Raw genomic sequence first — 57,671 nt, forward strand, 5'->3', positions numbered from 1 at the left:
TGGGGCATTGTGTGCCACAAGACAGGGAGAATCTCCGCAGAAAGCAATAAACGCATCTATAGCAGTCCTTATATCAGCCTGACCTTTGAGCATATCATCGGTGATGTTTGTCAGGTTTGATATGAACTCGGTGAGGGGTACTTCGGGGTCAACAAGCATATCGAACTTGTCAACTATCTCAAGGTTTCTCAGCTTAACAGCTCCGATCTCGATGATCTTATCTTCCTTAGCGTTTGTACCTGTTGTTTCAAGGTCGAAGCATATTATCTCATCGGTAAGTTCACGCTTATCAACACCTGCAAATATCCTTGCATCGTTATTGACCTCGTAAGCTTCGACACCGTAGAGTATTTTAAATTCCTGTCCCGACTTGCGTATATCCGAACATTTAGTACCCGCAGCAGGGAATCCCTGAACAACACCGTGATCTGTTATAGCCAGAGCCTTATGCCCCCAGCCGGCAGCCTTTGCAACCAACTTTTCAGGAGCTGCAAGGGCATCCATCATGGACATATTGGTATGGCAGTGAAGCTCTACTCGCTTTGATTCGGATGTATCCTTTTCCTTTTCGCGGCCTACAAGCATTATATCATCCGCCATGAAATAGATGTTATGGTCGAAATCATCCTCTTCGATCTTTCCGCGTGCGATGATGGTTGAACCTTTTTTCATTTTTCCAAGCATGGATTCAAGATGATCTCTGGTAAGTTTAATAAACTTGCCTTTCTTGGTCGAACCTATCATCTTCATCATGCAAGAGGATTCATAGTCGGTGAAATATACAGTAGCGATAAGACTGCCGTTTTTAGTTTCTTTCGTTTCAACCTGGAAAATATCTCCCCATACAGTAACAACATCGTTAAAGTGTTCAAGTGACGAAGAATCGTTTGGCAGACTGGCCATGCTGTAAACACGGCTCTCGGACTGTATGGGGCCGCCTTTGAGCACGGTAGCACCCTCGCCAAGGAGATGAAGACTTGTAAAATCAACATCGACAGTTCTGAACTCAGTAACTGCATCACCTGAACCGCCGCCATTATTGTTCTTGGCAGCTGCTGCTTTTTCTTCATAAGCTTTTATATCAGGCATAGGCATAGACTCAAAGAACTCTTTCTGCGCCTGTTCGTACTGCTCCATATCATTTGAAAGAACGCCTTCAAAAGATATTTCTGCAGGTGTTGAGAAAAGTTCTGTGACGAGCCTTGTAAACACGGTATATATCCCTGCTTTTTTCATAAGCTCAAAACCGCCGTGCTTTAATGTAACAGTGAAGGTCTTTCCGTCAAATGAAGATTCAGCATCATCAAGAAAGCCGTTCACAAAAGGAAAACGGCTCTTCATGAATTTACACAGTTCACTGAAATAAGCGGCACTAAGCTTATCCGGAGTAAAACGAGGATAAAGCTCAAAATTACAGCAGAGTGCGTTTCTCATGCGCTGCTCAAACTGTGAAACCGAATCAAAAGGAACTGTATTTTCAAATGATGCAACGCATTCAAGGTCTTTCATATCCTCTGAGAAGATCAGCCTGAGTATTTTTCCCTCAGATATCTCAGCAGATATCGAATCTGTATATTCTTCAAAATATTCACCTATCGTATGTGTAGCCATTTGAAAACCGTCCTATCTTATAACTTCTCTATTTCGTCCATGAGTGCCTGAAGAGCCTTGTCCTCAGATACTGTATAGAGCTTTTCGCCGTGTGCAAATATGACAGCCTTGCCATCACCGCCTGCGATGCCGATATCAGCTTCGCCCGCTTCTCCTATACCATTCACGACACAGCCCATCACTGCAACTTTGATATCCTTATGGATATCCTTGGTAAGTTCCTCTACCTTCTTGGCAAGACCGATAAGGTCTATCCTCGTCCTGCCGCAGGTAGGACATGATACTATCTGCACTCCGCTGCCTCTGCCAATTGCTTTGAGTATATCCTTAGCGGCATATATCTCCTTTTCGGGTGAGTCTGTCAGTGATACCCTTATGGTTTCACCTATGCCGTCGACCAGCAGAGAACCGATACCAATTGAGGATTTTATCAGACCCATTCGCTCGGTGCCCGCTTCCGTCACACCTAAGTGCAGAGGATAACTTACAAGCTCGGAAAGTTTGCGATAAGCTTCTATCATTATATTAACATCCGATGATTTAAGCGAAATGACGATATCACCGAAATCACACTGTTCAAGAATACTAACGTGACCCATAGCACTTTCTACAAGTGCATCAGCACATGGCGAACCGTATTTTGCAAGCAGATCCTTTTCAAGCGAACCGCCGTTAACTCCGATCCTTATGGGGATATGCTTTTCGGTGCATTTTTTTACTACTGCCTTAACTTTTTCCATATCGCCGATATTGCCGGGATTAATACGTATCTTGTCGATACCTGCATCAGCTGCGGCAAGTGCCAGTTTATAGTCAAAGTGTATATCCGCTACAAGAGGGATATTTATCTTTTCCTTTATAGCAGGGATAAGCGCCACAGCATCCATATTCGGGATAGCCGCACGTACTATCTCGCAGCCGGCTTTTTCAAGGCTTACTGCCTGTGCCACAGAACCCTCGATATCAGTCGAAGGCACATTCAGCATTGATTGTATATAAATATGCTTGCCGTCAAGTGTAAGGTTACCTACCTTGACAGGTCTGACGTTTCTCATTTCAACGCTCTCCTTTTTAATTTAACCATTTTGCCAGCAGTTCATCGACCTTCGTTCTGCCGTGGAGTGCATCGCGCCACTTACAGGGATACCGTTATGGCGGAATACTATATCTTCAAGAAACTTATCGGAAAAGTTTTCTGTTCAGAATGACCTATCTCCCTAAAGCAGTACTCCGATATATGACCTATGAAATCCATGGGGAGACGATCACTTGATCCCCGACCGGCAGACCAAAGATGCCGACTTTAAATTTGTCTGCATCTTTCATATCATACTAACTTTGTTATATCGCTGACAGTAATAACTACCATGAGCAAAAGCAAAGCAGCCATACCTATGGTATGCACCATACCTTCTTTCTCGGGAGGTACAGGCTTTCTGCGGATAGCTTCAAGTAACAGGAATATAAATCTGCCGCCGTCAAGTGCAGGCAGAGGCAGGATATTAAAGACACCTACATTTATCGATATGAACGAAGAGAAATAAAGTATGGAATACATCAGACTCTTCCAGTTGATCTTTCCGGTTTTTTCATCACGCTCACTGTCTATTACATCCCCGATAGAATCTACGATACCAACAGGGCCGCTCATATCTTTCAACGAGTATTTTCCTCTTATTATATCAGCAAGAGATATATAGATCAGCCTTGCATCGGTAGCTGTCTGTTTGAAAGCCTGAGTAACCACAGAACCTGCGGTAACTTCTTGGGGCTCTACCCAGAAATCGTAGTGGATACTCATCTGTCCTTCTTCGTTAACAGATGTCGCAAGCTTGACATCTTTCAGGCTGACACGCTTGCCGTTTCTTACTACGACCATATCGTAAACACCGTCATCGTCGGTGCTGAATTTGTAGGACATATCAGTCGAGGTGAATATCCTCATTCCGTTTATAGCGATTATCTTGTCATCAACTTTAAGTCCTGTCTGTTGACTGACTGCTTTATCTTCAAATTTTGATATGGTCGTTGTAGCTATAGCATCACTCATACAAGTCTGTACCATGATGAGTATCAGACCAAGTATAAGATTCATGCATACGCCTGCAACAACGATTATCATCCTTCTCCAAACTGCTTTCTGACAGAATGCTTTTCCGTCAGCACTTTCGGTGTCCTCACCCTCCATGGCGCAGTATCCGCCTATAGGAAAAATCCTGAGCGCGTAAAGAGTTTCTCCCTTTTTCTTTTTGAACAGTGCCGGGCCCATGCCGATAGCAAACTCGTTCACCTTTACACCATTCGCCTTTGCAGCGATAAAATGTCCAAATTCATGGATAGTTATTATCAAACTGAAAATTACAACTGCTACGATTATACTCATCAGAATTGCCTTTCTATTATTCTCTTTGAAACGTATTCCCTTGCAGCTCTGTCAGCTTCAAGGATATCATCAACACTATGTATATCTTTATTTTCTGTATTACCGAGAACTTCCTCAACAAGTTCTCCTATACCAAGGAAGCTTATCTTTCCGTCAAGAAAAGCAGCAACTGCCTGTTCGTTGGCACCGTTGACTGCTGCAGGAAGAATCCCACCTGCCGTTACTGCTTTGATGCAGGCAGTAAGGCACTTAAAAGTTTCGTAATCAGGCTTTGAAAATGTCAGCTTACCATAATCCGTCAAGGATAGATGCTTTACATCACAATGTACCCTATTCGGATAAAGCAGAGCGTACTGTATCGGTATTTTCATATCCGGAACGCCTAGCTGAGCTATAACGGAATTATCCTCAAACTCCACCGCAGAATGTATAACGCTTTCGCGGTGAACAACTATCTCTATCTGCTCGGGACGAAGATCAAAAAGCCACATAGCCTCAATAAATTCCAGGCCCTTGTTCATCAGTGTGGCAGAATCTATAGTTATCTTACTGCCCATAGACCAGTTAGGGTGATCAAGCGCCTGTTCAACTGTAACATCATGAAGATCATCGATAGTCTTTCCGAAGAACGGCCCGCCCGACGCTGTAAGGATAATTCCCTTGACAGTATTCATACTGTTACCCTGTAATGCCTGAAATATAGCCGAATGTTCACTGTCAACAGGATAGATCTTTACACCTTTTTCCTTAGCGGCATTAATTACAAGCTTACCGCCTGCAACAAGAGTCTCCTTATTTGCAAGGGCAATATCCGTACCGTGTTCTATAGCTGTAAGAGTAGGCACAAGACCAACCATACCCACCACGGAATTAAGCATTATATCAACGCCGTCAAGTGAAGCGATAGTCTTCAGACCTTCCATGCCCGTCAGCAAAGTGACGTTTCTGCCTGCCAGACAGCTTTTCAGTTGATCAAGCTTTTTTTCATCAAAAATACAAGCATACTCCGCACCGAATTTAACGACCTGTTCTGCCAGCAGCTTTGCATTTGAATGTGCTGCCAAGGCTTTTACCTTGATAGAGTGTTCCTCACATACTTCCAGCGCCTGAGTACCGATCGAACCTGTTGAACCTAATATACTGATAGTTTTCATAAATAAGACCTCTGTAAAAAACGTTCAAAAGGGGTAAGCCATTCAGACCTGCCCCTTGACCGTTATATATTTGTACCTACTATAAGCACGCCCTGTGAAGCAAGGTAGCAAATGAACGGAACTACCAGCAAAGCGCTGTCAAATCTGTCCATAACACCGCCGTGTCCCGGCATTATATTTCCGTAGTCCTTGATACCCGTCTGACGCTTTATCATAGATGCTGTAAGATCTCCTACCAACCCTATAATAGCTGATACCATACCTGCAGCAAAGACCACGATGTAATTTACCTTGAACCCGGGATTTACCAGATCAAAAACAAGACTGGTGATCACAAGTATAAGACCATTGGTTATAACACCGCCCACAAGACCTTCAAGGGTTTTGTTAGGGCTGATCTCAGGCCACGGATGATGTACTTCCCTGCCGGTTTTGTTAAAGAAAGTTCCGACGAAATACGCACCGCTGTCAGCAAGCCAAGCCGCCGCAAGGGATATAACCATCAGGTAGACCTGTGCTCTTCCTTTTGCGCCGTCTGCCACATTGAAAGGAATATCATCGTCCTGTGCCAGCTTTATAAGTGTTCCAAAAGCGTAGCTTATCAGTACAGTAGTACCCAGCATACCGAAAAAATCTGTAAACCCGAGAGTTTTATGATCCTTAAGATACAGTATGCACATAGTCAGTACAAAAATACCAAGATAGCACCTGTAACTGAAAAAATAAAGTGTATGCATCCTGAAAATAAAATAAGGTACTATCGCATCTATTGCCGCAAAAGCCATACAAGCGATATTCTGATACTTGTATTTATCATAACCGACAGCTTTGAACACTTCATAAACTGCCAGCACAGACAGCGCTCCCACAGCAAGATTTATCAAAAAAGTTGAATGCAATGCTACGAGGATGATGGCCGCGACCAGCGCCACCGCAGCAGAGATTATTCGTGTGGACATTAGTTAAATTCCTCCGAATCTTCTGTTTCTTTCGCAAAAATCAAGTATCGCTCTGTCGAAATCAGCATTTTTGAAATCAGGCCAGAGGATATTTGTATAATAGAATTCAGCATAAGCCGCCTGCCATATCATAAAGTTGGACAGCCGTTGCTCACCGCTGGGTCTTATCACAAGATCAAGCGGTGGGATCTCTTCGGTATAAAGGTTACGTTCTATCATATCCTCGGTTATATCTTGAGGATCAAGTTCACCTCGCTTGACCTGTTCAGCAAGCGTTTTAACACTGTGACAGATCTCATCCCTGCCGCCGTAGTTGATGGCAAGCACGAGTGTCATAGCGTCAAAATCCTTTGAAGTCTCCTCGGTATGACGCATTTTTGCCTGAAGTGATGGCTTCAGCTGCGACCTGTCGCCTATGAACCTTATACGGATATTCTCCTCGATAAAATCTTCAACCTCATCGAGGTATTTTTCAAAAAGATCCATTATCGCGTCCACTTCATCTTTCGGACGCTTCCAGTTCTCCGTAGAGAACGCATAGAACGTGATATAATCAATACCCACCGCTTTGGCGTGCTTGGTTATTGAACGGAAATTCTTAGCACCCTCACGATGCCCGAACTTTCTGGGCAGACCACGTTTTTTTGCCCATCTGCCGTTACCGTCCATGATGACCCCCACGTGTACGGGAGGTATGATATTATCACCTAAACAGCTTATTTTCCTAGCCATTAGTCACCTTAGATAGAGAGGATCTCTTTTTCCTTCTCAGCAACGTGACCGTCGATCTCCTTGATGAACTTATCAGTGATCTTCTGGATAGCTTCCTCGCCGTCCTTCTGCTCATCCTCGGTGATCTCGTTGTTCTTCTTCTTAGCCTTGATCTTTTCGATAGCGTCACGTCTGATAGAACGTACAGCTACCTTGGTATCCTCGCCGCCCTTCTTGACGTCCTTAACGATCTCCTTACGTCTGTCTTCTGTCAGCTGAGGGAATATCAGTCTGATAGTCTGACCATCATTCTGGGGATTGATACCGATATCGGAAGCCTGTATAGCCTTCTCGATAGACTTCAGAGTGCTCTTATCCCAGGGTGTGATAACAAGTATCCTTGCTTCTGCAACAGATACAGCAGCCATCTGATTGACGGGAGTAGGAGAACCATAGTAGTCAACCTTAACTTTATCAAGAACGGCAGGGTTAGCTCTGCCTGCTCTTATTGCTGCAAAATCAGAAAGCATAACGTTTACCGACTTCTCCATTTTCTCCTTAGCTTTATTCTTTATTTCCTGCATAACATATCTTCCTTTCGTTATTTATTCAGCTGATACCAGCGTGCCCACATTTTCACCCATGCAGGCATCGAATATATTGTCAGGTCTTGCAAGGTCAAAGACCAGTACGGGAATGTTATTATCCTTGCAAAGCGCTGCAGCGGTAGAATCCATTACCTGAAGACCCTTTTCGAGCACCTCACTGAATGTCAGTGTATCATACTTGACAGCGTCATCATACTTATGTGGATCCTTATCGTAAACGCCGTCTACCATAGTTGCCTTTAAGAATATATCAGCTTCTATCTCAGCAGCTCTCAGTGCAGCAGCTGTATCGGTAGAGAAGAAGGGGTTACCTGTTCCACAGCCGAATATACATACTCTGCCCTTTTCAAAGTGACGCATAGCCTTGTTCCTGATATAAGGCTCAGCCACCTGGGGCATAGAGATAGCAGTCTGAACTCTTACTTCCATACCGCAGTTTTCAAGACCGTCAGCAACAGCAAGTGCATTCATCGCAGTTGCCAGCATACCGATATGGTCAGCTCTTGTTCTGTCCATAGCACCGCTGGAACGTCCTCTCCAGAAGTTACCGCCGCCGACAACTATACCGACCTCAACGCCTGCATCAACGACCCTCTTTATGCTCTTGCCAAAGGTATTGATGATATCATAATCAAGACCCATCTTCTTATCACCGGCGAGAGCTTCACCGCTCAGCTTGAGTAGGATACGCTTATATTTAGCTCCCATAAATAACACTCCTTATCATTCATTTGCACAAAGTGCGCAATCACTCACAATAAAATTATACTATATTTTTCTCCTCTTGTAAAGGGTTTTTACAAATTTCTTAGAAAAAACTGCGGAGAAATTTCGCGTTTCTCCGCAGTTTGTAAATACTTGGTAAACAGTTACATTGTCAAGATCTATCCCTTGACGATCTTTACATAGAAGTTTCTTGTCCTGGGACCATCAAACTCAGCGAAGTATATTCCCTGCCATGTGCCGAGAAGCAAAGTGCCATCCTCGATTATAACAGTTTCTGAAGCACCTACACAGCTTGATCTCAGATGTGCGGCAGAATTTCCTTCCATGTGTTTGAACTGTGGTCTGTCAGGATATGTTTTATCAAGTGCAAAAAGCAGATCGGTCTGAACATCGGGATCAGCATTCTCATTGATAGTAATTGCAGCAGTGGTATGCGGGCAGAAGATAACTGCTATACCACTTTCCACGCCTGATTCATTCAGTGTCTGTCTTACGTAACTGGTAATATTATACAGACCTTCTCTATCAGTCCTGATACTGTATTTTTTTAGCATGATACACCTCCGTCAGCTGAGGAACTGGCTCTCGGTTTCATTCTTTGAAGGTCTGCCCATAAGCTTCTTTATGCTTTCTCCAACAGGCGCACCCTCAAACAATACTTTTGCCAGTTCTTCGGTTATGGGCATCTCTATACCCATTTTCTTGGCAAGATCATAAGCATTCTTTGTGCAGGTATAGCCTTCTACGGTGCCTACCTGTCTTACCGCTTCCGTGGGATCAACTCCCTTACCGATAAGTATGCCTGCACGTCTGTTTCGGCTGTGCATCGAACAACAGGTAACGATAAGATCACCGATACCGCTGAGTCCTGCAAAGGTATCTCTCTTGGCACCCATAGCTATACCGAGCCTTTCGATCTCGCGTATACCGCGTGTCATAAGAGCAGCTTTGGTATTATCGCCCATACCCAAGCCGTCGCATACGCCTGCAGCCAGTGCTATGACATTTTTCAGCGAACCGCCTATCTCGCAGCCCATAACATCGTCATTGACATAAACACGGAAAGTGTTGTTTGAAAGGGTCTGCTGAATAAAATAAGCAGCATCTCTATCCTCGCAAGCGGTGCAGACAGTTGTGGGTATGCCCCTTGCAACCTCCTCTGCATGGGAAGGTCCCGTAAGCACAGCGATAGTATTTTCGGGGAAGCATTCCTTTTCTACCTGTGTCATGGTCTTTAAGCTGCCTGCTTCAAGACCTTTGGCTGTATTAACGATTATAGTGTCTTTGTCGATATATGGTACAGCTTCCTCGCAGACACTTCTGACAAAGTTGGAAGGTATACCGATAATGACCATATCCTTCCCTTTTACAGCTGAGATGTCGGTTGTAAGCTTTATGGTTTTATTTATCAGAACTCCGGGAAGCTTACTTTTGAGTTCTCCTGTTCTGTTTATAGTGTCGATCTCGTCCTGAAATTTACTCCATACTGTTACATCATGTCCTGCGTTGTCGCACATTATTGCAAGAGAAAGTCCGAAGCCTCCCGAACCTAGTATTGTGATATTTGCCATATTTCATACCTCCCGTTATTTTAATATCAAGTATCTATTCTTCAACAAAAAGCTCGTTCCATTTATATACAGATCCTTCTGCAGATATAATGATCACACATTCCTTGTGATATGGTTCATCATCAAACCACAGCCAACATTCAAAAACATAAGACCGATAGCCTTTGTATGCGTACAGAAATTCAAGTTTCATACCGCTATCAAGCATCTGAGAGAATTCAGCAAAGGATATCTCCTCTCTGACAGCTTTTCTTTCGGTATCGGTCTCGGTAAAAATATAGACTGTCAGATCCTGCTCTATATCGTTACTTAAAGTTTTGAAACCGACCTCTGATCTGCCTGTGTAACACAGCTTTTTATGGAAATTATATGCATTTCTTTCTGTAACATAAAAGCCGTCCGCAAAGGTAAAGGTCAGTACACCACAATCGAAGGATATTTTTTCTGCTCGGCTGTCGTGAAGAGAAATGCTGTTATCGTCGTTAGTATGCGAATATTTATACATAATACATCCCCTTCGTCTATGTCCGATATTATATCCCACGTGCGTGAAAATCATGTGTTAGTAAAAAGAATAATTACAGCAAACGGCAAAGACCGCAGGATCTGCGAGCGATCTTTGCCGAAAAGTGATGCCAGATTAAGCTTCTTTTTTCTTCTGTCCGAACTTATTCTCGGTACCGTTCATAAGTCGTTTGATATTGGCATGATGCAGTGAGATTATAAGTATGCATATCAGCACGCCCATTATAGTATTAGGGATCACTGCGTAATCATCCTTATAAACAAAGTTCTGCAAAATGAAAGTGAATGTAGGATAAGCGATGGATGCAAATATCGAACCTACAGACACATACCTTGTTGCCGCAAGCAATACTCCGAATACAACAAGTGCACACAAACAAGTCAAAGGATCAATGGCAAGAAGCGTAGTAGCTGCCAGCAGTACGCCTTTTCCTCCATGAAATCCGTAGAATATCGGGAAACAATGTCCCAGCATAACAAACAGGCCTGCAAGATATCCAATAAAATGGGGATCATCAAAAAACTCAACGCCCATAAGCTTGTGTACAACAAGACGACATACTACAACTGCGATAACGCCCTTTGCCAGATCACACAACAGTGTAGCCAGCGCAGGACCTTTGCCATAAACACGCAGAACATTGGTAAGACCTGCGTTTTTACTGCCGTAATCACGGATATCCTGTTTTTTCCATAATCTGCATACAATAATGGCAGAGTTAAGGCTGCCCAAAATATACGAAAATAAAACTGTGAATATTATAGCCAAAGCATTCATATTATATTAAGCTCCTGTCGGTCATTTAACATCATCCCTGTCGCGCTCTCTGATCTTGAAAACTATTGGAGTTCCATCAAGTGAGAAAGTCTCACGGATCTGGTTTTCAAGGTAACGCTGATAAGAGAAATGGAAAAGCTCAGCTCTGTTAACAAAGAATACAAATGACGGAGGATTTGTGGAAACCTGTGTCATATAGTATATCTTGAGCCTTCTGCCCTTATCGGAGGGCGGCTGTACGCGCTGTGTAGCATACGCCAGAACTTCATTCAGCTTACCTGTCGCAATACGGACAGAATTCTGTTCCTTGACATAGCGTATCATCTCAAACAACTTATCTATACGAAGACCTGTCTTTGCAGAAACAAAGACAAATGGTACATAGCTCATAAAGCTGAAATCATTTTCCAGCTTTTTGCGGAACTCATTCATGGTCTTGCCGTCTTTTTCAAGAGCATCCCATTTATTTACAGCAACAACGCACGCCTTACCTTTTTCGTGTGCATAGCCTGCCACCTTGCTGTCCTGCTCGGTAAAACCGACAGTGGCATCAATGACGATAACAGCCACATCTGCTCTGTCAACAGCCATATAAGCCCTTAGCACCGAATATTTCTCTACACTTTCAAGCACCTTGGATTTACGTCTGATACCTGCGGTATCAATGAATACGAATTTACCGAACTCATTTTCGATATCGGTATCGGTAGCATCACGGGTAGTACCTGCTATATCAGATACGATAACTCTCTCCTCACCACAGATACGGTTTATCAGCGAAGACTTACCAACATTAGGTTTACCGATAACTGCGACCTTTACAGCCTCTTCATCGTCCTCATCCTCTTCGACATCAGGCAGATATTTCAGAACTTCGTCAAGCATATCACCCGTACCGTGACCGTGAACAGATGATACAGGGAAAGGCTCACCGAGACCAAGATTATAGAACTCATAAAGCTCCATAGGCGGCTCACCCACGTTATCCACCTTATTTACGCAAAGCACAACAGGCTTGCCCGATTTGAGAAGCATCTGAGCGACTTCCATATCAGTAGAAGTCACACCGCTTTTGATATCTGTAACAAGTATGATAACATTTGCCGAAGTTATTGCAAGTTCAGACTGCCTTCTCATCTGAGAAAGTATGATATCATTGGATTCAGGCTCGATACCACCGGTATCCACCAGCATAAATTCCCTGCCCAGCCATTCACACTTACCGTAGATACGATCTCTGGTAACGCCAGGTGTGTCCTCGACTATAGAAAGCCGCTGACCTATAAGTTTATTGAAAAGCGTGGATTTGCCCACATTTGGTCTTCCGACCACTGCTACTACAGGCAGAACCATAACTATCATCTCCTTCCGTTTACTCTAAAACGCATACTCTTAAAATTATAGCATATCTTTATAAAAAAATCAACACCAAAATAAAAGGCAGAGGAAAATAAATTTCCTCTGCCCCGGTCATTCATTGTCAATTAAGACATAAGGTACCAATAGGCTTATGCGTCCTTCTTGATGACCTCAACGCCCTTGTAAAAACCACAGTTCTTGCACACTCTGTGAGGCGAAGTAAGCTCGCCGCAGTTGGAGCATCTGCTCAGTGCAGGCGCTTCAAGCTTCCAAACAGCTGAACGTCTTTTGTCACGTCTAGCCTTGGAGACTTTTCTCTTTGGTACTGCCATTTTGGCACCTCCTCTTCGGTAATAGTAACACCAGTTGTCATATCAGAACAGATCTTTCGGGCAATCACAATCGCCTTCATTCAGATCCTTGCCGCATTTGAAGCATAGACCCTTACAATCCTCTTTGCAGAGGATCTTCGTGGGAAGCTGGAGCAGCAGGTCAGAAATGACCAGTTCATCGAGCTCAAGAACATTATCCTCACAGATAACATACTCATCGTAGTCATCGCGTCCGCTGTGGAGCTGTCTGACAAGTATATGGCTGAGATCGTAACTGTACTCTCGCTCAAACTCTTTAAGACATCTGTCGCAGACCTGTGACAAAGTAAATACTACGCTGAAATCGAGCGTTACCACGCCCGCACGATTCTCGACCCTGCCTTTGACTGCTATAGGTGCTGTAAAATCATAAGACGAATACTCTCCGACCTGTTCGGGTGAGATCTCATAGTCAAACTCTTTGACCTCTCCAACGATATCGAAAAGCTCTTTCAGATGTATTTTCATAGTACACCTCAAACATCACAAACTCCATTATAACCCGAAGTCAGTGATTTGTCAATAGTTTTTTTGAATTTTTTTAGGATAAAATAAAATTTAACAAATTACTTGATGAAAGCCTTTACCTGAGCAGGCAGTTCTTCAACATCAGCAGATACTGTAAATACGATATTGATATCCTTTGCAAGTACAGCGACCTTCTTGATCATTTCACCCAGCTCATCATAGTTTCTGCCGCCTATCTTCAGGATGCCGTCAACAAATATATCCTGTATATCGTGATTGCCAGCCAGCAGACCTGCAACGAAACCATAGAAAGTCTCGAAGCTTGTAATGCCGTAATCCTCAGCATCAACAAGTCTTACACTGTGGGGTATATCGTAAGTGAGCTTCATGCCTCTTTCAATGCATACAACATTACCTGTTGCATTTTCGGCAGCCTTAACAATGGAGTCAACAAGTATCTTAGTCTTGCCTGTACCCTTTTTTCCCGGAATTAAATTAATCATAATAACTCTCCATTCTGCTTAATCAGCATTTATTTTAAACGGCGGTACCATAGCGGCGCCGCCGCATAATTCCTTGATATCAGCCCAGCTTTGCTTCAAGCGCAGCCTTATGATCCTCATAGCCGGGCTTGCCCAGCAGTGCGAACATATTCTTCTTATAACTTTCAACACCGGGCTGGTTGAAGGGATTAACACCCAGCATATAGCCCGAGATAGCACAAGCCTTCTCGAAGAAGTATATCAGTTCACCGAGGTTCTCCTCGTCGATCTTGTCAACATCTATCACCAGATTAGGAACACCGCCCTCGGTATGAGCGAGGATAGTACCCTCAAAAGCCTTCTGGTTAACAACAGACATATTCTGATTAGAAAGGAAGTTCAGACCATCTCTGTTCTCAGCATCCTCTTCAATGAAGAAGTCCTGCTTGGGAGTCTTGATATTCACAACAGTCTCAAACATGAGGTTTGAACCGTCCTGAATGAACTGACCCAGCGAGTGAAGATCGGTGGAGAAAGTAGCAGCAGATGGGAATATACCCTTGCCATCCTTGCCCTCACTCTCTCCGAAGAGCTGCTTGTACCACTCACCCATAAGTGTGAAAGCGGGATCATAGGAAACGAGCATCTCAACGCTCTTACCCTTTCTGTAAAGGATATTTCTTGCAGCAGCGTACTTATAGCAATCGTTGCCGTCATCATTAGCATACTTCTTCTGAGCATTCTGTGCGCCCTTCATCAGTGCATCTATATCGCAGCCTGCAACAGCGATAGGCAGAAGACCAACTGCTGTCAGTACAGAGAATCTTCCTCCTACATCATCAGGAACTACGAAAGTCTCATAGCCCATCTCATCGGAAAGCTCCTTCAGAGTGCCCTTAGCCTTATCGGTAGTAGCGAAGATACGCTCCTTAGCACCGTCCTTGCCATACTTATCTTCAAGAAGCTTCTTGAATACTCTGAAAGCAAGAGCAGGCTCGGTGGTAGTGCCGGACTTGGAAATAACATTAACTGCTACATCCTTGCCCTCGCAGATGCTCAGTACCTCGTTGAGGTAAGTAGCGCTTATATTGTTGCCGACAAAATAGATGTCGGGAGTATCCTTCTTCAGATTATTATAGAAGGGCGACTTCAGCAGCTCGATAGCAGCTCTTGCGCCGAGGTAGGAACCACCGATACCGATAACGATAAGCACATCAGCCATATCCTTTATCTTAGCAGCAGCAGCCTTGATCCTTGCGAACTCATCCTTATCGTAATCGGTAGGGAGCTCGACCCAGCCCAGGAAATCGTTGCCGGGGCCATTCTTGGCAGCAAGTGTGTTGTGAGCAGCAGTTACAGCAGGAGCGATAGCATCGAACTCATGATCTGCAACAAAGCCCTCAAGATATTTTGTTCTCAATGTAAGTGACATTATGATCAGCCTTTCTAAATAAATTGCTTTAATTTATTATACAATATTTTTTATGACTTTGCAAGTAATTTCAGGTAGACTTGTCACTTTTGTGCAATACTAACAAACTCAGCTTTAAATTTTTATCAGGTATAGTAATAATTTTTCCAAGCAAAATTTAAAGCTTTTTTGCTTGACAGCATTGTTTGTCACCAGTTGTGCGGTATAGATCGTCTCAGTTCCGTTCCTGCATATAAGTTTTCCGCAGATCTGACCCATCTCAACGGGCGCGGTGAGGATATCTTCTTTTTCAAAAGAGATATCAATACTGCCGGATGATCCGCTAGGAACTGCCACAGGAAAAAGCTCTCCAAATGTTACGGGAACGCTGTTTTTCTCTCCGCCTTCGACAGGTATATCATCCAGCATATCCTCCGAGATTTCGGGAGTATACAGTGAATACATATCAAAGCTCATATCCAGAAGCTTTTGGGCGATATCATCACACATAGACCGGTCTGTACACCCCAGAACAACAACCGCCACCTCCATGTCCCCTCGGCTTGCAGTTACAACAGAGCACTCTCCTGCTGCCGATGATGAACAGGCTTTCATTCCGGAGATACCTTTGTATGTTCTCACCAGACGGTTCAGATTTACAAGTTCCGCTTTGCCGCTGCGCACACGGTCTATCCAGGTTTTAAAATAGTCTGTAAGTATATCATACTTTACAAGTTCAGAAGCCAGTTTTGCTGTATCTGCCGCATCAGCGACAGTTCTGCTGTCAAGTCCGCAAACATCTGCATATTCAGTCAGTTTCATGTCAAGCAGCTTCGCTTTACGGTTCATCTGTGTTACAGCATTATCTGTTGAACCAAAGATATGTTCAGCGAGAGCCACTGCTGCATCATTAGCATTTCCAATCGTTATCGCTTTCAACAGTTCCTCAGCGCTTATCTTTTCATTTTTGTCAAGCCATATCTGAGGTGCAGGCATTGAATTTGCATTTGCTGATACAGTTACAGTATCCGTCAGTGACAGTTCTCCGCTTTTAAGTTTCTCTGCTGCAAGAAGTACGAGCATAAGTTTTGCAAGGTGAGATATCTCAGTTTTTTCACAGGAATTTTTTTCAAACAATACCTGCCCCGTATTGCATTCAACAGCAATTATCTCCCTGGCAGGCATGGCATAGAGCATATCTTCGACAGAGACTTTTTCAGCAAAAGAGCATTCTGACATCATGCACCCTGATAAGATCAAACATAAGATGAATACAAATAATTTTCTGAAAATTGCCATAGAAAGTCCTCCTTAGTCTTATAATATGGCACTTCATACGGAATAATTACTTGTTCAAGTCTTTATTCGGGAGCTATCAAAAAAAGCAGCACCTTTTTAACAGATGCTGCTATTAATATCATCTTATTATAGTACCTTCTTCAAGGCGCTTTTCAAATACTTCCACAGGAAGAGCTTTGTCATAATAGAATCCCTGTGCCACATCACATCCATACTTACGCAGTACCTCGACCTGTTTAGCTGTTTCTACACCCTCTGCGATACATTCAAGACCCATTTCACGAGCCATAGCAACAACATACTTGAACATGACACTTCGCGGGCTGCGCTCATCATCCTCATCAACAGGAACTATACTTTTGTCGATTTTGAGAACATCCCAAGTGATCTCTTTAATGAGATTAAGTGATGAATAACCTATACCAAAATCGTCTACTGATGTCGATATCCCCTGCTCCTGCAAACATGAAACTACATACTTCATATCTTTGAACTCTACATCTGTGGTAGTTTCAGTAAGCTCTATCTCGATATATTCATGTGGTACACCATAAAGATCAATTATATGCAGCAGATGTCTGACCAGATCAATATCAAGGATATGCTTGCGTGAGAGATTTACAGATATACGAACAATATCTCTGCCCTCATCGATCCAGCGTCTGAGATCACGGCACACGTGTTCGAGCATATAAAAATCAAGCTTGCAAATATCCATCGATCGTTCCAGTATCGGAACAAATCCTATAGGATATATAAGCTCTCCGTCGTGCTTCCAGCGGTAAAGCGCTTCCGCACCAACGATCTTTCCATCAATTATAGATACCTTTGGCTGATAATATACGTGAAATTCTTCTTTTTCCATAGCTTCTGGCAGTTGATGCTGCACAGTGGCTATATGCTTCTTTTCCTCCATCAGCTTTGGTTCAAAAAATATGATATCATCGCGCCCTGACGTTTTGGCAGCACTCAATGCAAGAGAAAGCTTGTCCATGATCTCTCCGAAGATATTTACCTCAAAATCATCATCAAGAATGTACACGCCTGCAGTAGCGCTTACATTTACACGGTCACTGAATTCATCACCAAAAGAAACTACTGTGCCTTTCAAATATTCAACAACTTCTTTGATTTTTTTGGCAGTCATCAGCATGATAAAATTATCTCCGCCTATTCTGCATACAGGTATCGGAGCATCACTGATCTCATCCAGTCCAGCAATAAAAGTATGCATGACTACATCTCCGTAATCTCTGCCGACCTGATGATTCACAGCCTGAAAATGTTTAAGATTGAACCTGGCTGCAGCATAGCCTTTAAGCCCTGCATCTTCACACAGCTTTACCAGCTGAGTACTGAAATAACGCAGATTATGATATCCTGCTTCATCTTCAAATCTGCTGCTGAAAAGATATAGCATGGAGATCATAAGATCAAGACGGTTGCGTATCCTTTCTGTCCAAGCCGGCGCGCCCTTCTTGTGATAGACCTTATATAGCAGAACGCTCGTACCGTCAGTGATCTTTTTGACAGTGATCACATCATCATCCGTTTCACCATCCTGATATATAGCATCACTCAGGTTTTCTTCACTGTCTAAAATTGAAAAATCAGAATGCACATCAATAGTCATCATTCCAACATCGGAAAGTCTGCATATATCTGATATAGCAGCAGAAACGACTTTCTTATCAATAGCATTTTCGTGATTAGACATTTGCATAATAAAGCTCTGAAAAGCTACAACTATATCATTTATCACAAATATCACGTCCCTTCACTGCTGCCGTAAAACAGTATATAGTTTTTTAATTTAACCGATTCTATAACCATTTTAGTATATTATACCATAGTCATTTAACAATTTCAAGAGGATTCTTAAAATTTCACAAATATTATTTTTGTTATCAACATCGTCAAAACATACTTTGGTAATCAAAATATTATATTTTATCGAAAAAGACTTATGGTTATACCACTGATTTGCTACATATTGCTGTTTTAAACAATGAGATTACATGAACAAACATGTTTTTTTCAGTTCAAAATTGATACTTGAGATAGTATCCGCACATATAAACTTTAAGTTATATTTCAAAGGTCTATAAAAATTGTTTTAACTGCACAGTTTCTATGAATGAACAATTCCTGACCGCCAATGCCACTCTATTTATCTACAGTGAAATCTGAAGATTTGATCATGATTTCCCGCAAATTTTACAATTTGTTCATGGTAGCGGTGAATTTATAGGATAGTTTTCTCGGAAATGGGATAGACTTTTCGGGAACATTGTGTTATAATTTACAGATAGAAGTAAGCCCTCGACTTGCTTATAATTATTTGCTTTCAGACAAGGAGCGAGACACAGTGAAAATTGCAAACGGAATGGAATTTGTCAATGACGACAGAGTAATAGGAAAATGGGAAAATATCGGCTGGATAAGCGGTATAAATAGTTTTTCGGTCACAGACCTGAATGACAAAAGCGGTGAATACAATATTCTGTATTTTCTCCCGAACGGAGAGCCATACTGGATATTTGAGGGCTGGACAAAGGGCGTTATCCTTATCAACTACGGCGGTGACGATCCCATACTTTCATACAGATATGACCTTCGGGATATAGACGGCAAACAATATCTTTTTTTCAGACTTGATGATAAGACCGAGGTATTTGTAAAAGCTGACAGCGAACATTATACTAAAGCTACTCTCGGAAATCACGATAACATAGACCTGCCCTTTGTATCCGATAAAAAGCTGATAGGCGCATGGGATTCAGTCGCATTCGTATCGGAGACAGAGGATTTCTCGCCCGAAAACAAGTACGACGATCTGTTTCTTAAATCCATGAAAATACTACCTGACGGAGATCTGATACAGACATATATGGATAGTGAATGGCATGATAAATGGACTAAGGGTTATATCCTAAATCTTCACCGTACAACTGCTGCGAAATATCAGATAACCGAAATTAACGGAACAGAATATTTATTCATGGAATGGAAAATGGGAAATTACATCTACGGCGGTATGAAACCGGACTATTATGTATTCAAGAGAAAAATATGATTTATCTTGCAGAGCTACACCGGCTCTGCATTTTTTATGCCCAATCACAAATATCCCATAATAATTTCACGATAAGAAAACTTTTATGGCGCATATTGCTTCATGAGCACTGCAAATAAACTTTTTACATCTGAGTGCGCTATAGTATTATCGTGTGGGGGAGTAGTTCGGTTCTGCTACACTCATGAATGAAGAATGGTGGGTATTAAGACAGGCTTGATGCTTTGTATTCTCAGAGAATATACAATCGGTTTGTGCTGCGTTGACCTGTTTCAATAACCTGAGAAATCTCTGACCGATTTGCAGAACATTCTTGTCGGTGCTTATAACTCAGAGGATGTTTTCTGAGTCATTTTCGTGCATTGTATAATACGCTGTATAAAAGATCGAACTTCCACGATAATTTGTGCAACACGCTTTATGCATCGGAAAGTAGCATTACTTTCAATCGATTTGCAAACATAAGTTGGTGGAAAAAAGCTGCTATTTTGATATAATATCATCGAAAGAGAACGAACCGAGCGTAGAAAACTAAACCCGATTCGCAGTTCTTGTACGAATTTCACCAATTATCAGGTCGGCGTAGTGGGCATCCTGACGATCCTGTTGCTGCAAATTCCGTCAGTCTGGCACTAAACATATACAAGGATATTAAGCATGGAGGAAACTTATGAAGAACTTTATCTACATTTGGATCGGAGAATTGATTTCAAGCATAGGAACGGGAATGACCTCATTTGCGCTGAGTGTCTATGTTTATCAGACATACGGCAACGCATCTGCAGTATCATTGGTGACATTACTCGCTTTTCTTCCAAGTATTTTGCTGAGTCCGATAGCCGGTTTACTTGCAGACCGTTTTAACCGAAGAATTCTGATGGTCTGCGGCGATTCGCTTTCAGCACTGGGTCTGATTTTCATACTGCTGAATATGCAGTTCGGAACCCTGCAGCTATGGATGATATGTGTCGGTGTGACTATAAGTTCCTTCTTTTCTTCCCTGCTGAATCCTGCATACAAAGCAACAATTACAGATCTGCTGACAGAAGAGCAATACGCAAAAGCAAGTGGAATGGTACAGATCGCATCCTCGGCACAGTTTCTTATCTCGCCGTTTATTGCGAGTATTTTGCTTAGCTTTTACGATATCAGACTGATTCTTATGATAGATATCTGCACAATTATCGTAACGGTCATTACGATTTTACTGGTCAACAGACATATCAAAGAAAAGCCACACAAGAAGGAGAACTTCAATGCGCTGAAGGATCTGAAAGAAGGCTTTGCCAGCGTGATCCGGCATCCCGGCATCCGTATACTTGTGTTTTTGATGTCCTTTGCCTGCTTCACCCTCGGGCTCTTGCAGACCATGCTTTCTCCGATGGTTCTTTCATTTACGGATTCAAAGAGCCTCGGATATCTGGAATCGCTCAGTGCCATCGGTATGCTGGTCGGAAGTATCGTGATCGGCGTAATGTCCATCAAGAAAAACTTCTGCCGTGTGTTATTTATCGGTCTTGCACTAAACGGCCTCGGAATGATCGGAATCGGTATGACCTGCAATTTTAGGATTATAATATGCAGCGGTTTACTTATCTTTATAACACTTCCGTTTATAAATGTATCAGCAGATACTATGGCACGTATTAATATTCCGAATGAAGTACAGGGGCGTGCATGGGGTGTCATCAGTATCCTCTCACAGTTCGGATGTCTGCTTTCCTACGGCTTGTCAGGTATCATGGCAGACCATATATTCTGTCCGATGCTTGAAAACAATGGCATCCTTGCAAACAGCTTCGGAAGGATCTTCGGCACCGGTCACGGAAGAGGTATCGGTCTGATGGTGAGTATGTGCGGTGTTCTTGTACTTGTGGTTCTGGTGATCATGATGCGCTCGAAGGCACTGCGTGAGATGGATGTTACATCCGAAGAACCGGTTGAATCTGCAGCAATCACTAATTAGGATCCCTTAGAATCGCAGAGTAAATATGTGGAGGATAGACCTTGAAATTATGAAAAAAAAGAAAATCGGAATCAGCGTAGTGCTGATGTTCTTCATTATGCTGTCGGTCTGTATGTTGTCTGCGGGAACGCTGATTCTGGTTCAGCTTTTCAGTGCGATCAACAATCTGTATGCTACAGCACAGCCGCCTCATTTTTTGCAGATGCATAAGGGCGGTGTTGATACAAATGTACTGGAAAATCTGGCGGAATCAGATCCGAACGTAACTGACTGGCAGCTTATGGAGATGCTGAATATTGACAATACGCAGATCTGGGTAACAAAGTCTGATGGTGTCAGAGTACCTTTTTCGGACTGCCTGATCGATCTTGGCATAATACGGCAGCCGGAAAAATACGATCTGCTGCTTGATACAGAGAATCAGCGTGTGACGCCTGCACGCGGCGAAATTGGTGTGCCGCTGATCCTGCTGGATCGGTATGATATGGAGATCGGAGATACGGTAACGCTGTCTGACGGTAGTTTTACCATCGATCTGACCATTACGTCATTTTTGCGAGATGCGCAGATGAACAGTACCCTCTGTTCATCGACGCGTTTTCTGATGAATGAAGCGGATTGGCAGGAAGTTCGATCAAATATGGGCTCCATCGAGTATATCATTGAATACTATTTTAATGATCCTGCATACGCGACGGAATTTCAGACTAAATACGAAAATTCAGGTATGCCGAAGGAGGGACAGGCAATTACATATACACTGCTGAAGCTTGTCAGCAGTCTGCCTGATCTTATGACAGTGGTAATCATGATTCTGATGAGCATCATTCTGATGTTGATTTCCGCGATGTGCCTGCGTTTTACGATCCTCGCAGCAATGGAGGAAGAGATCGAGGATATCGGCATTCTGAAGGCGATCGGAGTTTCTTTCCGTGATATTCGTAAGATGTATCTTTACAGATACCGTCTGCTCATAATAATCGGATGCATACTGGGCTGTCTGATAGCGGTACCCGTAAATAAGTTACTTGTTTCACATATCACAAATGCATTCGGAAAGCCGTCATTCAGTATACTGATGATATTATTTCCGCTGATTGCAGCCATAATTATATATCTTGCGGACATTGCGATCTGCAAAAAGATCCTGAAGCGGGTAAAGAAAGTGTCTGTGATCGATACTATCAAAGGACAGGCGGAGGTCAAGCAGGCAGGAAAGAGAGATGCTGTAAGAAAAACAGCATCAGGCTCAATGAAGAAACTGCCTGTTGACTGGTGGATGGCATGGAAAAAGCTCCTGCTTCATAAGCGCTCATGGATGCTGCTGACATTCGTTGTAGCAGCGGCATACTGTATGATGCTGCTTTCAACGAATGTACTGACCACATTCCGTTCCCCAGAGTTTATCTCTTATATGGGACAACAGAAATGCGATATAATGATCAGCGTAACCTCTGCGGAAAGGCTGTCGGAGCGATATGATAAGGTCAGCTCCATGCTGAAAAACGATACCGCTGTAACGAAGATCGTGCAGGATGCATTTGTTGTACAGAGTGCTAAGAATCAGGACGGCGAATGGGAAAACATCCATATTGCCTGCTCTGGATCGGCAGGCAGCGGATTGCAGTACCTGGAAGGTAATGCGCCGCAACAGGCAGATGAAATTGCGCTTTCGTATCTTAATGCAAAGAAATACGGTGTCGGTGCAAACGATCCGCTGACCGTTGTCATTGATCGGAAAGAGATGACGCTGCAGGTCTGCGGTGTCTATCAGGATGTTTCAAACGGCGGTTATACTGCAAAAATGCAGACGCAGTATGATCCGAAAGCGGTTTACCGCTATGATTTTCTTGTGAATTTTCAGGACGGCACAGATGTCTCTGCAAAGGCGGATGTATATTCAGAAGCACTCGGAACAGATGCAAATGTGAAGAGTATGTACGTTTTTGTACAGCAGACACTTTCAGGTCTGACCGATCAGTTCGGCAGTGTGGTGAATGTGATCGTATCGGTAACGGTCGGTCTGATGATCCTCATCACAGAGCTGCTGATGCTCCTGATTCTGCTAAAAAACAGAAAACAGACTGCGATCCAGCGCGTGACCGGTTTCTCTGTACGGGATATACGTAAGCAATATGTCATTCAGACACTGCTGGCTACATTCTTCGGTCTGATTCTGGGCACAGTTCTGGTGATACTGGTCGGAGAGAAGGCGGTAAGTGCAGTCATCGGCATGACAGGCATGGGTCTGCGCAGTCTGACTTTTATTTCAGTGCCTTGGCTGGTCTATCTGCTCTACCCGCTGCTGTTGCTGGCGGCTACACTGATCACAGCCTATCTGTGTACAAACAAGATCAAATCAGATGTGAAGCTGATGCAGCTGGTAAAAAGCTGATCGGCATATCAATAGCAGGAGAATGAATAAATATGAACGATACAGCGATACTTCAAGCAAAAGCAATTCAGAAGTCTTATCAGCAGGCTAACGGACAGAAAATCGAGATCCTGAAAGGGATCGATCTGGAAATCATGCAGGGCGAGTTTGTAGCGATAATGGGGCAGTCAGGTTCCGGAAAGTCTACACTGCTCTATTGTATAAGCGGCATGGATCAGCTTTCAGGCGGCAGTGTGGTATACAACGGAAAAGAGATCCATACTCTGTCCGATGATGAGATCAGCAAGATCCGACTGCTGAATATGGGCTTTGTATTTCAGCAGTCCTATATGCTGAAAGATTTTACGATCAAAGAGAACATTATGCTTCCCGCACTGAAGGCAGGAAATGTTTCAAAGGAACAGGCAGAACTTAATGCACGATCACGTATGGAACGTGTCGGGATCGGACATATTGCAGACAGCGATATCACGCAGGTTTCGGGCGGTCAGCTGCAGCGCGCAGCGATCTGTCGGGCACTCATAAACCAGCCTCCTGTCCTGTTTGCCGATGAGCCAACGGGTGCATTAAATTCCAAATCGACTGGCGAGATCATGGAGATCTTCAATCAGGTCAATGCGGCAGGAACAACCATCATCATGGTCACGCATGATGTAAAAGTCGCTGCGCGTGCAGATAGAGTCATCTATTTGGAGGACGGTCAGCTTCGGCAGGAATATCATCTCGGCAAATGGAATGCATCCGAAACGCTGCAGGAGCGAGAATCTTATTTGTTAAAATGGCTTCAGAAAAACGGTTTCTGATCAGATTGAAAGAATACAACTGCTGCTTGCGGAAAGTTAAGTCTGCAGACAGCACGATAGTGCACAGCTGACTTGCATTTACGTGGGATTTATGTTACAATAATCATAGATCAAAAGACTGCTGTGTGCCGTCAAAAGGAGAACTAATATGAAATTTGCTGATAAGCTGAGAGAACTCAGAAAACAGGAAAAATTGTCACAGGAGGCACTAGCTGCAAAGATCGGAGTATCCCGTCAGGCCGTCACGAAATGGGAAACGGAAAGGGGTCTTCCGGATATCGGTAATATCATGGAATTATCCGCTTTGTTCGGTGTCACTGTCGAAGAACTGCTCGCGGCGGAGGAAACTATTGCCGTGAAACATGAGCCGTTCTATGAAAGCAGAACGGAATACGACATCGCCGGCAATAAGCGGATCGATATGCAGCTCGGCGGTGCAAAGCAAATTTTGCTGAAAGGCACTGCAGAAGAAAAACTCATTGTGCGGCTGCTATCTCGCAGCATTGAGACTATTCGTCAGGATCTCAAGGTTCGGATCGAAGATGAAAGGCAGCGAATTGATGTTCGGGTAAAGTATATGAATCAGATGACAGAAGCTGCAGCCAAGGACGGGCTGGAGATCGAGGTCATGCTTCCGAACCGCTACCTTGATCATCTGGAGATGAGGGCGGACTGTTCGGAACTGCGCATTGTGGATTTAAAATGCGATAATATCGAATTTACAGGCAAAACAGAACATATATGCATTGAGGATCTGGAGGCTGAATTCGAGGTGGACTGCAATCACGATATCGATATTACCTGTAATGATCTGCACGGCTCACTTGCGCTGAATCAGATTTCGGCTTCGTCAGTGCTGTACTTACCGGCTGATTTTACGTTCCGCACAGTAGTCAAGGGCTTTGGCAATTCTATTATATGGAGTGACGGCGAAAATGGAATTGCTGATTTTTCAACACCGGATGCAGAAAACTACATTGAGCTCAACGGCCTAAAAAGTACTCTGAAGATCATGCTAAGTACTGCATCGTTGAAATAACCGTGAGGGATAACGTTTTGGTCTTTACTTATGTAGTGAATATCAGCGATATTGTCGTGTTTTCACAGGTTTCTACCCTGTGCGGTAACGTATCTAAGGAACGTATCGCACGGTTTCGGTACGACAAGGAAAAGATACGTTATTCTGATTAAACTTACATCCAAGACCTGGGAGAAAGAGGTGTTTCAACTAAACGTAAGCAATATATGGGTATACAGATCGGGAAATTTTTCCGCCAGGCAGACATTCACTAGTAAATACAACAACTTATACTCGGATGAAATCCCTGTAAAAATTCTTGGTGACTTCACATATTAATTTTTGCTATATCCGCACTTGAATTACTTGTCGATCATGCTTCATCCGTCTTCAGCTATGGAAAATACACATCACTTAATACTTCTAATCAAATTGTTATATAAATTGTGATCTAAAAGTGATAGCAAAAAACTTCTCTGAGTGGAGGGTAAATATATACAAAAACGGTATAAAAAACTCGCTCCATAGTATCAAGGTGCTGACTTAATAAAAAATCTATTGTAAATTGCAGAATTATATGTTATAATATAAAAATCAGTTTGAAATAGGATATACTGTAATAAAAAATATTGATGAAAGGACGCATAAAGTAATGCTGGAACTTAAAAAAATCTCTTTCAGCGCTGATGACGGCGGAAAATCCTCCGATATCATACGCGGAATAGACCTTGAGATCCCTGACGATAAATTCATTGTTATAACAGGACCTAACGGCGGAGGAAAATCGACACTTGCCAAGATAATCGCAGGTATCGTTCAGCCAACCGGAGGACAGCTTATATTCAACGGAACTGACATAACAAATATGAGCATCACCGACAGAGCTAAGGCAGGTATAGGATTTGCTTTTCAGCAGCCTGTACGCTTTAAGGGTCTTACTGTGCTTGACCTTCTGAGAATAGCTGCGGGCAAGAATCTATCAGTATCAGAAGCTTGCTCTTACCTGTCAGAAGTTGGTCTTTGTGCAAAGGATTACATCAAGAGAGAAGTAAATGCATCCCTTTCGGGTGGTGAGCTCAAAAGGATAGAGATAGCTACAGTAATGGCAAGAAATGTAAAACTAGCTGTCTTCGATGAACCTGAGGCAGGTATAGATCTCTGGAGCTTCAATAATCTTATACGTATTTTTGAAAATATGCGCAAAGCTGATAAAAACAGGACCGTCGTGGTCATATCTCATCAGGAGAGGCTGCTGAAGATTGCTGACGAAATAATCGTTCTTTCGGACGGTCAGCTTATCAAGAAGGGTCCTGCAGACGAGATACTCCCCGAGATAATGCACAGCAATTATGCACAGACTATCTGTCCTAAGATAGAAGATTAAGGAGGCGCTGCAGATGCTTAAAATGGACGCTGTACAGAAACAGCTTTTACAGGAAGTAGCTGAACTTCACGATATACCCGAGGGTGCTTACAATCTCCGCGCCAACGGTGAATCTGTAGGAAGAAATTCAACTGCTAATATAGAGATCGTCAGCAAGACAGATGTCAGCGGTATAGATATCAAGATCAAATCAGGCACAAAAAACGAGAGCGTACACATCCCTGTCGTACTAAGTGAAAGCGGTCTGAAAGAAACTGTATACAATGACTTCTATGTCGGTGAAGATTGTGATGTACTGATAGTTGCCGGCTGCGGTATCGACAACTGCGGAAATCAGGATTCGGAACATGACGGCGTACACAGATTCTTTGTAGGAAAGAATTCAAAGGTAAGATATGTTGAAAAGCACTACGGTTCGGGCGACGGTACAGGAAAGAGAGTGCTGAATCCCGTTACCGAGGTATACATGGAGGAAAACAGCACCGTTGATATGGAAATGGTTCAGATAAAGGGTGTTGACTCCACTGACAGAAAGACCATTGCCGAGCTTAAAGAAGGTGCTAAGCTCAATGTACGTGAACGCTTGATGACACATGGTGAACAGCAGGCGCTGAGTACCTATCAGGTATCCCTGAACGGCGAAGGCTCTGCTGCCGATGTAGTATCAAGATCGGTAGCCAGGGATGATTCTTATCAGAAGCTTGATCTTTGCATAAACGGAAATGCAGCCTGCACAGGTCACACAGAATGCGATTCTATAATAATGGACAACGGCAGGATACTCGCTGTGCCCTCGCTTGAAGCAAACTGTGTTGACGCAGCACTTGTACACGAAGCTGCTATAGGTAAGATAGCAGGCGAACAGCTTATCAAGCTGATGACTCTCGGACTTACAGAAACCGAAGCAGAAGAACAGATAATCAACGGTTTCCTAAAATAACAGAACATAAAAAACGCACACGTCAAAGTGTGCGTTTTTTATAATTATGCAAGATTTTACAAAGCATTCAGCTTTTTGCAGAATTCGTCTATCTTTTGTTCGTTAGCGGGGTCGGGCTTATCCTTAGGATCAACAAGATAAAGTTCAGCCTCAACATCTTCAATGCCGAGATATCCCTTCAATTTGAGGATAGTCTTATCGCCGCCGGCTGCAGTGAAACAAGTAACTGCAGCAAACCTTTTACCTTTGAGAGATGTAAGATTTTCCTCAATAAATGTACGCAGAGGAGGAGCGATAGTATTAGCCCATACGGGAGTTGCAAAAACAATAAGCTCGTAATCTTCGGCATTGAATGAATACGGCTGTAGTTTGGGTTTTTCACCCATAATAACACTTTTTCCTCCCCATATAAGCTTTTTGAAGCGAGTATCAGGATAAGCTTTCACAGGATGTATCGGAATAAGCTCCGCCCCAGTCTGATCCGCTATCTTTTTTACAGCATACTCAGTATTGCCGTTAAGGGAAAAATAAACGATCGCAGTTTTCATAAAACATACTCCTTTTCATAATATTTTTATATTTCAGATATTAATACCTGATAACACAAAGGATCTTAAACGAAGACATACCATACCGGGTCAGTATGTATAGATATCTGTTACAGACTTATTGACATGGCAACTCCTTGGTATTGTTACCGAAAAATCTGTCACACCAACTGTTCACTGCACTAAGCATACCGTCGATATCGAGTACGCCGTATGCAAATCCTTTGCGCACAAGTTCAGCAGGAAGATATTCGTCGTACTTTTCAAACATCGGGACTTCCTTGGGATATACGAGCTCCATAGGATCGATAGGACGTGATGCTTCTTCACGAAGCGTGCTGAAAAAAGTATATTCGTCAGCAGCCATGGTAAACTGTATAAAATACGGTCTACAGCTGTCCAGACCGCGCATACGCAGTTTTTCCCTGCATCTTACGTTCAGGAAGCGTTCAAGTGCAAAGAAAGAGTAAGTCCCCAGCCATGGGAAAAGAGCCCACATATCTCCGCCTAAATTTATAAGGTTTTCGCAGACTATACCTGAATTTCTTGCAGAATATCTTGCCTGGGCAAGTCTTGCGGCAGCGTTCTTCATAAGGTATGGATAGGACTTATCCTCACAAAGCACCTGCTTCATACGCATGAGTATCTTTGTATTGATATCACCCGGACAATCCCCGAAGTACGCGGGAACTTTACCCTTAACAGGCTCGCAAAATACAAGATGCCGCTTATGGTCAAGCTCAGTAACAATCCACACCTGACCTGCGATAGCGATCTTTTCACCCACAGGCGGAGGCATAACGAGAGTTCCAAGTTCCTGAGATTCACACCTGACAGTATACTCTTCGTTCTCCTGAAAAACAGCAAAGAAACGAAAATTATTGACTACACGCTCACCAGCCAGACCAACTATCAGTCCACCCTCATCTGTTCGCTGGATATGGTCGATCTCAATAAGGTGGCGCAGAAGAATTTTATAGTCATCAGGCGATATACGATGAAAGTATTTGAGCGTTAGCACCCGCTGAGCAAGCTGCGCAGGAGTAAGCTCTCCGCATGATGCGAGGGTACTCATGGTCTGGTGATAGAGCAGGCTGAATGGCAGTCTGTCAAGTCTTGGGGGCTCGACCCACCTTTCTTCAAGATAAACCTGTATCAACGCTATCCCCTGCAAAAGTTTCCACGGAACTGTAGATGGTAACATGGTGCGCGGATCAGGCATATCTTCACGTATAACGAACCACATTTCAGGAGGAAGATCGCGTCTGCCTGTACGACCCATTCTCTGCAGAAATGATGATACAGTAAAGGGTGCATCTATCTGGAATGCACGTTCTAGTCTGCCGATATCTATGCCAAGTTCAAGTGTGGCTGTAGTGACAGTCGTCATAAAAACATCATCGTCTTTCATGGCAGCCTCGGCAGTTTCACGGTAGCTGGTAGACAGATTTCCGTGATGGATGAGAAAACGGTCGCGCTCATGCTTGACTTCACAATATGAACGCAAAGTAGTGGTCACAGCTTCGCATTCCTCACGGGAATTTACAAATACAAGGCACTTCTTACCGCGGGTGTGTTCAAAGACGTATCCGATACCGGGGTCGGCATTTTCGGGAGCTTTGTCCGTTGGCTGTTCAAGTACCGGCAGAGCTTTCTGCGCCTGCTTTCCATCCGCAGCCTGAACATTGCTGATATAGAAATGTTCCATAGAAAGCCGCCATTTAGTGCCCTTTGCTTCTATCTTCGGGACAGCTGTGCGCCTGCCTGTTCCGTATGAGAGGAACTCCCCCGCTGCCCGGGGATCACCTATAGTAGCTGAAAGTCCTATCCTGCGTGGATTTACACCTGCCTGTCTGCAAAGACGTTCGATGATACACAAAGTCTGTCCGCCTCTGTCACCGCGCATAAGCGAATGAAGTTCGTCAATAACTATGAATCTAAGATCACCGAAAAGCTTAGTAAGCGCCGAATGACGACGTATCAGCATGGCTTCAAGGGATTCCGGAGTTATCTGAAGTATACCCGATGGGTTCTTCATCATACGTGCCTTGTGTGACTGTGAAACATCTCCGTGCCAGTGCCATACAGGTATGCCTGCGTCCTCACAAAGATCGTTAAGACGTGAAAACTGATCGTTTATAAGAGCTTTCAGCGGACCGATATATATAGCTCCGACTGAGCGCGGCATATCCTCCGAAAACAATGTAAGTATAGGAAAGAACGCTGCTTCAGTCTTACCGGACGCGGTAGATGCTGTAAGCAGCAGATTATCATCGCTATTGAATATAACATCACCAGCTGCAGCCTGGATAGCACGAAGGCTTTCCCAGTTATTGCGGTATATAAAATCCTGCACGAATGGTGCATATCGGTCAAAAACGTTCATTATATGCCCTTTCCTTTAGAAGCTGTACTTTTAGTTTTCTGCGGAATCTTCTGCGCTGACGGACCTTCTCCCTGTGCCAGACCTTGTTATGGTTATTGCACCAGCAAGCAAAATGGCGGTCAAAGCCGTTTTCCTCGGTCATGTGTTTGTGGATATTACCTTTTCCCATGTTTTACCCTGCTTTTATCACACCTATATCTCAAACTCCGCAAAATCACTTTCGGAAGTTTCTTCCTCTGCGGCAGGTTTTGAATACTCCATACCGCCAGATGATATGAAATCTGATATCTCGAGTACAGGATTCTGATATGCTATATCCAGCAGTTCAACGAAATCGCGTATCACCTCTCGCGGAGTTATGTGGCTGTCAGCGCCGATACGCCCGAATTCCGTCTTGATGAAAACTATCATATCTTCCTGCGTGATGCGCTGTTCATACCCGAAAAGCTGAGCGTGTATATCGGCTAATTTTTCGGTCAGCACAAGCATTTCTTCATAAGTCAGCGGAACAAGATGTATGACAGGCGCAAGCATATCGCGTATGCCCTCACGTCCGAAGCGACCTTCTGCAAGACGCGAACGAAGTGCTTCATAGCTGTACACACCGCGGCGGGTATCCTCGATGCACTGAGGAGTGCCGCCCATAATGATACCCAGATACTTGGCTTTGCCCTGTAAAGTATCGTTATACATTGTTAGTATCTTTTCATAGTTGTACTGGCGGGTTATTGCATTAGGTATCTTGTAGATATTAACCAGTTCGTCCACAAGCACAAGTAATCCGCTGTAACCTGCCATTTTCAGGAACATGGCAAAAAGTTTTATATATTCATACCAGTCATCATCGGTGATAACGATATTAACGCCGAGTTCGCTTCTGGCTTCCGTCTTGTTTACATACTCGCCCCTGAACCATTTTACAACTTTCGCTTTCTGTTCATCATCACCCGATACAGATGCACGATAGTATATCGTTAAAAGCTTTGCAAAATCGAAGCCATGTACAAGTTCGTTAAGGGCATTTATTACCTCGAATATCTTCTTTTCAACAGCAGAAGAAAACTCGGGAGTGGATACATCGAGTCCGCTTTCTGAAGCCGCCTGCGCCTGTACACCACTTATCCACCTGTCGAGTATGAGAGTGAGAGCACCGCCGTCAGGGCGCGTCTTTGTGGACATATTACGGATAAGTTCCTTATATGTTGCAAGACCCTGACCCTTAGTACCCTGCAGACGTCTTTCCGGGGAAAGATCGGCATCCACCACAACGAAATTCCTGTCCATGACATGGCTGCGTATCGTCTGCAAAAGAAAACTCTTACCGCTGCCGTATTTGCCGACTATGAACCTGAATGAAGCACCTCCGTCTTCGATTATATCAACATCGTGAAGCAAAGCGTCAATCTCGACCTCTCTTCCCACGGTGATATAAGGCAGACCTATTCTTGGCACAACTCCGCCTTTAAGGGAATTGATGACAGCCTGCGCTATCCTCTTGGGTATCTTCATGGAAGTATCATTCCTTTCAATTCTTCTTCATAATCTTCTATTATCACAGGGGTATCGCCGTCAAACTCAATGACCGTATCAGCAAAAATATCGTAAAGTTTTTCATTTATACTGTCCGCCATAACAGAGGGCATAGAACCTACACTTCTAGCAGCCGCCTGATGATCACCGCCGTAAAGCAGTACCTGCATGAATGAATACTCGCCGCTGTCGAGTGGAGTGGTATTTTTCTGAACATTCTCTTCGGGAACATCTTCCTGCATATCAGGCTGAGGGATTATATCGTCTTCAAGATCTTCTTCATCGACGATAAGCTTATCCCTCGTGATATCAGCGGCGCGGCGGATACTTCCGAGCTTAGAAAGGTCGATATCCACACGAAGTTTCTCCGCCTGTCTTTTCTCATCTTGAAGTATGGTCATCTGTTCGTTTATAATCTTTGAAAGCTGCTTTGTGATATCGGGAGTCTGCAGCTTGCTTTTGAAATCAAATCCGTTTCGCATTATGCTGTCAACAGCGCGTAAAAAGTCGCCCACCTGCTTGTTGCCGTGTGGCTTGCCCGAATATCCCTCTGTGAACCATTCACCGCCTCTGTAAAAACATCTGCGCACATCGTCTATGACCACACAGGTATTTGGTGATGATCGGAAATGACAGAACACGGCTGATGAGAACATCTGATGTACTGTTATGACACTGTTACCGAAATACTTCTCGAACAGTGTCTTTTTACGGTGAGAACCGTAATACTCGGAAAAAGCTTTAAAACTGCGTACTGCCACGGTACGAAAGTCTTCGGGGTAAGCCTTGTAAAAAGCGGACCTTTCAGCATTATACGAGGACACGTTGTTAAGGGCTGTAAAGACTTCATCCACAGAATGATCATCTGCATCACGAATGACCTCAAGTGCATTATCAAATTCAAGAATATCTCCATTTTTCAGTAAAGTGATATCAAGCCCGTAATAAACTACCATATCATCAAGCCATATTGAAAGGAATCTTTTCAATTTTGGCTGGGAATCACCATACTCATCGAGCAGGGCTTTCAACCTGTCATAACCCTCCTGCGGAGTTTTGACACCGATGAGATTTAAAAGTTCATAAGCATATACAAAAATATAGGAAAGGCTTATTTCCTTGTATTCACCACGCCTTGCACAAGTTCTCCAGGAAAAATAAGTTCTCTGCTGAGGAAGTGTCATATCATTATAGGTGGGAAAATAGTGTTCAAAGGGAACATCTTTCTCGAAATCGTCCTCAAAGTATGCCATGAAACTGCCCTGTTTGCCGAAAAGCCATTCTCTTGAGCGCCACTGTGCTTCGGGAGAATAGACCATTCTGCGCATCTCCATAAGCTGAGCGGGAGTATTATCTTTAGGGGGTACAATATCACGTACAAGCTGTGAAGCGCGTTTGAGTATAGGTTCATCACGGTAGACTTTTTCTCCGAGTGTTTTGCTCTCACGTATCTTCGGGTCACCCATTATCAATTCGATAAGATCATCGATATTCTTCACGCGCCCACCTCCAACCGAAAATCAAGTTATTATTTTATTATAACACAAACCGCTTTCAAATTCAAGTGCGGGCTGTACGTTTCCACGGAAATCAATTTTCAAAAATCACCCTCGAAATCATCTGCGGCTCCATAAGACATTCAAACATAAGTTTGGATATGGCAGCTTTAGAATTGTTCCGATTTTTAAAGTTCTTGATTAAATTTATCGCAGCTTTTCTGAACATATTCAGGCATTGCTGAACGTCCTTGCTCTCGACTCTGCACCAGTCCTCTTCAAAATGCACATCAAGCAGCCAGTGCATAGACTCTACCGACCATTCCATTCTCGCATGATGCAAAAGCTGTTCAGCCGTTAATTCCCGGCTCGACAGATAATAGTGCCATTCACTTGTTCTGCCTTTTTTCGTCGTAGATTCGCTGTGTATAGCTCCTATGCACTTCAAGCCTTTCCATTCTTTTTTCTGCTCCAGCCAACCAATATCTGTTGTTACAAACGCTGTCCGTGTTTCGATCCTGCCATGATTTTTTTCGGTCTTTGAGACCGTCTGCATTGTACTCCTAAGGTGATCGTCCTGCACAAAATCCTCAATATCTTTTATGGTTATCCCTTTAACACACCACAAGTAAGATCACTGCACCAAAGCAGCCAAAAGCCTTAAATACGCACTGTTTCCCAGCTTACGACGGTTGAATTTGTAGCAGTATTCGGCAGCATATAACGCTGTGTGGATCTTTTCGTTTCCGTGGTAAGTTCCCATGATCATTGCTTTGAAGTTTGATATAACTTTATGCATCCAGTTCAGCTGACCGCTTGTCGGATCATATGTTTCAAAAACATGGAAGTATTTCTGTGCCAACGGTTTCTTGTAACTTCGAGCATTATCACTCTCGATCTTCGAGCCTGCGCGGATATTATCCCTGGCAAATCTACCAACAGTTATACCCTTTAAATTCGGCACATCGCTCATTTTAACGTACTCGGGATTTCCTGCTGCGTTCTTTGACAAAGCTACTATCATCTTGACTTTTTCAGTTCCTCTGCCACGCTTTTTACCGTGAGTCGGAGCACCGAGATACGTGTCATCAAGTTCAACGATCCCGTCAAGCAAATAGCGTTCTTCACGGCATTTCATAGCTTTTCTGATGCGATGAAGGATGTACCATGCAGTCTTGTAGGTCACCCCCAAAGACCTCATCAGCGTAACAGCAGAAACGCTGCATTTGTTGCTCATAATGAGGAATGCGGTGACTATCCACAGTCTGAGCGGAATATGTGTTCTGTGCATAAAAGTTCCGTTGTGGCGGATATATCTGCTTTACAGAACTTGCATCGCAGCAGATGGCGTGACCTTATCCTGCGGTACTCAGAGCCACCGCAAAACGGGCAGGCAAAACCCTTTTCAAAGCGGATATCAAGCAGAAAATCCTTGCAAAAGCTTTCATCTGCGAACTTTGAGTATATCCCATCAAGTGTGATCTCAGGTTTCGGAAATCTTTTTGACATAGCGACAGCTCCCTTCGGTTTCTGTCACTATTATACTATATTTTCTGAGTTTTGAGGTCTGTTTATTTGGACAGCATTGTAAATTATCTGTGGTGTGTTAAAGGGATAACCATGATATCTTTTTTCAGATTAGGGTGATTATCTTTAACGCAAAGCAAATAATCCGCCTTCTGTTTTATGATGATCCCGGCAGTCTCTTTCTGGCAGTTTAGGGCATCTGCAACAACGATTTTTCCCTTGATCTTCAATTCTTTCAGAAGCTCCTGCACCGCAGTTATTTCATTGCTTTTGTCGTCCGTACAACGCTGAGCGAGAGTCAATCCAAGCTCACATATCTGGGCGCTGATAATGTGCAAAGGGCTTTCGATCTTGTCCATTTTGAGTGTTGAGCAAACAGTTTTTCCGTCAAGAGAAATTGTCATATCTCTCGATTTTTCGGGCATAAATGAATAGACCCAATCCGCAAAACAGCGGTTGAGAGACTCAGGCTTGACGTATTTAAGCAGGCTCAATATCCAGTAATAGCAAGGGACATGACCGATTCCGAATTTTTCCTTCAAAAATTCGCTTACTCTGTCATTTGCCGCCCACTGGTGTATCTGATGAACATTTCGCAGTTCACAGATACTGCCAAGGATCGCTATTGTGATGATATCGGGAACGCTGCAAAAATAACCGTCATATTCCTCATAAAGTTCAACATCCTCAAAATACTCGGTTATTCCATTATCCATGCTTATATTATAGCACCCAGTTGCCGCTATGTCCAGTATTTTGTACACTTTGTAATTGGATTGTGACTTTTGAGAGTGGTTGTTTTGAAAATTGATTTCCGTGTACGTTTCAACGGACAGCAAAGATTTTTTACATGAAACATCAAAAAAATTTCCGAAAAATCCCGATAAATACTTGATTTTTTTCATGAAGAGTGGTATAATATCTATCGTTGAAATAAAATAAGGGGAGCTTGTATACAGGCTGAGAGGATAGCGACCGAGTTATCGACCCATAACCTGATTTGGATAATGCCAACGTAGGGAATATGATACCGATCATTCGGGGGACTGTTTTTTGCGTGCAGTCCCCTTTTTTGTATGGAGGGATGTAAATGGTAAAGTTAAACGGCGAACAGCATGAACTCGCGGGAAAGACCGTTACCGAAATGCTGAACGATAACGGCTACGATCCAAAGCGCGTAGCAGTAGAACTGAATCTGGATATACTTCCTAAATCACAGTACGAAAGCACTGTACTCAAGGATGGCGACAGCGTTGAGGTAGTCAGCTTTGTTGGAGGCGGCTAGATGATCCCATCAAAAGAAGAAATGTATGCCGCACTTGAAGAACGTCACGGAAAAGAACTGCAAAAACTATTTTCGGAAACGGCAGTAGTGATCTGCGGTCTGGGCGGACTAGGCTCTAATGTTGCAATAAGCCTCGCACGTGCAGGGCTCGGCAGGATACATCTGATAGACTTTGACAGGGTAGATATCTCAAACCTGAACCGTCAGCAGTATTTTCCCGAACAGCTTGGACAGTACAAGGCAGACGCACTGAAAGATACACTTTTAAAAATAGCACCCTACTGTGATATAACATCTCAGTCGGTCAAGCTCGACGAAGAAAACATCCCTGTGCTTCTGGCAGATTTTCCAATAGTCTGTGAATGTTTCGACAATGCCGAACAGAAAGCTATGCTGGTAAATTCGGTGCTTGAAAACTTCCCCGATAAAAAACTGGTGGCAGCCTCGGGAATGGCAGGACTTGGAAGTGCGAACAACATTGTCACCAAAAGGATAGCGCGGAATTTTTGGCTATGCGGTGACGGCAAGAGCGATGTGAACGAAGGTCTGGGGCTTATATCAGCCAGAGTTGCAGTATGCGCGGCACATCAGGCTACAATGGTACTAAGGATAATATCAGGCAAGGACGAAGCCTGAAAACGAAAGGACGATATAAATGATAAACAATGACAAACTCGTCATAGGCGGACACGAATTCAATTCGAGATTCATACTCGGTTCCGGAAAGTATTCTCTTTCGCTTATAAAAGCAGCTGTTGAGAATGCCGGTGCAGAGATCATTACCCTTGCTGTAAGGCGTGCAAATACTAAAGATCAGGAGAGCATACTTGACCATATCCCCGAGGGCGTTACTCTTCTGCCTAACACTTCTGGTGCAAGAAATGCAGAAGAAGCTGTCCGAATAGCAAGGCTTGCAAGAGAACTTGGCTGCGGAAATTTCGTTAAAATAGAGATCATGCGCGATACCAAGTATCTTCTGCCCGACAATGCAGAAACCATAAAAGCCACCGAGATTCTGGCAAATGAAGGCTTTGTAGTAATGCCTTATATGTATCCCGACCTTAACACTGCGAGAGACCTTGTTAACGCAGGTGCGGCATCTGTAATGCCGCTGGCTTCGCCTATCGGTTCAAACAAGGGTCTTGCAACAAAGGATTTCATACAGATACTGATAGATGAAATAGACCTGCCTATAATCGTTGATGCAGGCATTGGCAGACCTTCACAGGCTTGCGAGGCTATGGAGATGGGTGCTGCTGCAGTTATGTCAAACACTGCGCTGGCAACCGCCGGCGATCTGCCGATGATGGCTGACGCTTTCCGCAAAGCCATAGAAGCAGGCAGACAGGCTTACCTTTCGGGTCTTGGACGAGTGCTTGTAAGAGGTGCATCGCCTTCCGATACACTTACTGGATTTCTGAGAGACTAAGGGGTGGATACGATGGAAAATAATTTTCTGTTTGATTCCGAGGGACTTTCCGAAGAAGCATTAAAACGCAAGCACAAGCTTGAAAATGATCCCTCCTGCCGTACCGACCACATGAAATATATGGAAGGTCAGGAGCAGATAAAAAGTGATATACTCGAAAAGGTAATGACACAGTTCGACAGCTACGACTACAATGCATATACAGCACTTGATGTTTCACGCGCATTACAGAAAACGACTATCGGGGTTGAGGAATTCAAGGCACTGCTTTCTCCTGCTGCAGAACCTTTCCTTGAACAGATGGCTGAGCGAGCACGTGTTGAGACCAGAAAGCATTTCGGCAATACGGTTTACCTGTTCACACCGCTGTACATCGCTAATTACTGCGAGAATTACTGCGTATACTGCGGATTCAATTGCTACAACCATATCCGCCGTATGAAACTGAACATGGAACAGATCGAGCATGAGATGAAAGTAATTGCAGACAGCGGCATGGAGGAGATACTTATCCTCACAGGCGAAAGCAAGAGCATGAGCGATGTAAAGTATATAGGTGAAGCCTGCAAACTGGCGCGGAAGTATTTCCGTATGGTAGGCGTTGAGATATATCCCGTGAACGTGGAAGATTACAAATATCTCCATGAATGCGGAGTGGACTATGTCACCGTTTTTCAGGAAACTTATGATAATGTCAAGTACGAAACTCTCCACCTTGCAGGACACAAGCGCGTATGGCCTTACCGTTTTGAAGCACAGGAGAGAGCACTAATGGGCGGTATGCGTGGTATTGCTGGTTCGGCGCTGCTGGGACTTTCCGATTTCAGAAAGGACGCACTGGCTACGGGACTGCATATGTACTATCTGCAGAGGAAGTATCCTCACGCTGAGATATCCCTCTCATGTCCGAGACTTCGCCCGATAGTAAATAATGACAAGATAGACCACATGGATGTTGGTGAAAGACAGCTTTGTCAGGTACTGTGTGCTTACAGACTTTTCCTGCCGTTTGCAGGTATAACAGTATCTTCCCGTGAAACCAAAAGTTTCCGTGACGGTATAGTGAAGATCGCAGCCACCAAGATATCCGCAGGAGTTTCCACGGGTATAGGTGACCATGAAAGCAAGTACACCGGCAAGGAAAACGATAACGAGGGCGATGAGCAATTCGAAATAGCAGATACGAGAAGCTTTGATACCATGTACAAGGATATGTCCGCTGAGGGCTTGCAGCCTGTGCTGAACGATTATCTGTATGTGTAAGATCATCTGCATAACAAACAGGAAACTGTGCCGCGTAGATTTTTCAGTGCAGTTGGAAAAGATCGCAGCTGCGCAACCTGATATGGTGATACTTCGTGAAAAGGATATGCGGGAAGATGAGTATAGTATTCTCGCAGAAAAGTCAGCGGAGATATGCAGAAAATATGAAGTACCTTTTGCTGTCAACAGTTTCCGGAATACGGCTCTGAAAAAAGGAATAAAAAGAATACATCTTCCGCTGCATATCCTTCGTGAACTTACACCTGAAGATAAAGCAGTATTCGATATCATAGGCACATCGGTCCACTCAAAAGAAGATACAGAAGAAGCTGTTGCACTTGGCGCAGGATACATCATTGCAGGACACATTTTTGAGACCGAATGCAAAAAGGGTCTGGCAGGACGAGGAACGGATTTTCTCAAAGAGATCTGCAATACTGTTAAACTGCCCGTTTATGCAATAGGTGGTATAACAGCGGACAATGCTGCTGAATGCATAAAAGCAGGAGCAGACGGCATCTGCCTTATGAGCAGTTTCATGCAGGCGGAAAATGTGTCCGAATTTATGGATAGATTAAGAGGTGTAATGAATGGTTAATGTAGATGTTACGCTGTATGCCATAACAGACCGCGGTGCGATCGGTCAGCGTGACTTTTATGAAGCTATAGAGGCAGCCCTAAAAGGCGGCGCGACAATACTTCAGCTGCGCGAAAAGGGACTTGATGAAGTCAGCCTCATAGAGGAAGCAAAGAAAGTCAAAAATATATGCAGCAGATACGGTGTACCGCTGATAATAAACGATAACTACAAAGCTGCCATAGCTTCAGGCGCGGACGGTGTACATGTTGGTATTGAGGATGCACCTGTTGCGGAGATAAGATCAAAAGCCGGCAGCGGTTTCATCATAGGAGCGACTGCAAAAACCGTAGAACAGGCAAAAGCCGCACAGGCAGCAGGCGCAGACTATCTGGGGGTCGGAGCGGTATTTCCCTCCACCACAAAGAAAAACGCTATACGCATAACCAATGAACAGCTGCGCGAGATAGCAGCTTCGGTCGATATACCTGTAACTGCTATAGGCGGAATAAGCAAGTCGAATATGACTGAGCTGAAAGGCTGCGGTGCAGACGGTGCTGCCCTTGTATCAGCAATATTCGCTGCAGAGAATATTGAAACTGAATGCAGAGAATTGAAAAAACTCTCTCAGGAAGTTTTCAGATAATCAAAACAGCGGCAGCTTGGGGGCACCACCTGCCTGCCGCTATATAAAACCAATGTATCTCGAAAGGAGTATTTTATGAGAACAGCATTGAGTATCGCCGGGAGCGATCCCAGCGGAGGCGCCGGGATACAGGCAGATATAAAAACGATGACGGCAAACAGGGTATATGCCATGACAGCCATCACCGCACTTACTGCCCAGAATACGTCAGGTGTTTCAGGAATAATGGAAGTTACACCGGAGTTCCTAGCACAGCAGCTTGACCGTATTTTTGAAGATATTTTCCCCGACGCTGTTAAAATAGGTATGGTATCATCAGCAGCACTTATAACCACCATAGCTGATAAGCTGACAGAATACAAGGCGAATAACATAGTCCTTGACCCTGTTATGGTGGCGACCAGCGGTGCAAGGCTGATAAACGAGGACGCTGTTCAGGCACTGAAGGAACGGCTTATACCTCTGGCAAAGGTGATAACACCTAACATTCCCGAAGCCGAAGTACTGGCAGATATGTCCATAACCTCTGCAGAGGATATGGAGAAAGCCGCCGAGAAGATCTATGCATCATACGGATGCGCAGTACTTCTCAAAGGCGGACATCAGCTGAATGATGCAAACGACCTGCTCATCGGCAAGGAAGTTAATAAATGGTTCAACGGCAAGCGGATCCATAACCCAAACACCCATGGCACCGGCTGCACGCTTTCAAGTGCGATCGCATCAAATCTGGCAAAAGGATATGAGCTTGATGAAGCAGTTGAAAGGGCAAAGAGATATATCTCAGGCGCTCTCGGAGCTATGCTTGATCTTGGCAAAGGAAGCGGACCTATGGATCATGCATTCGCAATAAACAATGAATTTACAGCAGAAAGGAAAATTTGAAATGAGAGAATATGCAACACAGATGGAGGCTGCCAAGAAAGGCATAATCACCCCTGAAATGAAGATAGTCGCAGAGAAGGAGTATATTGATCCCGAAGAGCTCCGCGCACTTGTTGCTAAGGGTGAGGTAGCTATCCCCTGCAACATCAACCACAAAGCAATATCTCCCGAGGGTGTCGGCAGCAGAATGCGCACCAAGATAAATGTTAACCTTGGTATATCAGGAGATGCCAAGAACTATGATAACGAGATGAAAAAGGTTGAACTGGCTCACAAGTTTGGTGCAGAGGCTATAATGGATCTTTCCAACTACGGCAAGACCAACACTTTCCGCCGCGAGCTTGTTGCCAAGTCACCTGCTATGATCGGTACCGTACCCATGTATGATGCTATCGGCTATCTTGAAAAGGATCTGCTGGAGATAACTGCCGAAGACTTTCTCAAGGTAGTTCGTGCCCATGCAGAGGAAGGCGTTGACTTCATGACAATACACGCAGGAATCAACAAACGCGCTGTTGAAGCTTTCCGCCGTGAGGGCAGAAAGATGAATATAGTATCCCGCGGAGGCTCACTTCTGTTTGCGTGGATGATGATGACTGGAAATGAGAACCCATTCTATGAGCATTATGACGAGGTACTGGATATTCTCCGTGAATTTGATGTTACCATAAGCCTCGGTGATGCACTTCGTCCCGGTTGTATAGATGATGCTACCGACTCAGGTCAGATATCAGAGCTTATCGAGCTTGGTGCGCTGACCCTGCGTGCATGGGAAAAGGATGTACAGGTAATGGTCGAGGGACCAGGTCACATGGCAATGAACGAGATCGCTGCTAACATGACTCTCCAGAAGCGTATATGCCACAACGCACCTTTCTATGTGCTTGGCCCTGTAGTTACTGATATCTTCCCCGGATATGACCACATCACAACAGCTATCGGCGGTGCTATCGCAGCATCCAGCGGTGCAGATTTCCTTTGCTATGTCACACCTGCTGAGCATCTGCGTCTGCCTGATGTAAATGATGTTAAAGAGGGTATCATAGCTTCCAAGATAGCTGCCCATGCAGCAGATATCGCAAAGGGTGTTCCCCATGCCCGTGACAAGGATAATGCGATGGCAGAAGCAAGACACAAGGTAGATTGGGACGAGATGTTCAAAATAGCTTTTGACCCCGAAAAGGCACGTGAGTATTTTGAAAGCACTCCCCCTGCTGACAGACACACCTGCTCAATGTGCGGCAAGATGTGTGCAGTACGTACAACCAATCTTATACTTGAAGGCAAAACAGTAGAGTTCTGCACAGAGAAATAATTTATCATTAGATACAAACAGCTCCCGATACACAAGATATCGGGAACTGTTTTTTTTATGTTTATTCAGCGTTCCATTTCTTCAAGATACTTAACTGCAGTATCCATAAGATAATCATTGTCTTCATCAAATATCTCGCGGAATGCTTTTTCATCAAATGGTACTATGACCTCCGCATCATCATCGGCATTATAATCAGTACCGCAGTCTATATAGACAGTGCCGTCCTTATTCAGCATAAGTGAACTTGAATAACTGAACATCCCGCTTTTAAGCTTTATTGGAGATACGCCCTGAGCTGAACCGAGAGGTCCTGTAAAGCCCATTACCGTTGTATTCTCAAATTCGCTCATCAGCTTTGTCAAATGGTCAGCTGCACTTACCGAATGACTGCCTACCAACAGTATTATCCTGCCGTCATCACCCAGGATATTTTCTCCGTCAACATAGACATCTCCGGCAACTTTCCACTTGCCTTCACCATTTTTGACATAGCACTTCTTATCATGATCGAAATATGCATCAGAAACATAATAGTACTCACCCTCAGGTGCAAACAGCTCTCCTATAGCTTTTACCATAGTTCCGGAACCGCCATTGTTTTCGCGGATATCTATTATGATATCGCGCACGCCCTCTTTTTTCGCATCCAGTATCTGCTCGCGAAGTTCATCCTTCATTTTCTTGTGTTTATCTTTTTCCGAGATAGAATCAAAGTTCATAGTTTTGATTCGCAGGCAGACGGTGGTATCATTTATCTTTGTCAAAGTCATATGTCCAACGTTCATACCTTTAAGCAGTTTATCATATACTTCTTTTGCTCTATTATAGTAATCATCGGATATTTTATCCAGTACAACAGTTTTTATATTACCGCTGTCATCTTTGATAACAGCTTCAACACTGTCTCCGCCCGTACCCGCAGCGAATGTTCCTTCAAAGAATTTCTGATTGTCTGCATCAGCAAAGTTGAACAGCTGCTTCATCTCGTTGAGTTCATCAGCCTCGGCGGGTGTCATACCGTTCCAGCTTATAATCTCAGTGCCGTTGTGGATACCAAGCGCATTAAGACTGCTGTCAACCTCAGCCGCAACTGTCCTTCCATCTGAAAGGGTACATATCACAAGTCCGTGATCAATACCTGATAACCTTGAATATGCTGCATCTCTGGTTTTCTCATCAGAACCGAAATTTACATGACCATCATGGAACTCAGCACAGAATTTATACCAGGCTATCTCATTAGCGACTTTGTCATGCGCTTTATTCGCCGCCTTGAATTCGGGCAGATATTTCTCATAAAGAGCGTCCCAGTTGACCTGTTTATGTTCAGTGAGAACATAATGAGCTTTCATGCTCTCAAAGCCCTCTTTGAAATCTCTGACGTAATCCACACTTCTGTACGCTTTATTGAAAAGACACAGAGGAAGACTTATCAGCACCAGCACCCATGATAATCCCGATGCTGCCCTGCGTGTCTTTATCTTGGGTATGAAAAATCCCGCTCCCAGTATCACAGCGCCAATATACGCAGGGATCAAAAGTTTTTCTACTCCGGCAACATATACTATCAAAAAACAAGATGCCATTGGGATAAGCCATAAAAGTCTCCACTTTGAATTCTTAACTCTATCCGCATGACCTGCCATATACCACAGCCCACCGCTCATCAATGGGAGCAAAACAAGCGTGACTATATCTAAAGTTTCAAGTTTACTCATTTTATCGCCCCCCTATTCAAGATCATCGGTGTGGAAGAAATTGTAACCTAACAAAAGATATAAACCACCCACCGCCAGCGAGACTAATATGCACCTGATGATCAATCCCGCTTCGGGCATAGGAGTGTATACCATCTCTACAGGACTCTCCAGGCCAAAGATATGCCATTCCTTATATCTCATAATAGAACCTACAGTAGAGAAAACAGTCAGCACTCCAGATTCATCATCAGCACTCTTTATCAAGTTTGAAACAGCAAAGATCATATAGTCTGTAAGAAATGCAAAACCCGCACGCTTAATAAAATACGCGATCATTATGAAAAGACATGATACCCGAAAGAAAGGAAATACCAGCAGAAGTATCCTTACTGCCGCCGCACTGAACGGAACTGAATCTCCCCAGCCTGTAAGCATATAGCTGACCCCAAGTGAGGTGGATACCATGACCAGACCGAAGATCGTACAAAATACTATCGTTATGGAAGCTCTGGAAAAATAAGTTTGCTTCCTCAGCTTGCCTGACATCATCTCATAGTTCATCGTTTTATCGCTGAAATCATCTGCGCAGAAAAAAGCCGCAAAAAAGGCTATACCCATCATTGCTATACTGACTACCATTTCCATGCGGGTAGCAAAATCAGACGCTGTCAGTTTCTGCCATTCCTCCAGATTATCTGCACCGTTAAGGTACTCCACCGCACCGAACAGAACAGCAAGCATCATCAATGTTATAAACACAAGATAATACACCCTGGTGCGGGATATCTGATACAGCTGCGCTTTTATCAAATTCTTCATGTACTCACCTCAATTCATGTCGCGTCTGCGCATCACAGCGTAGCCGATAAGCAAAAATACAGCTGTGCCCAGGATACTTGCTGCCGCAGCGTGACACATAGTATCTGTTTCAAGTATATCCTTTACCACCATAACATCTTCTCCGTCAAAAAAGCCGTAGCCCATATTTTTAGGATTCAGCAGCCTGTCAAAGATATCGATTGAAAACAGATACATCGTTACCTTAGTATCAAAAAGTTCATTTATCAGAATAGTTAAAAGCATCGTTATCATTGAGAACACATAGCCTATACCGATAACAACAGCTTTGTTTCTGACGGCCATCGTTATAAAAGTATAGAACGATGTATATCGAATCACAGGCAACAGACCCAAAGAATACCTTATGACAACTTCTTTGACCGTCATAGTATGACCCCAGCCGTTCAATACAGTGAATATAAGCATAGACGGAACAGTTATGATAAGATACACTATAATATTTACAGCCAGTGCTACAAAGAATCTTCCAAAGAAAACATCACTTCGTCTGATCCCGCAAAGCAGTTCGTAGTTGACCGTTTTATCGGTAAGATCATTGCCAAATATCACAGCAGTATAAACTAGGATCAGCATAGGCAGGATCTCCATATTTATCTCACCTATGTAGCTGACAAACATACTTCCGGTTATCTTTTCTGCTTGTTCACCTGATATCTCCGCAAACAGGATAGCGGCAATAAATAACAGTGAGCAGAGCAATATCACATATGTGCTAATGCTTCTCAACACCTGATACTTCTGCGCTTTCATCACGTTGATCATTTTCTTCACCTACCAGTTTCAAATAGAATTCTTCAAGGTTAGCATCGTGCATATGTATCTCTGTGGGTATAATACCATTCTCAAACATTGTCCTGGATATAAGTCTTATATCGTCTATACGCTCATAAAGTTCCAGAGAACCATCCCTTCTCACGCAAAAATCGCGTATACCAAGCTTGTTTTCAAGCATAGCAGGAAGAGCAGCGTTATTATCGGTATCAATATGGTAGTACTCATGACACCTGCGGTTAAGATCATCAGCTGATATCTTTTCGACTATCTCACCATTTCTGATAAAAATATAATCTGTACACAAAAGTGAAAGTTCAGAAAGCAGATGTGAGGATATGACTATCGTGACATTTTCCTCACGGTTAAGTTTCAGAAGAAGTTCGCGTATCTCAACTATTCCCTCAGGGTCAAGACCGTTGACAGGTTCATCAAGCACCATAACCTCAGGCTTTGTAAGCATAGCCCCTGCTATACCAAGACGCTGTTTCATACCAAGTGAAAAATCTTTAACGGATTTTTTCCCGGTATTCTCCAGACCCACAAGATTAAGTACCTCATCTATCCTTTTGGGATCGGGAAGACCTTTCTGAAGCCTTAGCTTCTCCATATTCTGCCTAGCTGTCATATTTTGTTTTGCATACGGAGTTTCGATCATAAAACTCATCCTGCTTCGTGAATGTGCAAGACCCTTTTCTGTTTTTTCACCAAAAAGTTCGATCTCACCCGAAGTTGGTAACACAAGTCCTCCAAGCATTTTCATGATAGTTGTCTTTCCTGCCCCGTTAGGACCAACAAGACCGCATATCATACCTTTTCTGATCGAAATATCAGCATTCCTGACAACAGTATTTTTCATATACTGCTTTGTCAGACCACTTGCCTTGATAAGGATATCACCCATACATCATTCTCCTTTCATAAACGGTGTATCTTTGTCCTTGATAATAATACTAAAGCAATACCTTAAAGAATTTCTTAAATTTTCTTAATGTTTACATATTGTTAACATTTAAAAAGGGGCTGTTATCTGCAACAGCCCCTTTTTTTATAAGATAAATACATATCAGAAAAATGATAAATAACTCTCTTCAAGTGTACTGTTCATATCACTATTTGTGATATACTCATACTGTTTCCTTATGCGCTGTCGTGCCTGCTCTCTGAGGTGAGCGGGACCCATTATTTCTATAACGGGACCGAAACTCAGCAGACGTATCAGCACCTCTGTTTCGTCCTGCTCATCATACCACAGTTCGACGGTGTATTCACCCGTCTGTGTATCTCTGACAGTATGCTTTTCGTAGGCTGCGAATTCCATCATGAAGCGTTTCACACCGTTGCGCTCCGTTGTAACTCTAATGACAGCCGGTTCACTGCATTTTCGGCTTTGAAAGTAGTCGTCAATGGATACAGGCGTCCTGAATACCCTGCCTGTATCGTTTATTTCGGTTATACGCCCGATATTGATTATACCGCTGCTCTTTATCCTGCCGTTCCTGAGAAGATAGCAGTAGGCTCTGAATTTATCATTTTTGGGAGAGTATTCAAGCTTCAGCAGCACGAATATTCCCCTCATGTGATTTCCGTGTCCCGAAATGAAGTCGATATACACTATACTCCTGCGTTTTACCGCTTTCAGTGCAGTACGGAAATGACTTATATATTCCTCGTCGTGATAATCATCACTGTCGGCAAATCGGTCGGTATACCGAAACTGCTCTTCTCTGTAAAGCGTAGGAATATTCCCGAGTTTTTCGTTCAGCGCCGAGATAACATCTTCGTCCATAAAAAGCCTTATCCTCGGGTCGGCAAGCTTTGCTTTTAGCCAGCTTTTCTGTATGCCTGTAAGAAGTTTTACAGGCGGATTTTTGGTTATCCGCTGAAGTTTACCGTTTTCGGTGCGCTTAAAAAGTCCCGTACTTTCACTGCCCGGGATAAGCTTCTGAGGAAGAAAAAGCAGAGTATCCTTGAACCCCTCACGCATCACAGTTTCTCTGACTGTCTTTTCATCGGTCAGTTCCTTTTCAAGCAGTTTCGCCGTTATCCTGAAATATGTACCGTATATCTCACTGAATATGTTCATCTTTATCACCGCCATACATTTCTTCCATACGTATGATATCATTATAAAAACGCTGAATTATATCACTTGTGCCGCCTTCGATATTTACTATCCTGCCGATGAATGTCTTTGCCCAGTGCATAATCTCGTTAGGATCGAAAACATCAGCTGTCAGGGTATAAAGGTTCTCTTCGATTTTTTCGAGGGTGCAACAGCGTTTTTCTCTATTAAGACGTTCTATTATGTAGGGCTCTTTATCCTCATCAACACAGAATGTGATCTTCATAGGTGTTACCGTACCTGTCTCCCGACGTGTACCAAAGGATACACCGAAACAGTGGGATATATTATTTTCATATTTGGCTTTCAGTTCATCGTAGTTTTCACATACCGTACTCTTTTTTATGGTCTTTATATAGTCTAGCCTAAATGATGAAAATCTTTTGACCGCAGGAATATATGCCGCAAGATACTGCCGCCCTGTCTGTACAGAAACAAGTATCTGCATCGGTACGACCTGAGTTTCACGCCCGTTATCATCACTGTCACTGCGCTTCTTTGCCGAAAAAGTTTGAAGGATGATATACCTTTTTTCTTCCATTGCAGAAAGTATATCGGGTATCAGTATATCTTCCAGAGTATGTATTATATAATTGTGTTTTATGAAAAACATGTCGTTATCCATATCTGCTGTTTTGAGAATACTGTTTCCGATAACACCGAAATGCTGTACCTCTGAGAAATATTTCAGTGCATCATCAAGCCCCTCAAAGCGGCTTATGTATTCGTCAGCCCTGTCACCGCAGAGGGAATAGTAAAGTGTCTTCCCACGCTTTTCGGATAAAACAAGCCCCTCCTGTGTATACTCTTTCAGCTTGTTGCGGACTGTCTGTTCATCGAAAAGCATCGAGTACTCGCTGTTGAGTTCATCGACTATATCTTTCAGCGCCCTGTATTCTCCATCGGAAAGTATATCCGTCAGCAGAAAATGCAGCAGCATATCATTGTCAGTGAAACTCTTAGAATAAAAAGCGTTGTAAAGTGGGTTCTCGGGTATGTGACCGCTGTCAACGGATATGGATACGCTCCTGCCGTGTACCGAGTCATCATATCGCATATAATCACCCATCCAGCTTTCAACACGCCGCTTTTCGTCACTGTAGGTACGCATACTCTTGCGGTCAAAGTCACTCCTGACCTTGCAGCCATATATGAAAAAATCACGGATATAATCTCTGGTCTTGCCGAAATTTTTGATAAGTTCTGAAAAACCTGCCATGGTACACTCACCTCTCTTAAAGTATATAATAGCATATATCATTATAAATGTAAAGCACAGTAAAATAGATAAAGCCGGGGTCGCAGAAAAAATTATATGATTATTTTGTAAGACTGTGGTATACTTTCATCAAGATAAAGATAACGAACAAAACAAAGAACATTAAAGAAGTGAAGAATATGTTTGTTCATGTTACTAAAAACAAAGATATGCTCCCCATAAAAATATGGCAAAGTGGTATCGAGGCGATCGAAGAAAAATGCATTGCCCAGGCTGAACATCTGGCTAAATTGCCTTTCGCAGAAAAGTGGATAGCTCTGTTGCCTGATACCCATGCGGGAAAAGGTATGCCGATAGGCGGTGTCATCGCCTGCGAGAATGTTGTGATACCCAATGCGGTCGGTGTTGATATAGGCTGCGGAATGGCTTACGTACAGACAGATATACCCGTATCTCTCCTGCGCGAGACCATGACAGGCAGCGGTGATCTAGTAAAGACCATATGCGGAGATATCCTCAGAAATATCCCCACGGGATATAACCATTACAAGACCCCTCAGAATTCTGACGTGCTTGACCGAGCAAAGGCTGAAATGAGTAAATATGAAGCCGATAAAGAGCTCATACCGCAGATAGATGATGGTTATTTTCAGGCAGGCACCCTCGGCGGAGGGAACCATTTCATAGAGATTCAGCAGGACGATGAGGGTATGTGCGGCATAATGCTCCATTCTGGCAGCCGCCATTTCGGAAATATCGTCGGTCAGTATTTCAATAAAATAGCTCACGAACTCAATGACAGATGGTTCTCTTGTGTGCCCTCCGAGTGGAATCTTCCGTTCCTGCCTGCCGACACAGATGAGGGAAAAAGATACCTTGCGTGGATGCAGCTTTGCATGGATTTCGCATATGAGAACCGTGCAATAATGCTCGGCAAGGTCAAGGAGATTTTTACCAAACATATCGAAAAGCACACAGGTATAACTCCCATTTTCTCTGATGAGATAAACTGCCACCACAACTACGCGGCGCTTGAAAGCCATTTCGGAAAGAACGTATGGGTACACCGCAAGGGTGCTATACGTGCACGCGAAGGAGAAATGGGCATAATTCCCGGAGCAATGGGTTCATACAGCTATATAGTCCGCGGAAAGGGTTGTGAAGAAAGCTTTATGTCATCATCACACGGTGCGGGAAGAGCATATTCACGTACTGCGGCTATGGAAAAATTCTCGGTCGAATCGGTCATGGTTGACCTCAAAAAACAGAACGTAGTGCTTGCGAAAAACAAGAAGTCTGATGTCCCTGAAGAGTCACGATTTGCATACAAGGATATCGATGATGTCATGACAAATCAGCAGGAACTCACCGAACCTGTTAAGCGGCTGTTCACGGTAGGTGTTATAAAAGGATAATAAGGAGTTAATATCATGCAGCTGGAGATCACAAAAGAGCTTTTAAAGTACACCTTCGGTTATACCCCACAGCTTGATGTCAATGAAAAATATCCCCTCGGAATGAAAGTAATATATATGCCGACTGCATATCTCTTCGATACAGATACTTACCTTTTATTCGTTAAGGACAGTGATGAAGCTGGATATCTTACGGATACCATACCTTTTCCCATAGTGAAACAGCATGAAGCTATGCACGCATATGTTGACAGTATCAATAATAAGCGCATAACAAATATATTCAAACATCTCCCGGAAGAAGATTTCGGTAAAGTTTTCTGGGGAGTGTTTGATGATGGCGGCGAAAACTTCCGCGCTTATCACAGGTTTGAAGATAGTTACAGATATAGCGCTATCATTAAATGGTGTGATAACAACAATATCCCTTACTACATAAAAAATTCTGATATTTTACAGGTGCTCCAACATTGTCAGAACTGACGATGTGAAAAAAATAAGGCACAAACAGCAGTTGTCATTCTTATTTCAATGATTGAAAGTGCCTTGCAGAACTAAAGTAGAATTTTTCGGCTCTCACAGCATTATTTTGTCCACGGCGGAGGTGCTGCACCGACAGCGCCGCCTTAAAAGACGAGCCGAGTGAATAAGACGCAGACAGCAGATATATGTGTTATTCCAAAACATAAAAGCGTCTTGAGTATAAAAGAAAAAAGTATCGGCATTAACAGCATTATCTTAGGGGCTCAGACACCATCGCAAAACGACAAGGGCTGAGTAAAAAAATGTGCCGAGCTCAAAAGTGATAAGTCAGCAACAGCATTTATAAGCGGTCTAACGCAGGTTCGAATCCTGCCCTGCGCGTAAGCGTATGGTAAAATGCTGACTTGAAAGGAGAAATAACTATGTTGAATTTTTTGAAGAAAGAAGCAAACATGACACTTACCGAAAACGGCGGTACAGCATTCCGTTCAAGCGAGTCATTCTGCCTTGATATGTTTTTCAAGGCGGGCGCGATGCGCAATTCTTCCGAGGAAGAGATAGCGCAGACCGTCATTAGAGCGTACACCGAGAACCCCGACAAGACCATGAAGACCGTATTTTTTGCAAGAGATGCAAGGGGAGGTCTGGGCGAAAGACGATTTTTCCACTGTGCAATTTCAGCACTGGTTGACTTCGCACCCGAGTCGGTAAGGAAGAATATTCCTCTCTTCGCAGAGTACGGAAGATATGACGACCTGTGCATACTGCTGGGTACAGAACTGGAAAAAGATGCAGCGGGCGTTATCATAACACAGCTCCAAAAAGATATCAAAGCTATGCACGAGAATCAGCCTGCATCACTGCTGGCAAAGTGGCTGCCTTCGGTAAATGCGTCCTCAAAGGATACCAGGAATAAGGGCAGACACATGGCATCACTGCTGGGTATGAGCGAGCCTATGTACAGAAAAACTCTGTCCGCACTGAGAAAGTACACAGATATACTGGAAAATCGTCTGCGTGAACGTGACTATACTTTCAATTATGAGGTACAGCCCTCCTGTGCGATGTTCAAGTACAGAAGTGCGTTCATCCGCAATGACAGCGAGCGCTATACCGAGTACCTGAACAAGGTAAATAATGGCGAAGCAAAACTCAATGCAGGCAGGCTCTATCCTTATGATATAGTACGCGCTGTACTTAAAGGCGATATCTCCGCCGAGGAAAGGCTGTCACTGGATACCGCCTGGAAATCTCTGCCCGACCTGACTGCGGCAAAGGACGAAAATGCTCTTGCAGTCATCGACGGTTCAGGCTCCATGACATGGGGCATGGGTGGTATACGCCCCATCGATGCCGCGCTGTCGCTGGGCATATACTTTGCCGAACACAACAAGGGTGCATTCGCAGACCACTTCATAACCTTTTCGCATAAACCCCGTCTTGTGAAGATAGAGGGTAAGGATATCGTGGATAAGGTGAAGTATTGCAGTACCTTCAACGAGGTCGCAAATACCAACCTTGAAGCTGTGTTCACGCTGATACTGCGCACCGCTGTCAAGAACAAGTTAAAGCAGGCTGATATGCCCTCAAAGCTTTATATAATATCGGATATGCAGTTCGACAGCTGTATCATTGGTGGCAACAGCAAGCCTATGTTCCGCGAGATGAGAAAACTCTATCGCAAGCATGGCTATGAACTGCCCGAGGTGATATTCTGGAATGTAAAATCCAGATGTGACGCAGTACCCGTGACCCGCTCCGAGACAGGTGCGGCACTGGTATCAGGTTATTCGCCTGCAGTGTTCGATATGGTCATAGGCGGAGAATGTTCGCCCGAAGCCGTGATGAACAAGATACTTTCTTCGGAAAGATATTCTGCCGTCAGGGCAGCATAATAGCAAAGGGTCTGTTGCTTGGTGCAACAGACCCTTAATAATGCTCATCAGCTTTTCATAAATTTAATTATAACAGAAATATTACCGCCCTCAACTTCAGCTCTCACCTCAGCACCTTGTTTCTCGGCAAGAAGTTTTACTATGTATAATCCAAGACCTGCCCCTTTTCCGCCTCTTGCGCTGTCGGCGCGATAGGTACGCTCAAAAAGCCGATCTGTATCGGGGATGATCCCGCTTATCGGGTTAGATATAGTCAGGATACCATCCTCGTTGAGAGAAAGCGAGAAGACATTCTGTGAATATTTAAGCACGTTTCCCAGAAGATTACCGAGGATCCGTTCAACCAGATGTTTATCTCCCTGTATAAATACTGTTTTAGGCGGGAGCGAAATATCAGGTTCCATGCCTGAAAGTCTGATAACACTTTCATTTTCAGCTATAAAGCTCATAACTATGTTCGTAAGATTTATCCTGTCAGTCTTTGCTGGAACAGATTCACTTTCAAGAACAGCAAGTTCAAAAAACTCATCACACATATCTTTAAGATGCTCTGTTTTATCAAGACATATCTCAGCATAATTACGGCAGCTGTCATCAAGATCCTGACTGCGAAGAATAAGCTGAAGATCCCCCTTCATTACTGCCAATGGTGTACGCAGATCATGGGCTATATCCGAAACTGACCGTCTGAGTGTAAGCTCAGCCTGTTCAGTTTCCATTTTCAGCTTTTTCTGATACTCTATATTCCTATTGATCTCCACCGTCAGCGCATTAAGGTCTTTATCAAAAAGAGATATCAGAAGTGATCTGTCATAGTCTGACTCAGCAGTTCGTCTTAACTCCCTTTTGATGACCCTTAACTGATGTTTCATCAAAAACAGGTAAATGAGCAGCAACAAACATACAACACCGAGAACGATAACTGCACAGATCATTGACAGGCTCCCTTCAACCTGTAGCCTATACCCCAGACAGTCTCGATATGATCCTTGCCAGACACTTTTTTGAGTTTGGAACGGAGATTGCTAACATGGACATTTATGGTATTATCTTCGTAATAGTATACCTCATTCCAAACCGTTTCATATAGTTCAGCTTTAGTATAGACCTTTTGAGGATGTTCCATAAACAGTTTCAGCAGCATGAATTCCTTAGCTGTTAGCTGTACCTGACCACCGTTTGCAGAAACTGTATTTTCCTCAGTATTCATGGAAAGATCACCAACTTCAAGAACAGGTCTTGCAGCAAAAGCACCGCTTCGCCTTAGTACCACTTCTATCCTGACGAGTACCTCATCTATATCAAAGGGCTTGATGATATAATCATCAGCGCCAAGACGCAGCACATCAAGTTTAGTTTCCATCATAGACTTTGCAGATATTACTATAACCGGAGTTTCGCTTCTGCTTCTAAGTTCACCTATAAGTCTTTCGCCGTTTTTATACGGCAGCATCAGATCCATAAGTACCATATCAAACCGTTCGTTTTTGAGAAGGCGTGAAGCTTCATCGCCATCAAAGGCCTGAACACATTCGTATCCACTGCTTTCAAGCAGTTCTTTCAGTATAGAGCTTATCTCACGGTCATCCTCAACAACAGCTATCCTTAAATTCATATTGCAGCCCTCCAATGATCTTTATAAATTATAACACATTATTCACCAAAAGTAAAGCTGCATGAAATATTCAGTATGATCATTACACTGACAAACCGAATTAATTGTTGTTACATCTGAATTTGAAATAGTAGGCGGTGTGGTAAAGGTATACCATACAATTCAATTATCAGGCCGAAGTTTTGATTCACCTTTTGATATCAAGATCCATATCCATTAAGCTTCTGATAGTCCCTGCATCATCAGTGATATTAGCGTCACCGTGGATCGTATGCTTGATCACGCTGCTGGCAACTGCAAAATTCACCATTTCCAAAGGTTCGTAATCATTCATCATAGCATAGATAAGTCCGCTTGCAAAAGCATCACCGCCGCCCACACGGTCAAGTATATTGAAGGTAAACAGCTTACTCTCAAAGGTCTGACCTTTATACCACAGATATGCTTTTAAGCTGTTCTCACTGCCGCTGTGTACATAACGCACATGACGCGCGATGCACCTGAGCTTGGGATATCGTTCTGCAAATACCCTGAATATGCTGTCCTGCTGTTCAAGATCGGGCTGCATAGGTATGCCGTCTTTGAGATCACCTTTACTATGATCATTAACATCTCGCCATAGATGATAAGGCTCTATACCAAGAAGTACATCCACATAGGGCAGGCATTCTGTGCAGAACTCTCTTGCTTCCTCCCAGTCCCAGAGAGTACTGCGGAAATTACCGTCAAAGCTTATTGTTAGTCCGAGTTCAGACGCAGCCTTCAGGCTGTCAGTAACAAGTCTGCGGCAGTTATGGGAAAGTGCGGGAGTAATACCGCTGAGGTGAAGCCATGTATAATCTTTCAAAAGAGAATACAGATCTACCCTGCTGTAATCATACTCCGAGAATGCGCTGTGCTTTCTGTCATAAGTAACCTTACTGGGACGGATTCCATAACCTGCTTCAAGATAGTAAGTACCCATACGGTCAGTAGGTGTATCTGCAGAAGTACTAAGTATCATCGGGCTGCAGTGTACATCATTACTGCGAAGCATCCTTACGGCGCTTTTACCGATGCTGTTATTAGGTACAACACTGAAGAATGTGCTGTCGATGCCAAGATTTGCAAGTGCCAGTGCTATATTTGCCTCACTTCCGCCGTAGCTTACATCAAAGCTTGTTGCAGTGCGTATCTTCTCATAATTCGGGGGAGTCAGCCTCAGCATGATCTCACCTATCGTAATGAATCTGTTTGCGTTATTCTCCATATCAAATCTCCTTGATAATCTTCATCAGCCATAAAAAACGATATGAGAAAGACTGTGCAGTTTTCCGCACAGTCTTTCAGTTCAGAGGAATTTATCACGCAGCCGATCAATGTGTGACCTTATTTTTCGGCTGCACTATTTGGTAAAATAAGCTATCGCATTATTGTAGCAGATATCTTTTACAATCTCTCCTACAAAATCGATATCAGCAGGATACTCACCGTCTTCGATAAGAGTACCGAACATATTACAGAGTATACGTCTGAAATAATCATGACGGGTATACGAAAGGAAGCTTCTGCTGTCTGTAAGCATACCGATGAATTTCGATACAAGTCCAAGCTGTGAAAGCGCAGTAAGCTGCTTTTCCATACCGTCCTTCTGATCGTTGAACCACCATGCCGAACCAAACTGCATCTTACCAACAACGCCGCCCTGCTGGAAGCAGTTCATGATAGTAGCAAGCACTTCATTATCACGGGGATTCAGACAGTACAGTATAGTCTTGGGAAGTTCATCTGTGCTGTCAAGTTCATCAAGCAGCAGAGAAAGCTTTTTAGCAAATGTCTGATCTTCTATGGCATCGAATCCTGTATCGGGGCCGAGTAGACTCATATACCTGCGGGAATTATTTCTCAGTGCTCCTATATGGTACTGCTGTACCCAGCCGAGGCGTGAGTACTGCTTTCCAAGATGTACAAGTATATAACCCTTGTACTGCTCGATCTCATCGTATGTAAGATCATCACCGTTCAAAGCCTTTTTGAGTATCTTATCTACCTTTGCCTTATCAGCAGGCTTGTACATTACTACATCAAGTGCATGATCGGAGCATACACAACCTGCTTTATCGAAGAATTCGATACGGTTTGTAAGAGCCTTGCAAAGTGAATCTATATCGTCTATCCTTACATCTGCAGCATCTGCAAGCTTTGCTATATAAGGAACGAAAGTAGGAAGCTCGATATTTATAGCCTTATCGGGTCTGAAAGCAGGATATACTTCAACATCGAAAGAATCATCCTCAGCCAGCAGTTTGTGGAAATGAAGATCATCAATGGGATCATCGGTGGTAAACAACTTTTTAACACCGCTCATAGATATCATTTTTCTTGCAGTGAGTGTAGTGAGCTTTTCGTTGCACTTATCGAATATATCCTTAGCTGTTTTAGGCGAAAGGATGTCCTCGATATCAAAGTAACGTCTGAGTTCCATATGAGTCCAGTGGAAAATAGGATTTCCGATAGCATAAGGCATCACTTCCGCGTATTTCATGAACTTATCAAGATCGCTTTTATCACCTGTGATGTAGCTCTCGTCAACACCCATCTCTCGCATCAGGCGCCATTTGTAATGGTCACCGCCAAGCCAGCATTCAGTGATGGAAGAAAACTTCTTATCATTGTATATCTCCTCAACGCTGAGATGACAATGGAAATCAAATATCGGC

The 57,671-nt window shown here is 43.6% G+C and carries 54 protein-coding genes, 1 pseudogene and 1 riboswitch (2 of these 56 running past the window's edge); of the genes and pseudogenes, 18 read left to right on the plus strand and 37 right to left on the minus strand.

What is annotated here, in order from left to right; all coding sequences use genetic code 11:
- The 19 genes from RUMAL_RS10745 to RUMAL_RS10835 form a co-directional block, all read right to left on the minus strand.
- A protein-coding gene (locus RUMAL_RS10745) for a PolC-type DNA polymerase III (protein ID WP_013498767.1) crosses the window boundary here: on the minus strand, positions 1-1,611 show its start. The gene continues 2,892 nt to the left of window position 1, outside the view; only the first 1,611 of its 4,503 coding nucleotides appear in the window; it begins with the start codon at positions 1,609-1,611; the stop codon falls past the left edge of the window.
- Between the two features lie 17 nt (positions 1,612-1,628).
- Positions 1,629-2,666 (minus strand): flavodoxin-dependent (E)-4-hydroxy-3-methylbut-2-enyl-diphosphate synthase, encoded by a 1,038-nt coding sequence (gene ispG / locus RUMAL_RS10750; RefSeq protein WP_013498768.1) that lies wholly within the window; start codon positions 2,664-2,666, stop codon positions 1,629-1,631.
- 272 nt (positions 2,667-2,938) lie between these two features.
- Positions 2,939-3,994, minus strand: coding sequence for a M50 family metallopeptidase (locus RUMAL_RS10755; protein ID WP_013498769.1), 1,056 nt, complete (start codon positions 3,992-3,994; stop codon positions 2,939-2,941).
- A complete protein-coding gene (locus RUMAL_RS10760) occupies positions 3,994-5,148 on the minus strand; it encodes a 1-deoxy-D-xylulose-5-phosphate reductoisomerase (protein ID WP_013498770.1) in 1,155 nt (384 codons plus the stop codon). The genes RUMAL_RS10755 and RUMAL_RS10760 overlap by 1 nt, the downstream gene beginning before the upstream one ends.
- 62 nt (positions 5,149-5,210) lie before the next feature.
- Complete coding sequence (locus RUMAL_RS10765) at positions 5,211-6,107, minus strand: phosphatidate cytidylyltransferase (RefSeq protein ID WP_013498771.1); 897 nt, start codon at positions 6,105-6,107, stop codon at positions 5,211-5,213.
- Positions 6,108-6,110: 3 nt separating this feature from the next.
- Positions 6,111-6,839, minus strand: a complete 729-nt coding sequence (locus RUMAL_RS10770; RefSeq protein WP_013498772.1) for an isoprenyl transferase — start codon at positions 6,837-6,839, stop codon at positions 6,111-6,113.
- 8 nt (positions 6,840-6,847) lie between these two features.
- Positions 6,848-7,402, minus strand: coding sequence for a ribosome recycling factor (gene frr / locus RUMAL_RS10775; protein WP_013498773.1), 555 nt, complete (start codon positions 7,400-7,402; stop codon positions 6,848-6,850).
- A gap of 21 nt (positions 7,403-7,423) precedes the next feature.
- Positions 7,424-8,134 (minus strand): UMP kinase, encoded by a 711-nt coding sequence (pyrH, locus tag RUMAL_RS10780; protein ID WP_013498774.1) that lies wholly within the window; start codon positions 8,132-8,134, stop codon positions 7,424-7,426.
- A gap of 176 nt (positions 8,135-8,310) precedes the next feature.
- Positions 8,311-8,706, minus strand: coding sequence for a secondary thiamine-phosphate synthase enzyme YjbQ (locus tag RUMAL_RS10785; protein ID WP_013498775.1), 396 nt, complete (start codon positions 8,704-8,706; stop codon positions 8,311-8,313).
- Positions 8,707-8,718: 12 nt separating this feature from the next.
- Complete coding sequence (locus RUMAL_RS10790; protein ID WP_013498776.1) at positions 8,719-9,723, minus strand: NAD(P)H-dependent glycerol-3-phosphate dehydrogenase; 1,005 nt, start codon at positions 9,721-9,723, stop codon at positions 8,719-8,721.
- A 34-nt stretch (positions 9,724-9,757) separates the two neighbouring features.
- The gene (locus RUMAL_RS10795) at positions 9,758-10,228 is read right to left on the minus strand and encodes a hypothetical protein (protein ID WP_013498777.1); all 471 of its coding nucleotides are present in this window, start codon (positions 10,226-10,228) and stop codon (positions 9,758-9,760) included.
- A gap of 135 nt (positions 10,229-10,363) precedes the next feature.
- Positions 10,364-11,026, minus strand: coding sequence for a glycerol-3-phosphate 1-O-acyltransferase PlsY (plsY, locus tag RUMAL_RS10800; protein ID WP_013498778.1), 663 nt, complete (start codon positions 11,024-11,026; stop codon positions 10,364-10,366).
- A 21-nt stretch (positions 11,027-11,047) separates the two neighbouring features.
- Entirely contained in the window at positions 11,048-12,379 is a 1,332-nt protein-coding gene (gene der, locus RUMAL_RS10805) for a ribosome biogenesis GTPase Der (protein WP_013498779.1), read from the minus strand.
- Positions 12,380-12,534: 155 nt separating this feature from the next.
- Positions 12,535-12,717 carry a 50S ribosomal protein L32 gene (gene rpmF / locus RUMAL_RS10810; RefSeq protein ID WP_013498780.1) on the minus strand — a complete coding sequence of 61 codons (183 nt, stop codon included), beginning with the start codon at positions 12,715-12,717 and terminating at the stop codon, positions 12,535-12,537.
- Positions 12,718-12,759: 42 nt separating this feature from the next.
- Positions 12,760-13,224, minus strand: coding sequence for a YceD family protein (locus tag RUMAL_RS10815; RefSeq protein ID WP_013498781.1), 465 nt, complete (start codon positions 13,222-13,224; stop codon positions 12,760-12,762).
- 98 nt (positions 13,225-13,322) lie between these two features.
- Entirely contained in the window at positions 13,323-13,727 is a 405-nt protein-coding gene (locus RUMAL_RS10820; RefSeq protein WP_013498782.1) for a hypothetical protein, read from the minus strand.
- A 79-nt stretch (positions 13,728-13,806) separates the two neighbouring features.
- Entirely contained in the window at positions 13,807-15,138 is a 1,332-nt protein-coding gene (locus RUMAL_RS10825; protein ID WP_013498783.1) for a glucose-6-phosphate isomerase, read from the minus strand.
- 114 nt (positions 15,139-15,252) lie between these two features.
- The gene (locus RUMAL_RS10830) at positions 15,253-16,416 is read right to left on the minus strand and encodes a D-alanyl-D-alanine carboxypeptidase family protein (RefSeq protein ID WP_013498784.1); all 1,164 of its coding nucleotides are present in this window, start codon (positions 16,414-16,416) and stop codon (positions 15,253-15,255) included.
- A gap of 118 nt (positions 16,417-16,534) precedes the next feature.
- Positions 16,535-18,178 carry a GGDEF domain-containing phosphodiesterase gene (locus RUMAL_RS10835; protein ID WP_043550929.1) on the minus strand — a complete coding sequence of 548 codons (1,644 nt, stop codon included), beginning with the start codon at positions 18,176-18,178 and terminating at the stop codon, positions 16,535-16,537.
- Between the two features lie 606 nt (positions 18,179-18,784).
- Here RUMAL_RS10835 and RUMAL_RS10840 point away from each other — a divergent pair.
- From RUMAL_RS10840 to RUMAL_RS10870, 7 genes are all read left to right on the plus strand, one after another.
- Positions 18,785-19,492, plus strand: coding sequence for a hypothetical protein (locus RUMAL_RS10840; protein WP_013498786.1), 708 nt, complete (start codon positions 18,785-18,787; stop codon positions 19,490-19,492).
- Between the two features lie 670 nt (positions 19,493-20,162).
- The gene (locus tag RUMAL_RS10845; protein WP_013498787.1) at positions 20,163-21,458 is read left to right on the plus strand and encodes an MFS transporter; all 1,296 of its coding nucleotides are present in this window, start codon (positions 20,163-20,165) and stop codon (positions 21,456-21,458) included.
- A gap of 49 nt (positions 21,459-21,507) precedes the next feature.
- Positions 21,508-23,853 carry an ABC transporter permease gene (locus tag RUMAL_RS10850; protein WP_028504296.1) on the plus strand — a complete coding sequence of 782 codons (2,346 nt, stop codon included), beginning with the start codon at positions 21,508-21,510 and terminating at the stop codon, positions 23,851-23,853.
- Positions 23,854-23,885: 32 nt separating this feature from the next.
- The gene (locus RUMAL_RS10855) at positions 23,886-24,656 is read left to right on the plus strand and encodes an ABC transporter ATP-binding protein (RefSeq protein ID WP_013498789.1); all 771 of its coding nucleotides are present in this window, start codon (positions 23,886-23,888) and stop codon (positions 24,654-24,656) included.
- Positions 24,657-24,804: 148 nt separating this feature from the next.
- Positions 24,805-25,695: a helix-turn-helix domain-containing protein gene (locus tag RUMAL_RS10860; protein WP_013498790.1), complete on the plus strand. Its 891-nt coding sequence runs from the start codon at positions 24,805-24,807 to the stop codon at positions 25,693-25,695.
- Positions 25,696-26,326: 631 nt separating this feature from the next.
- A complete protein-coding gene (locus tag RUMAL_RS10865; RefSeq protein WP_013498791.1) occupies positions 26,327-27,058 on the plus strand; it encodes an ABC transporter ATP-binding protein in 732 nt (243 codons plus the stop codon).
- 13 nt (positions 27,059-27,071) lie between these two features.
- Entirely contained in the window at positions 27,072-27,998 is a 927-nt protein-coding gene (locus tag RUMAL_RS10870; protein WP_013498792.1) for a SufB/SufD family protein, read from the plus strand.
- Between the two features lie 56 nt (positions 27,999-28,054).
- On the opposite strand, the gene RUMAL_RS10875 is transcribed toward RUMAL_RS10870, so the two are convergent.
- The 8 genes and pseudogenes from RUMAL_RS10875 to RUMAL_RS21355 all read right to left on the minus strand — a co-directional run bounded on the left by RUMAL_RS10875 (position 28,055) and on the right by RUMAL_RS21355 (position 36,201).
- Positions 28,055-28,546 carry a flavodoxin family protein gene (locus RUMAL_RS10875; RefSeq protein WP_013498793.1) on the minus strand — a complete coding sequence of 164 codons (492 nt, stop codon included), beginning with the start codon at positions 28,544-28,546 and terminating at the stop codon, positions 28,055-28,057.
- Positions 28,547-28,664: 118 nt separating this feature from the next.
- Complete coding sequence (locus tag RUMAL_RS10880) at positions 28,665-30,932, minus strand: DEAD/DEAH box helicase (RefSeq protein ID WP_013498794.1); 2,268 nt, start codon at positions 30,930-30,932, stop codon at positions 28,665-28,667.
- Positions 30,919-31,101 (minus strand): hypothetical protein, encoded by a 183-nt coding sequence (locus RUMAL_RS10885; RefSeq protein WP_013498795.1) that lies wholly within the window; start codon positions 31,099-31,101, stop codon positions 30,919-30,921. The genes RUMAL_RS10880 and RUMAL_RS10885 overlap by 14 nt, the downstream gene beginning before the upstream one ends.
- Positions 31,102-31,124: 23 nt before the next feature.
- Positions 31,125-32,441, minus strand: coding sequence for an ATP-binding protein (locus tag RUMAL_RS10890; RefSeq protein WP_013498796.1), 1,317 nt, complete (start codon positions 32,439-32,441; stop codon positions 31,125-31,127).
- Positions 32,438-33,961 (minus strand): TerB N-terminal domain-containing protein, encoded by a 1,524-nt coding sequence (locus RUMAL_RS10895; RefSeq protein WP_013498797.1) that lies wholly within the window; start codon positions 33,959-33,961, stop codon positions 32,438-32,440. The genes RUMAL_RS10890 and RUMAL_RS10895 overlap by 4 nt, the downstream gene beginning before the upstream one ends.
- A 91-nt stretch (positions 33,962-34,052) precedes the next feature.
- Positions 34,053-34,541 (minus strand): ISAs1 family transposase, encoded by a 489-nt coding sequence (locus RUMAL_RS10900; RefSeq protein WP_272868105.1) that lies wholly within the window; start codon positions 34,539-34,541, stop codon positions 34,053-34,055.
- A 51-nt stretch (positions 34,542-34,592) separates the two neighbouring features.
- Positions 34,593-35,467, minus strand: a pseudogene (locus RUMAL_RS21350) (IS1595 family transposase).
- A gap of 83 nt (positions 35,468-35,550) precedes the next feature.
- Positions 35,551-36,201, minus strand: coding sequence for an ISAs1 family transposase (locus RUMAL_RS21355; protein WP_242843386.1), 651 nt, complete (start codon positions 36,199-36,201; stop codon positions 35,551-35,553).
- A 215-nt stretch (positions 36,202-36,416) separates the two neighbouring features.
- Positions 36,417-36,525, plus strand: a riboswitch (TPP riboswitch).
- Positions 36,526-36,575: 50 nt separating this feature from the next.
- On the opposite strand from RUMAL_RS21355, the gene thiS reads away from it, so the two are divergent.
- The 8 genes from thiS to thiC all read left to right on the plus strand — a co-directional run bounded on the left by thiS (position 36,576) and on the right by thiC (position 42,885).
- The gene (thiS, locus tag RUMAL_RS10920) at positions 36,576-36,770 is read left to right on the plus strand and encodes a sulfur carrier protein ThiS (RefSeq protein ID WP_013498798.1); all 195 of its coding nucleotides are present in this window, start codon (positions 36,576-36,578) and stop codon (positions 36,768-36,770) included.
- A complete protein-coding gene (gene thiF / locus RUMAL_RS10925) occupies positions 36,771-37,406 on the plus strand; it encodes a sulfur carrier protein ThiS adenylyltransferase ThiF (RefSeq protein WP_013498799.1) in 636 nt (211 codons plus the stop codon).
- Positions 37,407-37,425: 19 nt separating this feature from the next.
- On the plus strand, positions 37,426-38,199 hold the full coding sequence (locus RUMAL_RS10930) for a thiazole synthase (RefSeq protein WP_013498800.1): 774 nt from the start codon (positions 37,426-37,428) through the stop codon (positions 38,197-38,199).
- 12 nt (positions 38,200-38,211) lie between these two features.
- Positions 38,212-39,462, plus strand: a complete 1,251-nt coding sequence (gene thiH / locus RUMAL_RS10935) for a 2-iminoacetate synthase ThiH (RefSeq protein ID WP_013498801.1) — start codon at positions 38,212-38,214, stop codon at positions 39,460-39,462.
- On the plus strand, positions 39,455-40,060 hold the full coding sequence (locus RUMAL_RS10940) for a thiamine phosphate synthase (RefSeq protein ID WP_013498802.1): 606 nt from the start codon (positions 39,455-39,457) through the stop codon (positions 40,058-40,060). The genes thiH and RUMAL_RS10940 overlap by 8 nt, the downstream gene beginning before the upstream one ends.
- Positions 40,053-40,685 carry a thiamine phosphate synthase gene (gene thiE, locus RUMAL_RS10945; protein WP_013498803.1) on the plus strand — a complete coding sequence of 211 codons (633 nt, stop codon included), beginning with the start codon at positions 40,053-40,055 and terminating at the stop codon, positions 40,683-40,685. Before RUMAL_RS10940 ends, thiE begins: the two co-directional genes overlap by 8 nt.
- Positions 40,686-40,760: 75 nt before the next feature.
- The gene (gene thiD, locus RUMAL_RS10950) at positions 40,761-41,570 is read left to right on the plus strand and encodes a bifunctional hydroxymethylpyrimidine kinase/phosphomethylpyrimidine kinase (protein ID WP_013498804.1); all 810 of its coding nucleotides are present in this window, start codon (positions 40,761-40,763) and stop codon (positions 41,568-41,570) included.
- 1 nt (position 41,571) lies between these two features.
- Positions 41,572-42,885 (plus strand): phosphomethylpyrimidine synthase ThiC, encoded by a 1,314-nt coding sequence (gene thiC / locus RUMAL_RS10955; protein WP_013498805.1) that lies wholly within the window; start codon positions 41,572-41,574, stop codon positions 42,883-42,885.
- 65 nt (positions 42,886-42,950) lie between these two features.
- On the opposite strand, the gene RUMAL_RS10960 is transcribed toward thiC, so the two are convergent.
- The 6 genes from RUMAL_RS10960 to RUMAL_RS10985 form a co-directional block, all read right to left on the minus strand.
- A complete protein-coding gene (locus tag RUMAL_RS10960; protein ID WP_013498806.1) occupies positions 42,951-44,606 on the minus strand; it encodes a S41 family peptidase in 1,656 nt (551 codons plus the stop codon).
- A gap of 12 nt (positions 44,607-44,618) precedes the next feature.
- On the minus strand, positions 44,619-45,407 hold the full coding sequence (locus RUMAL_RS10965; RefSeq protein ID WP_013498807.1) for a hypothetical protein: 789 nt from the start codon (positions 45,405-45,407) through the stop codon (positions 44,619-44,621).
- A 9-nt stretch (positions 45,408-45,416) separates the two neighbouring features.
- The gene (locus tag RUMAL_RS10970; protein WP_013498808.1) at positions 45,417-46,211 is read right to left on the minus strand and encodes an ABC-2 transporter permease; all 795 of its coding nucleotides are present in this window, start codon (positions 46,209-46,211) and stop codon (positions 45,417-45,419) included.
- Positions 46,162-47,124 carry an ATP-binding cassette domain-containing protein gene (locus RUMAL_RS10975; RefSeq protein ID WP_013498809.1) on the minus strand — a complete coding sequence of 321 codons (963 nt, stop codon included), beginning with the start codon at positions 47,122-47,124 and terminating at the stop codon, positions 46,162-46,164. Before RUMAL_RS10975 ends, RUMAL_RS10970 begins: the two co-directional genes overlap by 50 nt.
- A 162-nt stretch (positions 47,125-47,286) precedes the next feature.
- Positions 47,287-48,306 (minus strand): WYL domain-containing protein, encoded by a 1,020-nt coding sequence (locus RUMAL_RS10980; protein ID WP_013498810.1) that lies wholly within the window; start codon positions 48,304-48,306, stop codon positions 47,287-47,289.
- On the minus strand, positions 48,290-49,564 hold the full coding sequence (locus tag RUMAL_RS10985; protein WP_013498811.1) for a WYL domain-containing protein: 1,275 nt from the start codon (positions 49,562-49,564) through the stop codon (positions 48,290-48,292). The genes RUMAL_RS10980 and RUMAL_RS10985 overlap by 17 nt, the downstream gene beginning before the upstream one ends.
- Before the next feature lie 179 nt (positions 49,565-49,743).
- Here RUMAL_RS10985 and RUMAL_RS10990 point away from each other — a divergent pair, with 179 nt between their 5' ends.
- The 3 genes from RUMAL_RS10990 to RUMAL_RS11000 all read left to right on the plus strand — a co-directional run bounded on the left by RUMAL_RS10990 (position 49,744) and on the right by RUMAL_RS11000 (position 53,357).
- Positions 49,744-50,979, plus strand: a complete 1,236-nt coding sequence (locus RUMAL_RS10990) for an RtcB family protein (protein ID WP_013498812.1) — start codon at positions 49,744-49,746, stop codon at positions 50,977-50,979.
- Between the two features lie 15 nt (positions 50,980-50,994).
- Positions 50,995-51,462, plus strand: a complete 468-nt coding sequence (locus RUMAL_RS10995; protein WP_013498813.1) for a hypothetical protein — start codon at positions 50,995-50,997, stop codon at positions 51,460-51,462.
- A gap of 422 nt (positions 51,463-51,884) precedes the next feature.
- A complete protein-coding gene (locus RUMAL_RS11000; protein ID WP_013498814.1) occupies positions 51,885-53,357 on the plus strand; it encodes a DUF2828 family protein in 1,473 nt (490 codons plus the stop codon).
- Positions 53,358-53,404: 47 nt separating this feature from the next.
- Here the strand turns inward: RUMAL_RS11000 and RUMAL_RS11005 are convergent, their stop codons facing one another.
- From RUMAL_RS11005 to uxaC, 4 genes are all read right to left on the minus strand, one after another.
- The gene (locus RUMAL_RS11005; RefSeq protein ID WP_013498815.1) at positions 53,405-54,292 is read right to left on the minus strand and encodes a sensor histidine kinase; all 888 of its coding nucleotides are present in this window, start codon (positions 54,290-54,292) and stop codon (positions 53,405-53,407) included.
- Positions 54,289-54,972, minus strand: a complete 684-nt coding sequence (locus RUMAL_RS11010; protein ID WP_013498816.1) for a response regulator transcription factor — start codon at positions 54,970-54,972, stop codon at positions 54,289-54,291. The genes RUMAL_RS11005 and RUMAL_RS11010 overlap by 4 nt, the downstream gene beginning before the upstream one ends.
- A gap of 187 nt (positions 54,973-55,159) precedes the next feature.
- Positions 55,160-56,221, minus strand: a complete 1,062-nt coding sequence (locus RUMAL_RS11015) for a sugar kinase (RefSeq protein ID WP_013498817.1) — start codon at positions 56,219-56,221, stop codon at positions 55,160-55,162.
- A gap of 135 nt (positions 56,222-56,356) precedes the next feature.
- Positions 56,357-57,671, minus strand: the 3' portion of a protein-coding gene (gene uxaC / locus RUMAL_RS11020; protein ID WP_013498818.1) for a glucuronate isomerase. Its footprint extends 80 nt past the window's final position; the window shows 1,315 of its 1,395 coding nt (coding positions 81-1,395); the start codon falls outside the window, past its right edge; it ends in the stop codon at positions 56,357-56,359.

Origin of the sequence: Ruminococcus albus 7 = DSM 20455 (assembly GCF_000179635.2) — a bacterium.
GTDB lineage: Bacteria > Bacillota > Clostridia > Oscillospirales > Ruminococcaceae > Hominimerdicola > Hominimerdicola alba.

Bases quoted from the DNA above. Each gene is read 5' to 3' on its own strand.
- ispG (WP_013498768.1), bottom strand. From the start codon at position 2,666: ATGAGAAACGTCAGACCTGTCAAGGTAGGTAACCTTACACTTGACGGC.
- RUMAL_RS10755 (WP_013498769.1), bottom strand. From the start codon at position 3,994: ATGAGTATAATCGTAGCAGTTGTAATTTTCAGTTTGATAATAACTATC.
- RUMAL_RS10760 (WP_013498770.1), bottom strand. From the start codon at position 5,148: ATGAAAACTATCAGTATATTAGGTTCAACAGGTTCGATCGGTACTCAG.
- RUMAL_RS10765 (WP_013498771.1), bottom strand. From the start codon at position 6,107: ATGTCCACACGAATAATCTCTGCTGCGGTGGCGCTGGTCGCGGCCATC.
- RUMAL_RS10770 (WP_013498772.1), bottom strand. From the start codon at position 6,839: ATGGCTAGGAAAATAAGCTGTTTAGGTGATAATATCATACCTCCCGTA.
- frr (WP_013498773.1), bottom strand. From the start codon at position 7,402: ATGCAGGAAATAAAGAATAAAGCTAAGGAGAAAATGGAGAAGTCGGTA.
- pyrH (WP_013498774.1), bottom strand. From the start codon at position 8,134: ATGGGAGCTAAATATAAGCGTATCCTACTCAAGCTGAGCGGTGAAGCT.
- RUMAL_RS10785 (WP_013498775.1), bottom strand. From the start codon at position 8,706: ATGCTAAAAAAATACAGTATCAGGACTGATAGAGAAGGTCTGTATAAT.
- RUMAL_RS10790 (WP_013498776.1), bottom strand. From the start codon at position 9,723: ATGGCAAATATCACAATACTAGGTTCGGGAGGCTTCGGACTTTCTCTT.
- RUMAL_RS10795 (WP_013498777.1), bottom strand. From the start codon at position 10,228: ATGTATAAATATTCGCATACTAACGACGATAACAGCATTTCTCTTCAC.
- plsY (WP_013498778.1), bottom strand. From the start codon at position 11,026: ATGAATGCTTTGGCTATAATATTCACAGTTTTATTTTCGTATATTTTG.
- der (WP_013498779.1), bottom strand. From the start codon at position 12,379: ATGGTTCTGCCTGTAGTAGCAGTGGTCGGAAGACCAAATGTGGGCAAA.
- rpmF (WP_013498780.1), bottom strand. From the start codon at position 12,717: ATGGCAGTACCAAAGAGAAAAGTCTCCAAGGCTAGACGTGACAAAAGA.
- RUMAL_RS10815 (WP_013498781.1), bottom strand. From the start codon at position 13,224: ATGAAAATACATCTGAAAGAGCTTTTCGATATCGTTGGAGAGGTCAAA.
- RUMAL_RS10820 (WP_013498782.1), bottom strand. From the start codon at position 13,727: ATGATTAATTTAATTCCGGGAAAAAAGGGTACAGGCAAGACTAAGATA.
- RUMAL_RS10825 (WP_013498783.1), bottom strand. From the start codon at position 15,138: ATGTCACTTACATTGAGAACAAAATATCTTGAGGGCTTTGTTGCAGAT.
- RUMAL_RS10830 (WP_013498784.1), bottom strand. From the start codon at position 16,416: ATGGCAATTTTCAGAAAATTATTTGTATTCATCTTATGTTTGATCTTA.
- RUMAL_RS10845 (WP_013498787.1), top strand. From the start codon at position 20,163: ATGAAGAACTTTATCTACATTTGGATCGGAGAATTGATTTCAAGCATA.
- RUMAL_RS10850 (WP_028504296.1), top strand. From the start codon at position 21,508: ATGAAAAAAAAGAAAATCGGAATCAGCGTAGTGCTGATGTTCTTCATT.
- RUMAL_RS10855 (WP_013498789.1), top strand. From the start codon at position 23,886: ATGAACGATACAGCGATACTTCAAGCAAAAGCAATTCAGAAGTCTTAT.
- RUMAL_RS10860 (WP_013498790.1), top strand. From the start codon at position 24,805: ATGAAATTTGCTGATAAGCTGAGAGAACTCAGAAAACAGGAAAAATTG.
- RUMAL_RS10865 (WP_013498791.1), top strand. From the start codon at position 26,327: ATGCTGGAACTTAAAAAAATCTCTTTCAGCGCTGATGACGGCGGAAAA.
- RUMAL_RS10870 (WP_013498792.1), top strand. From the start codon at position 27,072: ATGCTTAAAATGGACGCTGTACAGAAACAGCTTTTACAGGAAGTAGCT.
- RUMAL_RS10875 (WP_013498793.1), bottom strand. From the start codon at position 28,546: ATGAAAACTGCGATCGTTTATTTTTCCCTTAACGGCAATACTGAGTAT.
- RUMAL_RS10880 (WP_013498794.1), bottom strand. From the start codon at position 30,932: ATGAACGTTTTTGACCGATATGCACCATTCGTGCAGGATTTTATATAC.
- RUMAL_RS10885 (WP_013498795.1), bottom strand. From the start codon at position 31,101: ATGGGAAAAGGTAATATCCACAAACACATGACCGAGGAAAACGGCTTT.
- RUMAL_RS10890 (WP_013498796.1), bottom strand. From the start codon at position 32,441: ATGAAGATACCCAAGAGGATAGCGCAGGCTGTCATCAATTCCCTTAAA.
- RUMAL_RS21355 (WP_242843386.1), bottom strand. From the start codon at position 36,201: ATGGATAATGGAATAACCGAGTATTTTGAGGATGTTGAACTTTATGAG.
- thiS (WP_013498798.1), top strand. From the start codon at position 36,576: ATGGTAAAGTTAAACGGCGAACAGCATGAACTCGCGGGAAAGACCGTT.
- thiF (WP_013498799.1), top strand. From the start codon at position 36,771: ATGATCCCATCAAAAGAAGAAATGTATGCCGCACTTGAAGAACGTCAC.
- RUMAL_RS10930 (WP_013498800.1), top strand. From the start codon at position 37,426: ATGATAAACAATGACAAACTCGTCATAGGCGGACACGAATTCAATTCG.
- thiH (WP_013498801.1), top strand. From the start codon at position 38,212: ATGGAAAATAATTTTCTGTTTGATTCCGAGGGACTTTCCGAAGAAGCA.
- RUMAL_RS10940 (WP_013498802.1), top strand. From the start codon at position 39,455: ATGTGTAAGATCATCTGCATAACAAACAGGAAACTGTGCCGCGTAGAT.
- thiE (WP_013498803.1), top strand. From the start codon at position 40,053: ATGGTTAATGTAGATGTTACGCTGTATGCCATAACAGACCGCGGTGCG.
- thiD (WP_013498804.1), top strand. From the start codon at position 40,761: ATGAGAACAGCATTGAGTATCGCCGGGAGCGATCCCAGCGGAGGCGCC.
- thiC (WP_013498805.1), top strand. From the start codon at position 41,572: ATGAGAGAATATGCAACACAGATGGAGGCTGCCAAGAAAGGCATAATC.
- RUMAL_RS10960 (WP_013498806.1), bottom strand. From the start codon at position 44,606: ATGAGTAAACTTGAAACTTTAGATATAGTCACGCTTGTTTTGCTCCCA.
- RUMAL_RS10965 (WP_013498807.1), bottom strand. From the start codon at position 45,407: ATGAAGAATTTGATAAAAGCGCAGCTGTATCAGATATCCCGCACCAGG.
- RUMAL_RS10970 (WP_013498808.1), bottom strand. From the start codon at position 46,211: ATGATCAACGTGATGAAAGCGCAGAAGTATCAGGTGTTGAGAAGCATT.
- RUMAL_RS10975 (WP_013498809.1), bottom strand. From the start codon at position 47,124: ATGGGTGATATCCTTATCAAGGCAAGTGGTCTGACAAAGCAGTATATG.
- RUMAL_RS10980 (WP_013498810.1), bottom strand. From the start codon at position 48,306: ATGAACATATTCAGTGAGATATACGGTACATATTTCAGGATAACGGCG.
- RUMAL_RS10985 (WP_013498811.1), bottom strand. From the start codon at position 49,564: ATGGCAGGTTTTTCAGAACTTATCAAAAATTTCGGCAAGACCAGAGAT.
- RUMAL_RS10990 (WP_013498812.1), top strand. From the start codon at position 49,744: ATGTTTGTTCATGTTACTAAAAACAAAGATATGCTCCCCATAAAAATA.
- RUMAL_RS10995 (WP_013498813.1), top strand. From the start codon at position 50,995: ATGCAGCTGGAGATCACAAAAGAGCTTTTAAAGTACACCTTCGGTTAT.
- RUMAL_RS11000 (WP_013498814.1), top strand. From the start codon at position 51,885: ATGTTGAATTTTTTGAAGAAAGAAGCAAACATGACACTTACCGAAAAC.
- RUMAL_RS11005 (WP_013498815.1), bottom strand. From the start codon at position 54,292: ATGATCTGTGCAGTTATCGTTCTCGGTGTTGTATGTTTGTTGCTGCTC.
- RUMAL_RS11010 (WP_013498816.1), bottom strand. From the start codon at position 54,972: ATGAATTTAAGGATAGCTGTTGTTGAGGATGACCGTGAGATAAGCTCT.
- RUMAL_RS11015 (WP_013498817.1), bottom strand. From the start codon at position 56,221: ATGGAGAATAACGCAAACAGATTCATTACGATAGGTGAGATCATGCTG.